This is a genomic window from Microbacterium sp. NPDC006705 (genome assembly GCF_044903545.1).
In the GTDB taxonomy this organism is placed as follows: Bacteria; Actinomycetota; Actinomycetes; order Actinomycetales; family Microbacteriaceae; genus Microbacterium; species Microbacterium plantarum.
Window position 1 is genome coordinate 1 of record NZ_JBJDQQ010000001.1, and the last position, 57,671, is coordinate 57,671.

41 protein-coding genes and 1 rRNA gene (1 of these 42 running past the window's edge) are annotated in these 57,671 nt (G+C 70.5%); 17 read left to right on the forward strand and 25 right to left on the reverse strand.

The window, feature by feature from the left end:
* From rrf to ACI2K6_RS00015, 3 genes are all read left to right on the forward strand, one after another.
* Positions 1-86: ribosomal RNA gene (gene rrf / locus ACI2K6_RS00005) — 5S ribosomal RNA — on the forward strand; the annotation flags it as partial.
* 99 nt (positions 87-185) lie between these two features.
* A complete protein-coding gene (locus ACI2K6_RS00010; protein WP_323985853.1) occupies positions 186-842 on the forward strand; it encodes a GntR family transcriptional regulator in 657 nt (218 codons plus the stop codon).
* 25 nt (positions 843-867) lie between these two features.
* Positions 868-1,890 (forward strand): 1-aminocyclopropane-1-carboxylate deaminase, encoded by a 1,023-nt coding sequence (locus ACI2K6_RS00015; RefSeq protein ID WP_282501065.1) that lies wholly within the window; start codon positions 868-870, stop codon positions 1,888-1,890.
* Between the two features lie 5 nt (positions 1,891-1,895).
* On the opposite strand, the gene ACI2K6_RS00020 is transcribed toward ACI2K6_RS00015, so the two are convergent.
* Entirely contained in the window at positions 1,896-3,023 is a 1,128-nt protein-coding gene (locus ACI2K6_RS00020; RefSeq protein WP_323985851.1) for a methyltransferase, read from the reverse strand.
* Between the two features lie 67 nt (positions 3,024-3,090).
* Here ACI2K6_RS00020 and ACI2K6_RS00025 point away from each other — a divergent pair, with 67 nt between their 5' ends.
* On the forward strand, positions 3,091-3,486 hold the full coding sequence (locus ACI2K6_RS00025) for a hypothetical protein (protein ID WP_274179570.1): 396 nt from the start codon (positions 3,091-3,093) through the stop codon (positions 3,484-3,486).
* On the opposite strand, the gene ACI2K6_RS00030 is transcribed toward ACI2K6_RS00025, so the two are convergent.
* Together ACI2K6_RS00030 and ACI2K6_RS00035 are read right to left on the reverse strand one after the other, a co-directional pair.
* A complete protein-coding gene (locus tag ACI2K6_RS00030; RefSeq protein WP_269266033.1) occupies positions 3,465-4,118 on the reverse strand; it encodes a response regulator in 654 nt (217 codons plus the stop codon). The two genes, ACI2K6_RS00025 and ACI2K6_RS00030, sit on opposite strands and share 22 nt — an antisense overlap.
* On the reverse strand, positions 4,115-5,788 hold the full coding sequence (locus ACI2K6_RS00035; protein ID WP_323985849.1) for a sensor histidine kinase: 1,674 nt from the start codon (positions 5,786-5,788) through the stop codon (positions 4,115-4,117). The genes ACI2K6_RS00030 and ACI2K6_RS00035 overlap by 4 nt, the downstream gene beginning before the upstream one ends.
* A gap of 153 nt (positions 5,789-5,941) precedes the next feature.
* Between ACI2K6_RS00035 and ACI2K6_RS00040 the strand changes: the two genes are divergently transcribed.
* Positions 5,942-7,471 carry a CitMHS family transporter gene (locus ACI2K6_RS00040; RefSeq protein WP_114588223.1) on the forward strand — a complete coding sequence of 510 codons (1,530 nt, stop codon included), beginning with the start codon at positions 5,942-5,944 and terminating at the stop codon, positions 7,469-7,471.
* Between the two features lie 6 nt (positions 7,472-7,477).
* Here ACI2K6_RS00040 and ACI2K6_RS00045 read toward each other — a convergent pair whose 3' ends face one another.
* Entirely contained in the window at positions 7,478-8,491 is a 1,014-nt protein-coding gene (locus tag ACI2K6_RS00045) for a Gfo/Idh/MocA family protein (RefSeq protein WP_112617948.1), read from the reverse strand.
* A 51-nt stretch (positions 8,492-8,542) separates the two neighbouring features.
* Between ACI2K6_RS00045 and ACI2K6_RS00050 the strand changes: the two genes are divergently transcribed.
* Positions 8,543-9,874, forward strand: coding sequence for a M20/M25/M40 family metallo-hydrolase (locus ACI2K6_RS00050; protein WP_282501062.1), 1,332 nt, complete (start codon positions 8,543-8,545; stop codon positions 9,872-9,874).
* Here ACI2K6_RS00050 and ACI2K6_RS00055 read toward each other — a convergent pair.
* Positions 9,867-10,379: a hypothetical protein gene (locus ACI2K6_RS00055; protein ID WP_274179576.1), complete on the reverse strand. Its 513-nt coding sequence runs from the start codon at positions 10,377-10,379 to the stop codon at positions 9,867-9,869. The genes ACI2K6_RS00050 and ACI2K6_RS00055 overlap by 8 nt on opposite strands.
* 187 nt (positions 10,380-10,566) lie before the next feature.
* Here ACI2K6_RS00055 and ACI2K6_RS00060 point away from each other — a divergent pair, with 187 nt between their 5' ends.
* From ACI2K6_RS00060 to mmsB, 5 genes are all read left to right on the forward strand, one after another.
* Positions 10,567-11,574 (forward strand): LacI family DNA-binding transcriptional regulator, encoded by a 1,008-nt coding sequence (locus tag ACI2K6_RS00060; protein WP_114588219.1) that lies wholly within the window; start codon positions 10,567-10,569, stop codon positions 11,572-11,574.
* A gap of 157 nt (positions 11,575-11,731) precedes the next feature.
* Complete coding sequence (locus ACI2K6_RS00065; RefSeq protein WP_404568559.1) at positions 11,732-12,448, forward strand: L-ribulose-5-phosphate 4-epimerase; 717 nt, start codon at positions 11,732-11,734, stop codon at positions 12,446-12,448.
* A gap of 63 nt (positions 12,449-12,511) precedes the next feature.
* Positions 12,512-13,639, forward strand: a complete 1,128-nt coding sequence (chvE, locus tag ACI2K6_RS00070) for a multiple monosaccharide ABC transporter substrate-binding protein (RefSeq protein ID WP_181574275.1) — start codon at positions 12,512-12,514, stop codon at positions 13,637-13,639.
* Between the two features lie 97 nt (positions 13,640-13,736).
* A complete protein-coding gene (gene mmsA / locus ACI2K6_RS00075) occupies positions 13,737-15,266 on the forward strand; it encodes a multiple monosaccharide ABC transporter ATP-binding protein (protein ID WP_112617952.1) in 1,530 nt (509 codons plus the stop codon).
* A gap of 23 nt (positions 15,267-15,289) precedes the next feature.
* Positions 15,290-16,519: a multiple monosaccharide ABC transporter permease gene (mmsB, locus tag ACI2K6_RS00080; protein WP_274179564.1), complete on the forward strand. Its 1,230-nt coding sequence runs from the start codon at positions 15,290-15,292 to the stop codon at positions 16,517-16,519.
* A gap of 94 nt (positions 16,520-16,613) precedes the next feature.
* On the opposite strand, the gene ACI2K6_RS00085 is transcribed toward mmsB, so the two are convergent.
* From ACI2K6_RS00085 to ACI2K6_RS00145, 13 genes are all read right to left on the reverse strand, one after another.
* Entirely contained in the window at positions 16,614-17,555 is a 942-nt protein-coding gene (locus ACI2K6_RS00085; RefSeq protein ID WP_282501059.1) for an NADP-dependent oxidoreductase, read from the reverse strand.
* A 20-nt stretch (positions 17,556-17,575) separates the two neighbouring features.
* A complete protein-coding gene (gene hrpA / locus ACI2K6_RS00090) occupies positions 17,576-21,529 on the reverse strand; it encodes an ATP-dependent RNA helicase HrpA (protein WP_404567682.1) in 3,954 nt (1,317 codons plus the stop codon).
* Positions 21,530-21,560: 31 nt separating this feature from the next.
* Positions 21,561-22,343, reverse strand: coding sequence for a hypothetical protein (locus ACI2K6_RS00095; RefSeq protein ID WP_323985843.1), 783 nt, complete (start codon positions 22,341-22,343; stop codon positions 21,561-21,563).
* Positions 22,340-23,824 (reverse strand): protein kinase, encoded by a 1,485-nt coding sequence (locus tag ACI2K6_RS00100; protein ID WP_404567683.1) that lies wholly within the window; start codon positions 23,822-23,824, stop codon positions 22,340-22,342. Before ACI2K6_RS00100 ends, ACI2K6_RS00095 begins: the two co-directional genes overlap by 4 nt.
* A complete protein-coding gene (locus ACI2K6_RS00105) occupies positions 23,817-24,671 on the reverse strand; it encodes a PP2C family serine/threonine-protein phosphatase (RefSeq protein WP_269266044.1) in 855 nt (284 codons plus the stop codon). The genes ACI2K6_RS00100 and ACI2K6_RS00105 overlap by 8 nt, the downstream gene beginning before the upstream one ends.
* On the reverse strand, positions 24,671-25,969 hold the full coding sequence (locus tag ACI2K6_RS00110; protein ID WP_404567684.1) for an FHA domain-containing protein: 1,299 nt from the start codon (positions 25,967-25,969) through the stop codon (positions 24,671-24,673). Before ACI2K6_RS00110 ends, ACI2K6_RS00105 begins: the two co-directional genes overlap by 1 nt.
* A gap of 51 nt (positions 25,970-26,020) precedes the next feature.
* The gene (locus ACI2K6_RS00115) at positions 26,021-28,525 is read right to left on the reverse strand and encodes a transglutaminase domain-containing protein (RefSeq protein WP_404567685.1); all 2,505 of its coding nucleotides are present in this window, start codon (positions 28,523-28,525) and stop codon (positions 26,021-26,023) included.
* Positions 28,522-29,877 carry a DUF58 domain-containing protein gene (locus ACI2K6_RS00120; protein WP_274179558.1) on the reverse strand — a complete coding sequence of 452 codons (1,356 nt, stop codon included), beginning with the start codon at positions 29,875-29,877 and terminating at the stop codon, positions 28,522-28,524. The genes ACI2K6_RS00115 and ACI2K6_RS00120 overlap by 4 nt, the downstream gene beginning before the upstream one ends.
* Entirely contained in the window at positions 29,874-30,839 is a 966-nt protein-coding gene (locus ACI2K6_RS00125) for an AAA family ATPase (RefSeq protein ID WP_404567686.1), read from the reverse strand. Before ACI2K6_RS00125 ends, ACI2K6_RS00120 begins: the two co-directional genes overlap by 4 nt.
* A 31-nt stretch (positions 30,840-30,870) precedes the next feature.
* Positions 30,871-36,807 (reverse strand): Ig-like domain-containing protein, encoded by a 5,937-nt coding sequence (locus ACI2K6_RS00130; protein ID WP_404567688.1) that lies wholly within the window; start codon positions 36,805-36,807, stop codon positions 30,871-30,873.
* Position 36,808: 1 nt separating this feature from the next.
* A complete protein-coding gene (locus tag ACI2K6_RS00135) occupies positions 36,809-37,960 on the reverse strand; it encodes a serine/threonine-protein kinase (RefSeq protein ID WP_323985831.1) in 1,152 nt (383 codons plus the stop codon).
* 106 nt (positions 37,961-38,066) lie between these two features.
* Complete coding sequence (locus tag ACI2K6_RS00140; RefSeq protein ID WP_323985829.1) at positions 38,067-39,119, reverse strand: FHA domain-containing protein; 1,053 nt, start codon at positions 39,117-39,119, stop codon at positions 38,067-38,069.
* 33 nt (positions 39,120-39,152) lie between these two features.
* Complete coding sequence (locus ACI2K6_RS00145; protein ID WP_323985827.1) at positions 39,153-40,748, reverse strand: phospholipid carrier-dependent glycosyltransferase; 1,596 nt, start codon at positions 40,746-40,748, stop codon at positions 39,153-39,155.
* A gap of 22 nt (positions 40,749-40,770) precedes the next feature.
* On the opposite strand from ACI2K6_RS00145, the gene rsmI reads away from it, so the two are divergent.
* A complete protein-coding gene (rsmI, locus tag ACI2K6_RS00150; RefSeq protein WP_323985826.1) occupies positions 40,771-41,595 on the forward strand; it encodes a 16S rRNA (cytidine(1402)-2'-O)-methyltransferase in 825 nt (274 codons plus the stop codon).
* 87 nt (positions 41,596-41,682) lie between these two features.
* On the opposite strand, the gene ACI2K6_RS00155 is transcribed toward rsmI, so the two are convergent.
* From ACI2K6_RS00155 to ACI2K6_RS00175, 5 genes are all read right to left on the reverse strand, one after another.
* Positions 41,683-44,019, reverse strand: a complete 2,337-nt coding sequence (locus ACI2K6_RS00155) for a glycosyl hydrolase 53 family protein (protein ID WP_404567690.1) — start codon at positions 44,017-44,019, stop codon at positions 41,683-41,685.
* 107 nt (positions 44,020-44,126) lie between these two features.
* Positions 44,127-45,020, reverse strand: coding sequence for a sugar ABC transporter permease (locus ACI2K6_RS00160; RefSeq protein ID WP_269266054.1), 894 nt, complete (start codon positions 45,018-45,020; stop codon positions 44,127-44,129).
* Positions 45,020-46,648, reverse strand: coding sequence for an ABC transporter permease subunit (locus ACI2K6_RS00165; protein ID WP_114589280.1), 1,629 nt, complete (start codon positions 46,646-46,648; stop codon positions 45,020-45,022). The genes ACI2K6_RS00160 and ACI2K6_RS00165 overlap by 1 nt, the downstream gene beginning before the upstream one ends.
* A gap of 61 nt (positions 46,649-46,709) precedes the next feature.
* Positions 46,710-47,945 carry an extracellular solute-binding protein gene (locus ACI2K6_RS00170; RefSeq protein WP_112617969.1) on the reverse strand — a complete coding sequence of 412 codons (1,236 nt, stop codon included), beginning with the start codon at positions 47,943-47,945 and terminating at the stop codon, positions 46,710-46,712.
* Between the two features lie 145 nt (positions 47,946-48,090).
* A complete protein-coding gene (locus ACI2K6_RS00175; RefSeq protein WP_404567691.1) occupies positions 48,091-50,112 on the reverse strand; it encodes a beta-galactosidase in 2,022 nt (673 codons plus the stop codon).
* A gap of 198 nt (positions 50,113-50,310) precedes the next feature.
* Here ACI2K6_RS00175 and ACI2K6_RS00180 point away from each other — a divergent pair, with 198 nt between their 5' ends.
* From ACI2K6_RS00180 to ACI2K6_RS00190, 3 genes are read left to right on the forward strand one after another with little or no spacing between them, the layout of a single operon-like run.
* Positions 50,311-51,327, forward strand: coding sequence for a LacI family DNA-binding transcriptional regulator (locus tag ACI2K6_RS00180; RefSeq protein ID WP_274179549.1), 1,017 nt, complete (start codon positions 50,311-50,313; stop codon positions 51,325-51,327).
* A gap of 59 nt (positions 51,328-51,386) precedes the next feature.
* Entirely contained in the window at positions 51,387-52,955 is a 1,569-nt protein-coding gene (gene metG, locus ACI2K6_RS00185) for a methionine--tRNA ligase (RefSeq protein ID WP_404567693.1), read from the forward strand.
* 2 nt (positions 52,956-52,957) lie between these two features.
* Entirely contained in the window at positions 52,958-53,896 is a 939-nt protein-coding gene (locus ACI2K6_RS00190) for a TatD family hydrolase (protein WP_274179547.1), read from the forward strand.
* Between the two features lie 4 nt (positions 53,897-53,900).
* Here the strand turns inward: ACI2K6_RS00190 and ACI2K6_RS00195 are convergent, their stop codons facing one another.
* Positions 53,901-54,866, reverse strand: a complete 966-nt coding sequence (locus ACI2K6_RS00195) for a LacI family DNA-binding transcriptional regulator (RefSeq protein WP_274179546.1) — start codon at positions 54,864-54,866, stop codon at positions 53,901-53,903.
* An 8-nt stretch (positions 54,867-54,874) separates the two neighbouring features.
* Positions 54,875-56,191, reverse strand: a complete 1,317-nt coding sequence (locus ACI2K6_RS00200) for a glutamyl-tRNA reductase (RefSeq protein WP_269266062.1) — start codon at positions 56,189-56,191, stop codon at positions 54,875-54,877.
* 164 nt (positions 56,192-56,355) lie between these two features.
* On the opposite strand from ACI2K6_RS00200, the gene hemE reads away from it, so the two are divergent.
* Both hemE and ACI2K6_RS00210 read left to right on the forward strand, forming a co-directional pair.
* On the forward strand, positions 56,356-57,378 hold the full coding sequence (gene hemE, locus ACI2K6_RS00205) for a uroporphyrinogen decarboxylase (RefSeq protein WP_282502583.1): 1,023 nt from the start codon (positions 56,356-56,358) through the stop codon (positions 57,376-57,378).
* Positions 57,375-57,671: the start of an NAD(P)/FAD-dependent oxidoreductase gene (locus ACI2K6_RS00210; RefSeq protein WP_274179545.1), read on the forward strand. It continues 1,110 nt past the right edge of the window; 297 of the gene's 1,407 nt are visible here — the first part of the coding sequence; the start codon lies at positions 57,375-57,377; the stop codon falls past the right edge of the window. Before hemE ends, ACI2K6_RS00210 begins: the two co-directional genes overlap by 4 nt.

Below are 57,671 nucleotides of genomic sequence, written 5' to 3' on the forward strand. Positions count from 1 at the left end.
GTTACATTCCGAACCCGGAAGCTAAGCCTCACAGCGCCGATGGTACTGCAGGGGGGACCCTGTGGGAGAGTAGGACACCGCCGGACTTCTTTCGTAAGAGGGCCACCCAATGCTGGGTGGCCCTTTTTCGTGCCCCCGGGGCCGTTCGCTTGACGTACTGAGCCAGGTAGTGTGCAATATATTGCATGCCGCTCGTTCCCGTCTCTCGCCCAGCCTCTCTGCGCGACCACGCGTACACGGCGCTTCGCGACGCGATCGTGAGTGGCAGGCTCGAGCCGGGCGCTCGTCTCCGCGATAGCGAGCTCGAGGAGTGGCTCGGGGTCAGCCGTACGCCGATTCGCGAGGCGATCGCCCGTCTGGAGGCCGCGGGGCTCGTCCGGACGCGGCGGGCGAAGGCCACGGAGGTGGCGCCGCTCGATGAGCGCGAGGCTCTCTCGGCGCAGCGTATTGCGGCATCACTGCATGAGTTGGCGGTGCGCGAGGGAGTGCGCCAGCTCACGGTGTCGGACCTCGATGCGATGCGTGCTGCGAACGACCGGTTCGCGGACGCACTGCGCGCGGATGACATCGACGCAGCGCTCGCGGCCGACGACGACTTCCATCGCGTCGCGGTTTCGGCGAGTGCCAACCCTCTTCTCGGCACTCTGCTCGAGCAGGTGACACCCCTTCTGCGACGCCTGGAGCGTGCTCGGTTCTCGAGCCTCGCCGGCCGCGACTCGGTGGCGGCCCATGCCCGCATCATCGAGCTCTGCGCCACCGGCGAGGGCGAGGCGGCCGCTGCAGCGACGCGTGAGAACTGGCTGACGCTCGAACGCCTGTTGACCCATCCCGATCCCGCCTGAGCTCCACCCGACCCCAGGAGAACCGATGTCCCTCGCCGACTTCCCTCGTCACCCGCTCACCTTCGGACCCAGCCCCGTGCACCCGCTGGATCGCCTCTCAGCCCATCTCGGGGGTGCCCGTGTCTGGGCGAAGCGAGAAGACGTGTCGAGCGGCCTCGCATACGGCGGCAACAAGACTCGCAAGCTCGAATACATCATTCCGGATGCTCTCGCTCAGGGCGCCGACACGCTCGTCTCCATCGGCGGGATCCAGTCGAACCACACTCGCCAGGTGGCGGCGGTCGCGGCGCACCTGGGGCTGAAGGCCGTCGTCGTTCAGGAGAACTGGGTCGACTGGCCGGACGCTGTCAACGACCGGGTCGGCAACATCCTGCTCTCGCGGCTCATGGGAGCGGATGTCCGCCTGTCGCCCGCGGGCTTCGACATCGGATTCCGAGACTCGTGGAAGGAAGCGATCGCCGATGTGGAGGCCTCCGGCGGCAAGCCCTATGCGATCCCGGCGGGCGCGAGTGATCACCGCCTCGGCGGACTCGGGTTCGCCAATTGGGCGCACGAGGTGCGCCAGCAGGAAGAGCAGCTCGGTGTGTTCTTCGACACGATCGTCGTCTGCACCGTGACGGGGTCGACCCACGCCGGGATGGTGGCCGGGTTCGCCGACCTCGCGGAGAACTTCGGTGACCGTCCCCGGCGGGTCCTCGGCATCGACGCCTCGGCCACGATCGACAAGACCCGTGACCAGGTGCGCCGGATCGCGCGTCGCACGGCGGAGCTGATCGGTGTCGGCCGTGAGCTGCGCGAGGATGAGATCCAGGTTCTCGAGGGCTGGGCGGGGGAGCGCTACGGCATACCCGTGGACTCGACGGATGAGGCGATCTACCTCACGGGGCGCCTGGAAGGAGTCATCCTCGACCCGGTCTACGAGGGAAAGTCCATGGCGGCTCTGATCGACCTGGTCTCTTCCCGCGACATCCCCGCTGACTCGAACGTGCTCTATGCGCACCTCGGCGGGCAGCAGGCGATCAACGCCTACAGCGGCCGCTACCACTGAGACGGTCAGCGGCGCGTGGACACCGTGACCGTGAACTTCGGGTCTCGGGCCACCTGCCGGGTGGGGCCGACAACGCGCTCGAGCTCTGCTCGGTACTGCAGCGCGGAGTTCCAGACGCACCACAGTTCGCCGCGCGGCCGCAGCACACGCGCCGCATCGCGGAACAAGCGCGGGGCGATGCGGTCGCTCACCGCGGCACCGGAATGGAACGGCGGGTTCAGCGCGATCAGCGACGCGCTCGCATCCGGGCGCCGGGCGAGCAGGTCATCGCGTACCACCTCGACGCGCTCGGACACACCGTTGGCCCGCATCGTGGCCGCCGTGGACGCCACGGCTGCGGCCGATTGATCCGAGGCATACACGCGGACGTCGGGGTGACGGGTGGCCCACGCGGCCGCGACGACTCCCGTGCCGCAGGCGAAGTCGATCCACGGGTCGTCTGCCGTTCCGCCCGGTGCGGTCTCGGGCAGGTTCGCGAGGAGGAGTCGTGTCCCGATGTCGAGGCGCGGACCCGCGAACGCGCCGCCGTACGCGCGGATCTCGATCCCGTCGCTGCGTCCAGATCGCGCCTCGGGAAGCGTCGTCTGCGGGAGTGGACCGCGGGCGACGAGCACCCGCGACTTCCCACGCGCATGCGTGACGTCGAGGCGCTCGAAGGAGCCGCGGAGAACGTCGTTCATCGCGACCGTCATGTGCTTGATTCGCCCTCCGGCGTAGACGACGACGTCGGGGGAGGCCGCCGCCGCGATGGTGGCGGCGATGTCGGCGAGAGCATCGAGCGAGCGTGGCAGCCGAAGCAGCACGACTCGCGCGCCCGCGACGAGCGCGGCATCGAGCGGGAGAGAGGTGAATGTCGCCTGGGGGACGAGACGCTTCGCGTTCGCGGCGAGAGCGGCCTCGCCGCTGAGGGGGTCCTGGTGGACTCGGATGCCCTCGGCTCCGGCGGCCGCAGCGCCCAGGGTGAGCGCGCCGTAGCTGTCTCCGATGACGGTGACCTCGTCGGGGCCCGTTTCGGCGCGGGCAGATTCCGATTCATCCAGGATCAGGAGATCGGCGGCATCGGCGGCGACGAGACCGGGCGCTTCGACGTCGGGCCAGCGGCGGAGAAGGGAAAGATCGAGCGCGCCGGACACCCGGGTAAGCCTAGTGCGGAGAAAGCAAGGGTTCGCCGGGCGGCCGTGGAGCGCGCAGACTGAACGCATGAGAACCGCGCTCCGCTGGCTGCTCGCCGGCGCCATGATCTTCGCCGGCCTGAGCCACCTGTTCTGGGCGCGCCGTGACTTCCAGGCCCAGGTGCCTGACGCGGTCGTCGAGAAGCTCCCGATCGATCGTGATGGCGTCGTCGTCGCCTCCGGAGCGGTGGAGGCACTGTTCGGGGTGGCGCTGCTCGCCTTGCCGCGCGAGCGCTCGCGCATCGGTGCGCTGCTCGCCGCGTTCTTCATCGCCGTCTTCCCCGGCAACATCGATCAGTGGCGAAAGGGACGCAGCGCCTTCGGGCTCGACACCGATCGGCGTCGATTCGTCCGGCTCTTCTTCCAGCCCGTTCTCGTCACGTGGGCCTGGTGGTCGACGCGTCAACCGCGCGACGCTGCGTAACGGTGCTCCGGGCGGCCCGTCGATCCGTAACGCAACCGCACGTCGACGACCCCGCGCGCGGCCATCGCCGCGAGGTGGCGCTGAGCCGTCGCCCGTGAGATACCGCATTCGGTCGCGATCTCGCCCGCCGATGCCTCCCGCGCCCCGAGGGTCGTGAGGATCATCTGCTCGGTCGCCGAGCGCGTCGTGGTGGCGGGACCGCCGTGGACGATCGACAGGGCGCGATCGATGTCGTCCTGCTCCACGTCGGCGGTGTCGAGGACGTTCCGGTAGCGGGCGTACCGCTCCAGGCGCTCGCGGAGAGCGCGGGAATCGAACGGCTTGATCAGGTAGCCGATGGCCCCCGCACGCAGGGCGCGGCGCACCGTCTCGGCATCGGAGGCCGCCGACAGCACGATGGCATCGGTGTCGATCGAGCGCACGAGCTCGACGCCCTCGCCGTCGGGCAGGTAGTTGTCGATGAGAACGAGGTCGGGGCGGTGCTCGGCGATCGCGGAGCGAGCTGTGCCGATCGACCGGGCCGGCTCGAGCGCGCGGAACCCGGGAACCGCGTCGACGGCGTCGCGGTGGAGATCCGCGACGCGGAAGTCGTCGTCGACGACGAGGACCCGGAGCGGGGCTGTCGTGGTCATGAGTCGTCCTCCTCGGGGCGGGGTGCGGTCGGCTCGGTAGTCGCGGTCGTGTCGGGCGCCGCGGTGCGCAGCACGCCCGGTAGCCGGGCGGCGAAAACCGCTCCGGATGCCGCGGAGCCGCGGCCGCCCGGATCGATCAGCCACACGTCGCCGCCGAGACGGCGCGCCAGCTCGCGCGAGAGCGGCAGGCCGATCCCGCGCCCGCGCACGCGGTCGTCGCCCGGCTCCGCAGACGGCGCGAAGACATCGCGGCCGTCCGCCACACCGGACCCCGAGTCGGCGACGGTCGTCACGAGCGCGTCGCCGTCGCCGAAGAAGGTGACCTCTACCCAGCGGGGTTCGGCTTCGCGCGCCGCGGCGGCGACGGCGTTGTCGATGAGATTCCCGATGACGGCCGCGGCATCCTCGACACGCGAGAGCTCTCCGAGGACGAGGGTGTCTTCGCCGACGGCGATGCCCACTCCGCTCGCGGCTGCTTCGGTCGCTTTCGCCGCGAGGAGCGCCTGGAGGAACAGGTCGTCCACCCGCTCGATGCCGGCGACGGCGATCGGAACGCTGCCGCGCTCGAGGAGTTCGTCGAGGAACGCTCGGGCGTCGCCGACCCGCTCGGCGTCGATCAGGCCTGCGGCGACATGCAGGCGGTTCGAGAACTCGTGCCGCTGCACCCGCAGCGCCCCGGTCACGGTCTGAACCGACGAGAGCTGTTCGCCGAGCTCGGCGACATCCGTGTGATCCCGAACGATCACCACGTCCCCGAGCTCGCGGCCACCGCGCCGCACCGGATGCACGTCAACGGCCAGCACGCGGGGGCCTACGACGACACGGTGCAGCGGAAGCCCTTCCATGATCGCGGAGACGACAGCCGCGGGCAGGGGCAGAGCGGAGAGCGGCTGCCCCACGGAGCGCTCGAGACCGAGCAGCTGTTCGGCAGTCGTGGACGCGACCCGCACGACACCGTTCTCGTCGAGGGCGAGCACGCCGTCTCCGATGCCGTCGAGGACCGCGCTCTGCTGCTGCACCAGCGCGGTCAGCTCCTCGGGCTGCAGACCGAGCGTCGTCTTCTCCCAGCGGCGTCGCAGAACCGAGCCCGCGGCGATGCCGATGCCGAGTGCAAGAAGCGCGGCGATCCCGATCGCGAGAAGCACGGACGGCAGGTCGTCGAGCACGCTGCCCTCTTCGAAACCCACACTCACCTCACCCACCGGCTCGCCGCCGTCGGGCGGGAGGACGGGCACCTTGGCGCGTGCGGAGCGCCCGAGGGTTCCGACCTCCCAGTCGACGACCTCCTCGCCGCCGAGAACGCGGTCGAACGGGGTCGACACGGTCTCGCCGAGACGACGCGGATCGGGGTGGGCGAGCCGGATGCCGTGGTCGTCGGTGATCACGACGAAGAGCGCGTCCGTGCGCTCGGCGATCGCGAGAGCCGTGCTCTGCAACGATCCGCCGACGAGGTCGGCAGCATCCGGGGTACCGGGGTCGTCGGACCACCGGGCGACGGCGGTGCGCACCTCCGGGGTCGCTGCGACCGAGCGCGCGATGTTGAGGGCGCTCTCTTCCGCGGCGTTTCGCACCTGCGTCACCGCGATCACCGCGAACGCCGCCGTGCACACGAGCAGCACGGTCGCGACGACGCCGAGCTGCACGAGGAAGAGCCGCGTCGTGAAGCGCATCCGACCTCCCCTTGCTCGCGCGCAGAATGCGCAGAACACACGCTACGCGCTCAAGTCGCCGGAATGAGCCCAAGCGCGCGGGTCGACGGCGAAGCGACCTAGATTCGACCGATCGCACCGTGGGTCCGTGCGCCCGCCGACGAAGGAGTCGACATGACAAATCCTGTGAACCTCGTGGCCGCCGCCGCGGCCGAAGAGGGGTACGACCTCGCCTTCATCCCGCCCGAGGGCGTTCTCGTCGCGCTCGGGTTCACGATGGTGCTGACCTTCATGGCGCTCATCATGACGCGCCGGCTCACCCCGATGGTCGCGCTCATCATCGTGCCGACGGCATTCGGCCTCTTCGCCGGCGCCGGCCTGGGGCTCGGCGACATGATCATCGACGCCATCACGAGCATGGCGCCGACCGCGGCTCTGCTGATGTTCGCGATCATGTACTTCGGCATCATGATCGACGTGGGGCTCTTCGACCCCCTCATCCGGGTGATCACCCGCGTGCTCAAGGACGATCCCGCCAAGGTCGTGCTCGGGACCGCTGTGCTCGCGGCGGTCGTCTCGCTGGACGGCGACGGCTCGACCACGTTCATCATCACGACCTCGGCGATGCTGCCCATATACCTCCGCCTGGGCATGAGTCCCGTCGTGCTCACTTGCGTCGCGGGCCTGATGAACGGCACGATGAACATCGTCCCGTGGGGCGGGCCGACCGTGCGTGCGGCGTCGGCGCTCGGTCTGCAGCCGACCGACGTGTTCGTGCCGATGCTGCCCTCGCTCGCGGCAGGCATCGTCGTCTCGCTGACCTTCGCCTGGTTCCTGGGACTCTCGGAGCGTCGACGGCTCGCGGGCAGCATCGACACGTCCCGTCTCGGCGGGGGAGACGGCGTGCTCGGTGGGCCCAAGCTCTTCCGCGGTGCCGACCCGCGACCGGGCGCGCTGGCAACGCTGCGCACCGGGAACGTCGTGACCGTGCGCGGCCGGAAGCCCGTTCCGGCGGCGCAGTGGGTCGAGGAGCGCGACACCGCTATGGCCGACACGATGCTCGACCCGAACCGGGCCACGCTGCGTCCGCGCCTGGTGTGGGTCAACCTCGCGCTCACGCTCGTGGTCATGGTCCTGCTCGTCCTCGACCTGTTCCCGCTCGCGTACGTGTTCATGGTGGGCGCGGCGCTCGCCCTCGTCATCAACTTCCCGAAGCTCAAGCAGCAGGCGGACGAGATCGTCGCCCACGCGCCCTCCATCGTCGGCGTGGTCTCGATGGTGCTCGCGGCGGGCGTGCTCGTGGGCGTGTTGAACGGTACGGGGATGGTGGCCGCGATGGCCTCGTGGGTCACCGAGGTGATCCCGTCGCAGCTCGGACCGCACCTCGCAGTGATCACGGGCGTCCTGTCGATCCCGTTCACGTTCTTCATGTCGAACGACGCCTTCTACTTCGGCATCCTTCCGATCCTCGCCGAGAGCGCCGCGACCTATGGCATCGAGCCGGTCGAGATGGCGCGTGCGTCGATCACGGGGCAGCCTGTCCACCTGCAGAGCCCGCTCGTGCCCGCCATCCTGCTCCTCGTGTCGCTGGCGAACGTGAATCTGGGCGACCACCACAAGAAGGTGCTGTGGCGTGCGTCGATCGTGTCGCTCGTCATGCTCGCCGTCGCGGTGCTCGTGGGCGTGGTGCCGTTCGCCGCCTGAGCGGGATCACCCTTCCTGCGGGTAGCGCACGCCGATCTGATCGCGGATATCGTCGAGCACGCCCATGATCGCGACGGTCTCTGCGATCGGCAGAACGTCGCCGTCGGTCCGTCCGGCGGCGACGAGGGCCTCCGCCTCGAGGGCCTGGAACTGCATGCCGCGCCCCTCGATCTCCGAGCGGTACTCCTCGAGGATCGTGCCGTCGTGCGATACGACGCGGAAGTCGGTGGCCGCGTACCAGACGCCCGAGATCTCGACCCGCGCTTCGGTACCGACGATGTGAGCGGTGTTCGGCCCGGCCCCGCGGGAAGACGACACGGTCGTCGAGACCGCACCCGAGGGGTGGGTCATGACCGTCGCGACCTCGGCGTCGGCGCCTGTCTCCATCAGCCGCGCGAGCGCCCTCACCTGCGTCGGGAGCCCGAGGAGGTCGCAGACGAACGACACGGGGTAGATGCCGAGGTCGAGCAGCGCGCCGCCACCCAGCGAGAGATCATTGAGACGGTGCGTGGGATCGTCGGAGATCCGCTGCGTGTGATCGGCGAACACCGTCCGGACCTCGCCCAGGGTTCCGGCGGCGACGATCTCGCGCAGGCGGACCATGTGCGGGAGGTAGCGAGTCCACATCGCCTCCATGACGAGGACGCCCGCGTCGGCTGCCAGATCGCGCAGCGCCACGGCCTCGTCACGGTTGAGGGTGAACGGCTTCTCCACCAGCACGTGCTTGCCGTGCTGGATCGCGAGCGCGGCGGCGTCGCGATGACCCGGATGCGGGGTGGCGATGTAGATGATGTCGACGTCGGGGTCGGCCGCGAGCTGCTCGTACGAGCCGTGAGCGTGGGGGATGCCGTATTCCTCGGCGAAGCGTGTCGCCGAGTCCTGTGTGCGTGAGCCGACGGCCACGACCTCCCGGCCCGCTGTTCGCAGATCGCGGGTGAACGCGTGGGCGATTCCGCCGGTCGCCAGAATGCCCCATCGCAGGCCGGTGTCGGAGCTGCCGGACGTCGTCTGATTCGTCATAACGCGAGCCTAGCCAGCGGCTGACCGACCCGCGCGGCGTAGGCTCGCAGGGTGGACACCGCTGCCGTCGATCGCTTCCGCGAGCTGTTGCGGATCCCCACCGTCTCGCACGCGGAGCCGGCCTCGTCCGATGGGGCTCAGCTCGTGCGCTTCCGCGAAGCGGTGCGTCGGCTCTACCCACGCCTGCACGACGAGCTCGAGTACGAGACGGTGGGGGAGCACGCGATGCTCTACCGGTGGCGGGGCCATGCCTCGGACGCGTCGCTCGTACTCATGGCGCACTACGACGTCGTTCCGGTCGTTCCCGGCGAATGGATGCATCCGCCATTCGACGCCGTCCTGGCCGGCGAGGGCGAGGAGAGGACGATCCATGCGCGCGGTGCGATCGACGATAAGGGCTCACTGGTGGCGATTCTCGAAGCCGTCGAGGCTCTCGTCGAGGAAGGATGGCGGCCGGCGCGCGACGTGTATCTCGCCTTCGGGCACGATGAGGAGGTCGCCGGTCTCGGTGCTCCCGCGATCGTGGAGGTGCTGCGCTCCCGTGGCGTCCGGCCGGCGCTCGTCCTCGACGAGGGCGGGGCAGTCGTCTCGGGTGCCGTGCCCGGCGTCGACGTCGAGACCGCGATGATCGGCGTCGCCGAGCGCGGGGTGATGACGCTCGGGCTCACGGCGCGCGAGGCGGGAGGGCACGCGTCCACTCCGCCCCCGCTGCCGGCCACCGCGCGACTGGCGCGGGCGATCGACCGGTTGCATCGACACCCGGCGCCCGTGCGGCTCGTGCCGCCGGTGCGGGCGATGTTCCGCACCCTGGCACCATTCGCCCGCGAGCCGTTCCGCTCCATCTTCACCAACCTCTCCGTCACCGGAGCGCTGCTCGCGCGGGCGCTGCCTCGCTTCGGCGCCGAGACCAACGCACTGGTGCGCACGACCGCGGTCGTGACGGAGCTCGACGGGGCGGATGGCGAGAACGTGCTCGCCACGGCTGCTCGCGCAGCCGTCAACATCCGCCTGCTCACGGGCGACTCGGTTGCTGCGGCAACCGAGCGCGCGCGGCGAGCGATCGCCGATCCCCGGATCGAGATCGAGGTTCGCCACGGCTCGGACCCATCGCCCGTGTCACCCTGGCGCGGCGAGGGATGGCGCCGGATCGCGAGTGCGGTCGGTTCCGCTCTCGGCGAGGACGTCGTCGCCACGCCGTACCTGCAGCTCGGGGCGAGCGACAGTCGGTGGTTCACCGCGATCTGCGAGAACGTCTACCGATTCGCGCCGTTCCGGCTGACCGCCTCCGAGCGCGAAGCGCTTCACGCGCACGACGAGCGGATCCGTGTGCACGTGTGGCTTCGCGGGATCGAGTTCTACCGCGACCTGCTGCGACTCAGCTGACGGGGGAACGCCGGGGCGGCGAATCGGAGACGCCGGTGAGGAACGCGACGATCTCGTCGGCGCTCGCCGAGATCTCGGGTCCGCGACCGAAGGTCCAGCCGGCGTCGGTCGCGCGCACGGTGTGGCCTGCGATGGCGGCCCGTCGTGCGAACGGGGCGCTCGTCGAGGCCGCGAGCGCGACCGCGCCCGCGATATCGAACGGGAGCGGACGCCGGTCGCTCGGCAAACGGAGGTAGGCACGCGCGACCGCCGTGAGTTCTCGGACGCTGCGCCGTCGCCCCCGCGCGATACGGCCGGCGAGTTCGGCGAGGGAAGCGCCGTCGCCGTCGCCCGACAGGCCTGCTTCGTCGACGAAGGCGCGGCGGCGATCGAATGGAGCACCGTCGAGCGCGGAGGCTGCGAGGGCGACCACCGTCGCGATCTGCCCACGACGGTCGGAGGGGGCCGCCGCGGCGTCATCCGCCGACCGGTGACTCAAAGGCAGGAAGCGCGCCAGGTCGGACATGCGGTCAGCATACGGCGGTGTCGGGGCGGGAGGGCTTCTCGCCGCTGGTGTGACGCGAACCGCGGTCGTCACATGGCCGCGGAGCGCTCCGTGTGACTGTCACATAGAGCGGACCACGTGTTTTCGAAACCCGCGGTGCATAATGGGCACGAGCCGATGTGAACGTGCGCATCGGGCCGGAGGAACCATGAGCGAAGACGCTACGGGCCGTCGCCCGAGCATTCGCGATGTCGCGCGTCTGGCCGGTGTATCGCATCAGACGGTCTCGCGCGTGCTCAACAATCATCCGAGCATCCGCGCGGAGACGAAGGATCGCGTGCTCGCGGTCATGGCGGAACTGGACTACAGCCCCAATCGGGCGGCCCGCGCGCTCGTCACGAGCAGGTCGCACACGATCGGAGTGCTGACGTCGTCGGCGACCCAGTACGGTCCCGCGTCCTCGATCGCGGCGATCGAGGCGGCCGCGCGCGAACGCGGCTACTGGGTCTCCACCGCCAACGTCGACGCCCGGGATCCGAGCTCGATCCAGGCCGGGCTCGCGCACCTGGTGGCCCAGGCGGTCGAGGGACTCGTCGTGATCGCGCCGCAGGTGCGCGTGTTCCGTGCCCTGGCCGCCCAGCCGATCGGCATCCCGTACGTCACGCTGCAGTCCACCGAGGTGGATCCCGGCCACGCCCTGTCGGTCGACCAGATCGCCGGCGCCCGACTGGCCACACGGCACCTCATCGAGCTCGGCCACCGGTCGATCTACCACATCGCCGGCCCCCAGGACTGGATCGAGGCAGAGGCGCGGATGCGCGGATTCCTCGAGGAGATGAGCGATTCCGACATCCCGACGACGGCGCCGGTGCTAGGCGACTGGACGGCCGAATTCGGCTACTACGCCGGGCGCGAGCTGCTCCGGGTCCGTGACTTCACCGCGATCTTCTCGTCGAACGATCAGATGGCGCTCGGGCTCCTGCACGCCATCCGCGATGAGGGGCTGGACTGCCCGCGCGACATCAGCATCATCGGGTTCGACGACATCCCCGAGGCCGCGCACTTCTGGCCGCCGCTGTCGACCGTGCGTCAGGACTTCGCCGAGCTGGGGCGTCGTTGCGTGGATCTGTTGCTCGGCCAGGGCTCGGGCGAGGTGGACCCGGCGGTGCTCGTGCCCGAGCTGGTCGTTCGCTCGTCCACCGGGCCGCGCCGCTGAGTCGTCGTTATCGATCCGAGACACGCCGGGAGTTGACACTCCCGTTCGGACCGTGGCTATAGTGTCGCAATGTGAACGGTCACATCGATCGTCACACGATCGAGGCCCGCCGATGGTGGCCGGGCGAAGGAGCACTCGAGTGGCACGCAACGCAGCGATCAGCAGCGAGTACGTCGACGGCGTGAAGGTCGAAGTCGCGGTGGCGCGGGTTCGGGCCGAGGTGGCGTCGTTGCACGCGGAGCTGGTGCGTTACGGGCTGGTCGTGTGGACCGGTGGCAACGTGTCGGGGCGGGTTCCGGGGGCTGATCTGTTCGTGATCAAGCCGTCGGGGGTGTCGTATGACGAGTTGGCTCCGGAGAACATGATCGTGTGCGATCTGGACGGCAATGTGGTGCCGGGGACGCCGGGCAGTGACCGGTCGCCGTCCAGTGATACGGCGGCGCATGCGTATGTGTATCGGAACATGCCCGAGGTGGGTGGTGTGGTGCACACGCATTCGACGTATGCGGTGGCGTGGGCGGCGCGGGGTGAGGAGATCCCGTGTGTGATCACGGCGATGGCTGATGAGTTCGGGGGGCCGATCCCGGTGGGGCCGTTCGCGATCATCGGTGATGACTCGATCGGCCGGGGGATCGTGGACACGCTTCGGGGGCATCGTTCCCGGGCGGTGTTGATGCAGAACCATGGGCCGTTCACGATCGGGTCGAGTGCGAAGGATGCGGTCAAGGCTGCGGTGATGGTGGAGGACGTGGCTCGCACGGTCCACATCGCCCGGCAGGCGGGGGAGTTGCTCCCGATTCCGCAGGACGCGATCGATGCGCTGTACGACCGGTATCAGAACGTTTACGGACAGACCACCGACGACCGCCGGTAGCCCCGCACCGGGGCGCGGTCACCATTTCCCGCAAGACAGTGAAGTCACTGGAAAGGACACACAGTGAACAAGAAGTTCCTGTACGCAGCAGCGACGCTCGCCGTCGGCGCCCTGGCGCTCTCGGCATGCTCCAGCACCGGCGGCGGCGCCGGCGGCGGTGAGGGCGGCGGAGACGGCGGCCTCATCGGCGTCGCGATGCCCACCAAGAGCTCGGAGCGCTGGATCCAGGACGGCAACGCCGTCAAGAAGGCCCTGGAGGACCAGGGATACCAGGTCGACCTCCAGTACGCCGAGGACGACATCCCGACCCAGGTCTCGCAGATCGAGAACATGATCACCAAGGGTGCCGAGGCGCTCATCGTGGCCTCGATCGACGGCACGACGCTGACCGAGGCGCTGCAGAACGCCGCGGACGCGGAGATCCCCGTCATCGCCTACGACCGACTGATCAAGGGCACCGAGAACGTCGACTACTACGCGACGTTCGACAACGCGCTCGTCGGCCGTCAGCAGGCCTGGACGGTCCTGAACGGCCTCGGGCTGACCGACCTCGAGGGCAAGCCGCTCGACGGCGCGCCGGCCGGTCCCTTCAACATCGAGCTGTTCGCCGGCTCGCTCGACGACAACAACGCGTTCTTCTTCTGGGACGGTGCGATGGAGGTCCTCGAGCCGCTGATCGACGACGGCACCCTCGTGGTCAAGTCGGGTCAGACCGACATCGAGCAGGCCGCAACGCTGCGCTGGGACGGCGAGACCGCCCAGAGCCGCATGGAGGACATCCTGACGGCCAACTACTCCGACGGCACGCAGGTCGACGCCGTCCTCTCGCCCTACGACGGCATCTCGCGAGGCATCATCTCCGCGCTCGAGGGTGCGGGATACTCCACCGGCGCCGAGTGGCCGATCATCTCGGGCCAGGACGCCGAGGTCGACTCGGTCAAGGCGATCCTCGCCGGTGAGCAGTACGCGACCATCTTCAAGGACACCCGCGAGCTCGCCAAGGTCGCGGCCGACATGGCCGCCGCCGCTCTGAAGGGCGAGGAGCCCGAGGTCAACGACACCGAGACGTACGACAACGACGTCAAGGTCGTGCCCTCCTTCCTGCTGGCGCCGGTTCCCGTCGTGAAGGACAACGTGGAGTCGTCGCTCGTCGACACCGGTTACTGGACCGCCGAAGAGCTCGGTCTCTGAGCCGCGGCATCCGCCCATCCTCGGAACGGCGGCGGGAGCGAACCGCTCCCGCCGCCGCACCCGAGAAATCATCCACCCCCACAAGGAAGTCGGAGACGTGAGCGAAACCATCCTCGAGATGCGCGGGATCACCAAGACCTTCCCCGGCGTCAAGGCGCTCTCGAATGTCAATCTCGCCGTCCAGCGCGGCGAGATCCATGCGATCTGCGGTGAGAACGGCGCGGGGAAGTCGACCCTCATGAAGGTGCTGTCCGGGGTCTACCCGCACGGCACCTACGACGGCGAGATCGTCTACGCGGGCGACACCGTCGAGTTCAAGAATCTGCGCGACAGCGAGGCGCGCGGGATCGTCATCATCCACCAGGAGCTGGCGCTCAGCCCGTACCTGTCGATCGCCGAGAACATCTTCCTGAACAACGAGCGGAAGGGCGCCGGCGGCCTCATCGACTGGAACAAGACCAACTTCGCCGCGGCCGAGCTGCTGCGTCGCGTCGGGCTCAAGGAGAACCCGACGACGAAGGTCAACCAGATCGGCGTCGGCAAGCAGCAGCTCGTCGAGATCGCCAAGGCCCTGTCGAAGGAGGTCAAGCTGCTGATCCTCGACGAGCCGACCGCCGCGCTCAACGACGAGGACTCCGACCACCTGCTCGATCTGATCCTGAGCCTGCGCGAGCAGGGCATCACGTCGATCATCATCAGCCACAAGCTGAACGAGATCAAAAAGGTCGCCGACACCGTCACGGTCATCCGCGACGGCAAGACGATCGAGACGATCTCGAAGAACGACGTCACCGAGGACCGCATCATCAAGGACATGGTGGGCCGCGACCTCGAGCACCGCTATCCCGATCACGAGCCGCAGATCGGCGACGAGCTACTGCGGGTCGAGAATTGGACTGCGCACCACCCGCAGGACCCCACCCGCGTCGTCGTCGACGACGTTTCGGTGACGGTCCGGGCGGGCGAGATCGTCGGCATCGCCGGGCTCATGGGCGCCGGACGTACCGAGTTCGCGATGAGCCTGTTCGGCCACAGCTACGGCACCCGCATCTCGGGCAAGGTGTTCATGCGCGGCAAGGAGATCCGCACGCGCACCGTCTCGGAGGCCATCGCCAACGGGCTCGCGTACGCCACCGAGGATCGCAAGACCTACGGGCTGAACCTCATCGAGGACATCAAGCGCAACATCTCGATGGCGTCGCTGAAGAAGCTCGAGAAGGCCGGGCTGGTCGACGACAACGAGGAGTTCTCCGTCGCGAACCAGTACCGCAAGAGCATGAACATCAAGGCGCCGACCGTCCTCGCCAAGACCGGGAAGCTCTCGGGCGGCAACCAGCAGAAGGTCGTGCTGTCGAAGTGGATCTACTCCGACCCCGAGGTGCTCATCCTCGACGAGCCCACGCGTGGCATCGACGTGGGGGCGAAGTACGAGATCTACACGATCATCAACAAGCTCGCCGCAGCGGGGAAGGGGATCATCGTGATCTCGTCCGAGCTGCCCGAACTGCTCGGCATCTCCGACCGCGTGTACGCCCTCTCCGAGGGGCGCATCACCGGTGAGCTGCCCATCGCCGACGCGACTCCCGAGTCGGTCCTCAAACTCATGACCATGGAGAAGCCCCGCTGAGCGGGGCCGCAGGAGATCCTCGAATGTCTCAGAACAACGCCCCTGAAACCGCCGCCGGCGGCGGGCTCAACCCGACCGAGAACCGCTTCACGCGCTGGATCGGACACATCCTCGCCGACCTCGGCAAGAACGGCATCTTCATCGCGCTGATCGCGGTGGTCGCCCTGTTCGCCATCCTCACCAACGGCATCCTGCTGCGCCCGCAGAACCTGTCGAACCTGGTCGTCCAGAACGGCTACATCCTGGTGCTGGCCATCGGCATGGTGATGATCATCATCGCCGGCCACATCGACCTCTCCGTCGGCTCGGTCGCAGCCTTCATCGGCGCCGTGTCCGGTGTGTTGGCGGTCAAGATGGGGATGCCGTGGTGGCTCGCCATCGTCCTGTCCCTCCTGATCGGCGCGCTCGTGGGAGCCTGGCAGGGCTTCTGGGTGGCCTACGTCGGCATACCCGCGTTCATCGTGACATTGGCGGGCATGCTCATCTTCCGCGGTCTCGCGCTCGTGGTGCTGGGCAACGCGAACATCGGCTCGTTCCCCACCGAGTATCGAGCGCTCGGCAACGGCTTCCTGGCGGGCATCTTCGGTGAATCCGATCCCGACCTGTTCACCCTCGTCATCGGTGCGCTCGGCATCGTCGCGCTGATCGTGCAGCAGTGGCGGACTCGCGCCGGACGCCAGAAGTACTCGCAGGACGTCGAGCCGCTCGTCTGGTTCGTCGCGAAGCTCGCCCTCATCGCGGTCGTCATCGGGTGGTTCACGTGGGCCCTCGCCTCGTACAAGGGCATCCCCGTCACCCTGATCGTGCTCGCGGTGCTGGTGCTGGTGTACGGCATCGTCATGAACCGCACCGTGTTCGGCCGTCACATCTACGCGATCGGCGGCAACCGCCACGCGGCCGAGCTCTCGGGCATCAAGACGCGCCGCGCGGACTTCTGGCTGTTCGTCAACATGGGCGTGCTCGCCGCTCTCGCCGGTCTCATCTTCACCGCCCGACTGAACCTCGCCGGGCCCAAGGCCGGTGACGGATTCGAGCTCGAGGCGATCTCCGCGGCCTTCATCGGCGGTGCGGCGGTGCAGGGTGGTGTCGGCACCATCGGCGGCGCGATCATCGGTGGTCTGATCATCGGTGTGCTGAACAACGGCATGTCGATCATGGGCATCGGCATCGAGTGGCAGCAGGCCGTGAAGGGTCTCGTGCTCCTGCTGGCCGTCGCCTTCGACGTCTACAACAAGCGGCGCTCGGGCAACTGACGACCCGCGCCTGAGCGAAGCGGCGCCCGCGCCGGCATCCTTCCGAGGATCGCCGGTGCGGGCGCCGCTTCGCTGTGGTCGGGGGAGCTGCCGGTCAGGGCAGGAGCGTGATCTTGCCCGGAGTGTGCGCGGCGACGAGACGGTGCGCCTCTGCGGCCTCGGCGAGGGGCAGTTCGGGTCCGAGCTCGACGCGGAAGGCGCCGGCGGCGAGCAGCGCCGCGGCCACCGGGATCGCCTCGGCCCGCCAGGCCACCTGCTGCTCGGTGAGCGGCTCGGGGCTTCCCCCGGAGAACGCGCGGATGCCGAGCCCCGCGGCATCCGCTCCGCGCACGATCGTCGCGATGCGGGAGCGGTCGGCGACCAGCTCGAGCGAGACGTCGAGCGCCTCGTCGGTGCCGGCGCAGTCGAGGGCCACGGTCACCCCCTGCGGGGCGGCCGCGCGGACACGGTCGGCGAGGCCGTCGCCGTACCCGACGGGCGTCGCGCCAAGATCGCGGACACGGTCCGAGCGGGCCTCGCTCGCCGTGGCGATGACAGCAGCTCCCCTCAGCCGGGCGAACTGGATCGCCGCCTGACCGACCGAGCCGCTGCCGCCGTGCAGCAGCAGGGTGTCGGCGGGTCCGACGTCGAGCGAGCGCAGCGACTGATACGCCGTCGCCACGGGGATGCCGAGAGCGGCCCCGACCGCGGGGGAGACCCCGGCGGGGAGCGGCGTCAGCTTGTCGGGCGTGACGACGATGTCGGTCGCATAGACACCGCTCGCCCCGAAGACCACGACCTCGTCCCCGACACGGAAGCCGTCGACATCCGCGCCGACCGCCGTGACAACGCCGGCGCCGTCATTACCGACGCGCCGCGGCTTCGAGATCGTGGCCGACGGCCGCAGGCCCGCCCGCAGCTTGTGGTCGATCGGGTTCACACCGGCCGCTGTCACGCGTACACCCACCTGACCGGGGCCCGGAGCGGGCACCTCGATGTCGCTGAGGGAGAGGACCTCGGGTCCGCCGAACTCGGAATACGTCACTGCGTGAGCCATGGGGCCACGCTACCGACTGATCAGCCCGTGCCGGCCAGCGTCTTCGTGATCCGCTGGATAGACACGGGCTCGGCGGTGCCGAGACGCTGTGCGAAGAGGCTGACGCGGTACTCCTCCAGCAGCCAGCGTGCGTGTCGCAGGTTCGGCGGAGCGTCGTCCGCTGGTGGGATCGTCCCGCCTGCTTCCGTGAACAGCGTCGCGGCGCGCTCGTACTCGGTGAGGCGCTGCCGGTCGCGTCCGGGGTTGTCGCTCAGGGACGACACCCGTTCGAGAGCGCCCTGGAGGTACCGCGGCAGGTGCGCGAGCCGGGACGTGCCGGTCCGTGACAGGAAGCCGGGGAACACCAGGCCGGCCAGTTGCTGCTTCACATCGCCGAGAGCGGCGAGCAGGACCATCGAGTTCTCCTTGCGGATCGCCCGCTCGACGTCGCGCTGAAGGGTGAGGATCCGCGCGCTCAGCGAGACGGTCTGGAACAGCTCCTCGACCACGGCCGCCGAGAACGCGGCGCGCACCGCCTGGAACTGCGCCGGCGTGCGGACGGATGCCGCGGTGCGGTCGATGACAGCATCCGCGACAGCGACACGCGCATCCTCGATGAGAGCCTTCGCCGACGCGTACGGGGATGCCGCGAGCGCGAGCTTCTCGGGCGCAGTGAGGTGGTCGAGGACGTACGTGGCCGGAGAGGGGACGGAGAGCAGGACGAGTCGCCTGACGCCCGCGCGGGTCAGGCGATGGGCCCGCTCGGGGGTCGCCTCGATACGCAGGGCGACGGATGCTCCCTCGTCGACGAGGGCGGGATACCCCCGCACGATGCCGCCGGCGACCCTGGTGTCGACGAGCTCGGGAAGATCGCCGAAGGTCCAGTCGGTCAGGCCGGTCTGCTCGACGATCCCGGTCCGCTGGTCGCCTTCCGGTCCGGCACCCGTCGGCGCGGCCGGTGACGCTGCGGCGGGCTGCGCGCCGGGACGCGGGGCGGCCTTCGCGAGGGAGCGGGCGACGGAGGCCCGGCTGCGGTTCGCGAGTCGCTGCTGCAGCTCGGCGAGATCGCGCGACGAGCCGAGCGGGCGCCCGCGCTCGTCGACGGCGCGGAAAGACATCGACAGGTGCGCCGGCACGCGTTCGAGGTCGAAGTCCGATGACGTGACCGGCTGATTCGCGACCCGCTGGATGCGCGCAGCGAGCGCGTCGCGCAGCGTCAGGGCGGGCAGGCCGTTCCGCGACTCGGGTCCATCGCCGGCGAGTTCCTCGGCGAACCGGGAAGCCCAGTCCGCGGCGGGCACGACGTGCCGGCGGATCGCCTTGGGGAGAGCACGCAGGAGGCCCGCGATCAACTCGTCGCGCAGCCCCGGCACCTGCCAGTCGAACCCGTCCGGGCGGAGCGAGGCGAGCAGCGCGAGGGGGACGACCACGCTGACGCCGTCGTCGGGCGCGCCGGGTTCGAAACGGTACGCGAGCGACAGCACCTGATCGCCCTGGCGCCAGCGCGCCGGGAAGGCGCGCTCGTCGCTTCCCGCGGCATCTCCGGCGAGGTCGCTCTCGGTCATGTCGAGCAGACGCGGCGTGCGGGCGCTGGCGTCGCGCCACCACGCTTCGAAGGATCGGACATCGAACACGTCGCGCGGGATGCGGGCGTCGTAGAACGCGAACACCGCTTCGTCGCCCACGAGGATGTCGCGACGCCGTTCGCGTTCCTCGATCTTCTCCAGGCGTCGCCGCAGCTCGAGGTTGCGGCGCTCGAACGCCGTCAGGCGCTTGTCGAGGTGCGCGGAGTTCCAGTCGCCCTCGACGAGCGCGTGCCGGAGGAACAGCTCGCGGGCGAGCTCACGGTCGCGCCCGGCCAGCTGCACTCGCCGGCGCGGCACGATCTCGACCCCGAAGAGGGTGACCTTCTCGGCGGCGACGGCGGCTCCGGCATCCTTCGACCAATGCGGATCGCTCATCGAGCGGTGCGCCAGATCTCCGGCGAGTTCTTCGGCCCAGGCGGGGTCGATCGCCGCCACCGTGCGGGCGTACAGGCGCGAGGTCTCGACGAGCTCAGCGGCCATCACGGCGTCCGGTGACGCCTTGCGCAGACCCGAGCCGGGGAAGATCGCGAACTTCGCGCCGCGGGCGCCGCGGTACTCGGCACGGGGGCGCTGGGGCTTGCCGCCGCCGCTTCGACCGGCCGCGGTCCGCGTGGCCGAGGTGCTCCGGGTGTCGAGAATGCCGATCTGCGAGAGGAGACCGGCCAGGATCGCACGGTGCACATGGTCGGGCTGCGCGGCGCCCGTCGTCGCGATGGGCTCGTCGCGTCCGCGCTTCCCGCGGTCGCGGTCTCCGCGGGCGAGCGCGCTCAGCTGGCGGTGGACGTCGAACCATTCCCGCACGCGGACGTAGTTCAGGTGTTCTGCGCGGCAGGTGCGGCGGAACGCGCTGGAACCGAGCTCGCGCTGCTGGTCCTGCAGGTGGTTCCACAGGTTGAGCAGCGTCAGGAAGTCGCTCGTCGGATCGGTGAACCGGGCATGCAGCCGGTCGGCTTCCTCGCGCCGCTCTTCGGGGCGCTCCCGCACGTCCTGAATCGACATGCCCGCCACGATCGCGAGGACGTCGCGCGTCACGCCGAGCGTGCGTGCCTCGACGAGCATGCGCGCGAAACGCGGATCGATCGGAAGACGCGAGATCTCGCGGCCGGTGTCCGTCAGGCGCCAGGCGCCCTTCTCGTCGCGGCGTACCGCCCGCAGCTCCACGAGCAGATCGAAGGCCGCCTTCACACCGCGGGAGTCGGGCGGGGTCAGGAACGGGAAGTCGGCGATGTCGCCGAACCCGAGCGCGAGCATCTGCAGCACCACCGACGCGAGCGATGTCCGCAGGATCTCCGGCTCGGTGAACTCGGGCCGCGAGATGAAATCGTCCTCGGCGTAGAGGCGGATCGCGATACCCGCCGAGGTTCGGCCGGCACGCCCGGCGCGCTGCTGCGCGGAGGCCTGCGACACGGCCTCGATCGGCAGCCGCTGGATCTTCGACCGGTTGCTGTAGCGCGAGATGCGCGCCGTTCCGGCGTCGACGACGTAGCGGATGCCGGGGACGGTGAGGCTCGTCTCGGCGACATTGGTCGCGAGGATGACCCGGCGCCGGACTCCGGCGACCCGCGAGGGCTCGAAGACGCGGTGCTGTTCCGCGGCGGAGAGCCGCCCGTACAGAGGGAGCACCTCGGTGGGGCGTGCGTCTTTCGCGTACGCGGAGCGCACGGCGTCCATCGCGTCGCGGATCTCCGCCTCGCCGGGGAGGAAGACGAGCACATCGCCGTCGGGCTCGCGGTCGAGTTCGCGCAGCGCCGCGATGAGCCCGTCGACATCGTCTGCGGTCGTCTCATCCTCGCCGTTGTCGTCGTGCGGCCGGTACCGCACCTCGACGGGGTAGGTGCGCCCCGAGACCTCGATGATCGGCGCGGGGGCGCCTTGGGCGTCGGCGAAATGCGCCGCGAAGCTCTCCGGATCGATCGTCGCCGAGGTGACGATGACCTTCAGGTCGGGGCGGCGGGGGAGGATGCGGCGCAGATAGCCGAGAAGGAAGTCGATGTTGAGCGAACGCTCGTGCGCTTCGTCGATGATGATCGTGTCGTACCGGCGCAGCATCCGGTCGCGGTGGATCTCGTTGAGCAGGATGCCGTCGGTGACCAGTGCCACTTGCGTGTCGGCGGAGACCTGGTCGGTGAACCGGACCTTGTAGCCGACGGCGCCGCCGAGGGGCACCTCCATCTCGGCGGCGATGCGCTCGGCCACCGTCCGCGCGGCGATCCGACGCGGCTGAGTGTGGGCGATGCTCGTGCGTCCGAGCTCGAGACAGATCTTCGGCAGCTGAGTGGTCTTGCCCGACCCCGTGGCACCCGCGACGATCACGACCTGGTGGTCTCGGATGGCGCGCGCGATCTCTTCCCGTGCCCCGCTGACGGGCAGCTCAGGCGGGAAGGAGATCACAGGGGCGGGCGAGGACACAGCCCTCCATCGTACGGCGCTGCGGCGCGGTTCAGGCCTGTTCGCTGCGGATCTCGTCGAGCAGTGGCAGATCTGCGGCGGTCACGAGGCGTGAGAGCACCGCGTGCTCGACGAGTCGCGCCCGCCGATTGGTGGCCAGCTTGCCCACGCCGCCGCGGAGGCCGCGCACGCCCTCACGGTCGAGCTTGTCGCAGACGTTGTCGAGCTTGCGGTTGAACGTCGTCAGCGGCCAGCCGAGACGCTCCGCCGCCGCAGCCGACGTCGGCACCTGGCTCGAGCCGACCATGCCTCCCCGGAGGATCGGCTCGCACAAGGCCAGCAGCAGCAGACGCTGGCTGGAGGTCAGCGCGACGGCGCCCACGGTCGTCGTGCCGACGTGGTCGTCCGTCGTGCGAGGAAAGCTGTCACGGACGGTGAATCGAGACCCGTCGGTGTGGACCGTCAGCTCGTAGGTGTACGCGCCGGCCGTGAACATGACCACGAGAGCGGGGAACACGAGGGGAACCCGCGCTCCCGGGCCGAGTACGGCCTGATAGGCGCCGTCGGGAGTGGCGAGACTGACGGAGATCGACTGTCCGATGTTCGACAGCCACCACAGGCCGTGCTCGGCATCGATGGCGAGCAGCCGACGGTGCAGGTACGGGTTCGTGTCGATGACGAGGTCGGCGTCGCGGCCGATCGCGTAGGTGGTCCCCGCGACCGGACGGAACCACTCGCCGCAGAACTCGATCGCGACGCTCTCGGCAGTCTCGCCGGCAGCGGCGCCCACCTCCTCGCGGTCGTGCTCGTCGGTGTCGTGCTCGATGGCTGTCATGCTCCTCCTCCGATGATCAACACGATGGCCGTCGCGGCGGCGCCGAGGAGGATGACCCCGGCCCCGACGACCGCGATGACCGTGCCGTTCCCGCGGCGCTTCGCGGCGGTCGCCGCGGGCTGGCGGACGGGCGCCTCCACGCGGACGCGCGCGACCTCCGGGACCTCGCGCGGCGCGCGGGCCCGGTAGCGCTCGCCGTCGGCATCCGGCCCGACTGCGAGACGATCGGTGTCGACGCGGCCGCGCACCACCTCATCACGCAGCGCTCGCCGCACGAGGGTCGTCGGCTCGCTGTCGGGACCAGCCAGGGGGAGGTCCTGCGGCGGCCGGGATCCCTGCGCGCCGGGGAGGGACCGCGACACCAGACGCGTGTGATCGTTGTCGGGGTCGCTGCTCCGGGCCGAAAGGACGGTGCGGTCGTCAGCCTCGGCGGCGCGACGGACGGCCAGAGCGGTGCGGTCGTCGTCGGGGCCGGTGCGCCGCGCGGCCAGCACGGTGCGCTCGTCGGAATCGTCGTCGACCGGGGCGCGGCGGCGTTCGGCGAGCACGGTGCGGTCGGCGAGCACGGTGTGGTCGGCGAGCACGGTGTGGTCGGCGTCGTCGTCGTCGCCTTCGGGTCGGCGCCGACTCGCCAGCACGGTCCGCTCGTCCTCGTCGGGCGGAGCGTCCGCCGTAGCCGCAGCATCCTCTTCGACCGGCTCACGGACGTCGAGGTGCGTGACCGGGAGGTGACAGTCCGACTCGATGCGCTGCAGCTCGAGGCCGAACTCGGCGGCAGACGGACCTCGCCCCGCCTCCGTCGACTCGAGGGTCGCGAGGACGAGCGTCTCCAGTTCGGCAGGAACCGAGTCGACCCCCTCGAGCGGCGATGCCGTGTCGGCCACGGGGCGTCCCGTCAAGAGCTCGGTGGCCGCCGCGGCGAGGCCGTGCACATCGGTGGCTCGCGCACGAGGCGACAGGTCATGCCCGTCGCGAAGAAGCAGATCGTCACTGTCGAAGCCGATGATGGCGGGCCAGCCGTAATCGGTCGTCAGAACGTTCTCGATACGGATGCGGCCGTGGGCGATTCCGCTCCTGTGGGCGGTCTCGACAGCGCCGCAGAGGCGGACGAGCAGCCGGAGGGTCTCGGGCACGCTCATCGGACGCCGCGAGGCGGTCTCGGCGAGGGCAGCGCGCGAGCAGTACTCCATCACGAGGTACGGTCTGCCGTCGTCGGTCGTGTCAGCGGAGTGCACCGTCGCCGCGCTCGGATGCGTCGTCAGGGCGATCAAGCGCGCGGCGGCTGCGGCGAACGCCGTGCGCTCGCGCTCTCCGAGCGGATGGCGGAAGACCTTGACCGCTACCGGCTTCCTGCCGGTGGCATCCCGGTACAGGTGAACGTCCGCGCGGTCGCTCGACGACAGCACTCGGTCGGGGTTTCGGCCGTCGATGGCCGCAGGGACCGAGACCGGCGGGCGGGACCGACGACGCAGCTCAGCCATGGTCCGCTCGGCGGCGTCGAGAGCGCGCCGTGGCGACCTCGACCGTCGCGGTGACGGACTCGCTGTTCATGAAGCCGCCGGTCGTGTCCTCGAGCCGAGGACTGATGCCGCCGGCGACGACGTCCAGGACGATCGTGCTGATGTTGTCGCGGCCGCCGTGAGCCAAGGCCTGCGTGACGAGGGACTCCGCGGTCTGCGCGGGGGAGCCGCCCATCATGAGCCCCGCGCGAAGAGCCTCGTCGGAGAGCTCTCCGGTGAGCCCGTCGGAGCAGACGACGATGCGCTCACCGGTGACGATCGGGATGAGCCAGAAATCGGCGCGGCTGCGCTCGCCGCCGATCGCTCGGGTGATGACGTTCCGGCCTTCGTACGTCGACATCTGATCACGGGTCAGCTGCCCGGCATCCACGAGCTCCTGCGCGACCGAATGGTCGATCGTCAACTGCTCGAGGCGCTCGGCGAGCAGACGGTAGACGCGCGAGTCGCCGACGTTGACGATGAGCCAGCGCCGCACCCCGCCCTGCTGCACGGCGACGACGCCGGACAGGGTCGAGCCCGCACCGCGGGAGGTTCCGGCGGCGACGACGGACACCGCGGAATGGGCCCGTTCGACAGCGTCGGCGACCTCCTCGGGGCGCAGATCGTCGCGGCCCACGAGCGGCCGGAACACCTCGATGACCGCGGCAGATGCGCGATCGCCGGCATCATGTCCGCCCATGCCGTCGGCCACGACGAACACGGGGTACTCGGCCAGCAGAGCGTCCTCGTTCACCGACCGGCGGCGCCCCGTGTCGGTGCGGCTGCCGCTGGTCACATGGACGTCGATCGGAGGAGTGGCGGTGGTCATCAGGCTTCGGTGAGCTGGAGCTCGGCGTCGCCCAAGTGGAAGATGCCCGATACCGGCGTAGGCCCGGAAGCCTCGACATCGTCGGGACCGACGAAGACGCCGTTGGTGGACGCCAGGTCGGTGATCGTCCAGACCGTACCGGTGTGCTGCAACAGCGCGTGCGTCTTCGACACCGTGCGGGTGACATCGTCGATCGCGATGATCTGCGCGTCGGGCGCTGCGTCGGGGGCGACCGGGTTCCGGCCGAGGACGACGGCCGCAGCGGAGAGCGCGACGGACGACCCGTTCGGCAGACGCAGCGTGGCCTGCGGTCCGCGGCGGGCCGCGAGCACGGTGCGCTCATCGACATCCGCCTCATCGTCGACGGGCGCGGCCACCGGGGCGGCCACCGGGGCGGCCTGCGCGACCGGTGCCGCAACCGGCTGCGGTGCCGGCGAAGGCGAAGCCGTCGGAGCGGACCACGACTGGGGGGCCGGATCCGCAACGCCGGGCCCGGCGGGCGGAGGCGGCGGAGCCCAGGGGCTCGCGCTGATCGGCTCGGCTGCGGGGGCGGCGGGCGTCGGCACGCCGGGCGCGGCGTTCGACGGCGCGGCGCTCGCGGGAGCGAAGAGCGGCGGTGCCGGTGGCGCGGCCGGCGCGGGCGACGCGAGAGCGGCCGTGACCGGGGCGGAGGGGACACCGGCATCCGTCGGGGGATTGCGGAAGGGCGCCGGCTCGGCGGGCGCCTCGCGGCCGAGCCACCGGGCGGAACCCCACCCGACGACGCTCGCCCATACCGGGAAGAGCAGGGCGCCCAGCACGACGAACCCCGTGCCCAGGCCGAACCCGCGGCACAGGGAGCGCAGCATCCGGATCTGGATCACGAGCGCGAAGGCGAGGAAGCCGAGCCAGATGAGAGCAGGCACGACCGCCGCGGCAGCGAGTGCGCCGGCGGCGCTTCCGGCGTCGCCGCCGAAGCCGGCGTTCAGGGCGATCCCAGCGAAAAGCCCGGCGACGACCCCCGAGATGATCGTGACCAGCACGGCACCACCTGCCAGCACCGCCGCCCACCAGCCGCGCATGCCGGCGAGGACGTAGAGCTCCCAGAAGTTGAGCACCGGGACCCACGCCCGCCAGGGATCGACACCGGTCTTGCGGAACACCGCCGTCAGCGCGAGCGCGGTCCACACATAGATGCCGATGCCGAGCACCACCTGGACGATTCCGAGCGCCGCGAACGCGCCCGAGGGCCCGCCGTTCCCACCGCCGAGCGCCATGACCGTCGTCGCAGCGTCGATCGTGAAGCCGTGTGCCTTCACCTGTTCTCCTGCCCTCGAGCGCGGTGCATCCCGCGCGTGCCGCGTGCCACCTTATCGATCCCGTCGGCTGCGCGGCAGTCGTTGCGTACGGCCGATGCGACGTTCCCGTCGCATCAGCGAACGCAGCGACACCCGCGCGCGGAGCCGAGCCCAGAAGCTCAGCCCCTCGTCGAGCCGCGAGCGCTCCGACTCGACGATCCGCCAGAAGCGTTCGGCGTCGTCCTCATCGGGCGGCGCGACATCGAACACCGAACGGTCCGCGAGCGTCGCCAGCTCGGCTGCTCCGGCCGAACCGCCGTACGCCGCGACGAGCTCGTGCCTCGTCCGTGAGCCGGGGCCGGGGAGGCCGTGGTCGACCGCGGAGTCGACGAACTCCTGCCAGCCGCCGGTGAACCGCGCGAAGGGGTCGGTGCTCGCGCGGCGTCCCCTGCGCCGCGCGAGCTTGACCAGCACGATGAGCGCGAACGGTCCGAAGAGCAGCAGCAGGACGAGCAGCGAGACCCCGCCGATGCGAAGCGCCGTCCACAGGGCGGTGAGGTCCTGCGAGGTCGCGGAATCGTCGTTCGGACTCCGCCCGCCGTCGCTCGGATTGGCGTCGGCGGGCTGCACCGTCTCGGCCTGCTCCTGCCGCACGTCGGTCGGGATCTTCGGGTCCTGCCGCTGCTGCGTATCGGGAGAGGGGAACACCGCGTGCTGGGGAGTGACGTCGACGGCAACCCACTCGGGGCCGACGCCGCGTACCTCCAGCCAGGCTGAGATGTCGCCCGCCGCACAGACCCCCTCGTCACAGGTCGCGAGCGTGTCGTCGGTCGAATCCAGCCGCGCGCCCATGACGATCCGGGCGTCGAAGCCGAGCCGATCGGCGATCATCATCGCCGCCACGGCGAACTGCTCGTCGTCGCCGACCGCGGCGACCAGCGCCGCGTCGTCGTCACCGCCCACCTCGTCCTCGCGCGCGAGGAGATCCGCGAAGAGCTGGTCGATGCGATCGGTGGAGTGCCCGGCCCGGCTCGGCTGGAACGCGTAGTCGCCCAGCTCGGCAGTCCACGCCGGCGGTGCCGCCGGATCGATCGTGAGCGCATGGCTGAGGAAGCCCCGCGCGCGCAGCAGCTCCACGAGCTGTTCGAGCCCGGCGCCTCCAGACCCGCTCGCATGCTCGTCCACCCACCGCACGAGAGTCTCGGGCACGACATCCTCGCCGAGGGTGGGAGCCGACCGTGCCGGCTCGAGCGAGCCGAGAGTCGGCGGATCCTCGCGATACGCGGTGCCCTGTCGGTACTCCGCCCCGGGCGCGAGCCCCGGCGCGGCCAGCTGGACGCCCGCGGCCGTCTCGGTGTTGTAGTAGAAGCCGTCGGCGAGGGTTGCGGCATCCGTGCCGTCGAAGTCGACCGAGGTGACAGCGCCGAGCGTCGGCATCCAGACCTCGTTCCACCCCTCGATGACGATGCGCCCGGCACCGGCCGCGGAACCGGGGTCGGCAGGCAGCGCCGACGGAACCCGGGTGAAGGAGGAGCGCGCGTCACCCGGCGCCGCGGCGGGGTCGACGACCCGGGCCGACCGGCCGTCGTAGTACGGCAGCGTGGCCAGGCGCACGCGGTCGACACCCGCCGGCGCGGCCACACGGAACATCGTCTGGTCGAACCGGTCGTCGCCGAACCAGGTGCGGTACTGCCCGAGGGGGCTCAGCTCGGCGGCGATCTCGAGTCGCGGGTCGACCTCGGCTCGCAGAACGTCGCGCGAGGTGCCGGCGAGCGCCCACGGCGCGACGACGGTCGCCGCGACCAGCCCGACGGCGACCATTCCCGCCGCGGTCGCGGCGCGGCCGGCGAGCCCTCGGATGGGGCGGTTTCCGCTCCGTACCCCCGTCGCGGCCGTCGCGGCCGCTATCGCGTGTCGGCGATCCGCCGTGGTGCGCCACACGATCGCGACGAGAGCCATCACGAGCGCGGCCATTCCGACCAGCGCCTCCCGGCTCAGCGACACCGGCCCGACGCTCAGGCCCGGCATCGGTGCGGTGGCGCCGAAGGCGATTCCGAAGACGGTCGGGAGGAGTGTCGTGACGACGGCCAGCGGCCACCATCGTCCGCCCCGCCACGCGATCGAGAGGGCGAGCACCGTCGCAGCGAGGAAGACCAGAAAGGCCGGTGCGAGTGTCGCCTGGTAGCTGCCGAGCGGCAGCTCGAGCGTCAGCAGGTCCTTCCATCCGGTGACCGGGGCCGTCACGACTCCCCGCAGTCCCTGAAGGGCCTGAGACACCGAGCCGAGCGAGCCGGGGGCCGCGAGCGGGAGGCCGAGGACGACGTACGTCGCGATCGTCGCGAGCGCGAGCCACCAGCCGTTCAGGCGCCAGCGCAGGCCGGCTGCTGCGAGGGCCGTCCCCGCGAGCATCGCGGCGACGACGACGATGACGAACGCGGCGCTGCGATAGATCGGCCAGGCCGCGAGAGCGCCCACGGAGATCACGAGCAGGAGGACCGCGGCCTGCGCGATGAGGAATCGCCACGCGGTTCGGGGGGTGCGTCGAGCCCGCAGGTCGCGCCGTGCCGGGGCGCTCACGACTGCGCCGCCCGCGACAGCAGCTGACGGAGGTCGTCGAGGAGCCCGATGGAGAGCACCGACATCGACCCGAGGGCCTTGAAGCCGGGCTCGGCCTCGAGTGAGCAGGTCACCGCGATGACCCCGACGTCGGCGGGGAAGGCCAGCGCGGCGGACTGCAGCTGCGCGGCGGTCAGGGTCGAGCCGCAGACGAGGAACGCGATCGACACGTCGGGGTGGCTCTCCGCAGCGAGCGACGCGGCATCGCGCAGGGGGCTGACATGCTCGATGCGGTCGAGCCCGGCGAGGTCGTCGAGCAGCGTGCGGGTCGTGATGGTGGTGAGCTCGCGGATGGTGCGGATGCGCCGACGTGCGAACTCGGGCACCTCGCCGCCGACGACGACGTCTACGTCGCGGCCGTCGCGGATGCCGCGGATGCCGAGTGAGGCGGCGGCGCTGACGGCGAGCTCGAACTCCTCGTCGGAGGCGTACTCGTCGTCACCGACCGCGAGGGCGATGACCATACGACTGCGCCGGGTCTCCTCGTACTGGCGCACCATGAGGGTGCCGGTCTTCGCCGTCGACTTCCAGTGGATCTGGCGCTGCGAGTCACCGGCGACATACGGCCGGATGGCATGGAAGGAGAAGTCCGCGTCGACGACGGTGCGCGACGCGCTGCCCTCGAGATCGCGGATGTAGCCGGTCGTGGTGCTGCGCAGCGTGGTGGTGACGGGGTGGATGTAGAGCGTGTGCACGTCGTCCCACGTCCCCTCCCGCTTGAGGATGCCGAGGGGGTCGCCCCGCACGGTGCGAGCGGGGCCGACCGTGATGATGCCGCGCCGGTGCGTCGGCACCACGACCTGTTCGGTGTGGGTGTGTCCGTGGCGCAGCAGGGGAACGTGCACATCGACGATGCCGTCGCCCACCGGGACGTCGATGCGACCGGGCAGGGCGGGCGCTGTGCCGACGTTGGTCACGACGAGCGTCCCCTCGACCTGCGTTCCGGCGACGACCCGGTCGTGCTCGAGCTGCAGGTCGACCTGGTAGGCGCGTGCGCTGAAGAGGAAGGGCACCGACAATGCGAGGAGCACGAGGGCCGCCACACCGGCGGCGGCGAGCTCCATGAGACCGAGCGGCAGTCCGACACCGAGCCCGACGACAGCGGTGATGACCATGAGCCACCCGGCCACCGTGACCGTCTCGGAGATCCATCGCGCCGTGGCCGTGGCTGCGCGTCGCAGACGCCGCCACGATTGCACGCCGCGCACCGCGAGCACGGTGGTGCGGCCGGTCGTGCCGAACCGCGTGCGCGCGAAACCCGTGCCCTCCGAGAAGGAGGTGCGGGTGAGGCGGGACTCGGTGTCGAAGCTCACACGGTCTCTCTCTGTCTGGGCGGCACCGTGTCGAGGAGCACCTGCCCGATGACGGCGCCGGCCGTCACACCGTCGAACTCGGCCTCGGGGTCGAGGATCAGCCGGTGCGCGAGCACCGGCTCGGCGAGGGCCTTCACGTCGTCGGGCGTGACGTAGCTGCGACCGTGGGCGATCGCCCAGGTCTTCGCCGCCTTCGTCAGCGCGATCGCGCCGCGGACGCTCACCCCGAGGCGCACTTCGGTGGCGAGGCGGGTGGCCTCGATCAGACGGGCGATGTAGTCGAGGACGAGCGCGTCGAGGTAGACCCCGCGCGCGATGTCGGCCATGCTCACGACGCCCTGGGGGGTGATGACGGGCGAGACCTCGCGGCGGGTCTCGGCAGCGCCCTCGAGGATGCGCACCGTTGCCGCGTGGTCGGGATACCCGAGTGTCGTCTTCATCAGGAAGCGGTCGAGCTGCGCCTCCGGCAGCCGGTAGGTGCCCGCCTGCTCGACGGGGTTCTGCGTCGCGACGACGAGGAAGGGCACACCCACCCGGCGGCTGACGCCGTCGACGGTGACCTGGCCCTCTTCCATGACCTCCAGCAGCGCGGACTGCGTCTTGGGCGAGGCGCGGTTGATCTCGTCGGCGAGCACGACGTTGGCGAAGATCGGACCCTGGTGGAACTCGAACTCGCCGCGGCTCTGGTCGTAGACCGTGATGCCGGTGACATCGCCGGGCAGCAGGTCGGGGGTGAACTGGATGCGGCTGCTCGTGCCCTGCACGGTCTGCCCCATGGCGCGGGCGAGCGAGGTCTTGCCGGTGCCGGGGTAGTCCTCCAGCAGCAAGTGTCCCTCGGAGACCATCGCGGTGAACGCGAGCTCGATGACATGCCGCTTGCCGAGGACGACCTTCTCGACGTTGTCGACGAGCGTCGCGAACGTCTCCTGGAACCAGGAGGTCTGCTCCGGTGTGATGCTCATGGGGTCCTCTCGCTTCGCCGTGCGGCGGGGGTCAGGGGGTGCCGTCGCCGGCACCGCCGGCGGGGTCGGTGGGAGTCGGTTCCGGTGCGGCGATCTGTTCGCAGGTGCGTTCGAGGGTGAGCTTCTGCAAGCTGGACAAAGGCCCCGCCCACGTGATCGTGTAACGGTTGCTTCGTACCGCGCCCGTGCCGCCGACGGCCTCGGAGGCCACCGAATACGTGCCCGACGGGAGACCGGGCGGATTCCAAGCCGGAACCGACGTCTGATCCGAACGGCACGACGGTAGCGAGTTCGCGGACACCTGAACCGGGAAGGAAGCCGTGGACGACGCAGGACCGATGGGTGAAGCATCCGAGCAATTGGTCGGGTAGCCGAGGAACGTGTCGCACCACTGTCCCGACCAGCCAGTCACCGGTCCGTTGTAACTCGGCGCGAAGTCGCGGGCCGGGTTGCCACCCTGCAGCAGGCGGAACTGCGCGTCGTCAAACGGGGGGTTGGTCGGCTGATTGAGCCGGGCGTCATAGGTGTACGTCGTCCCATCGCCGTTCGGCCGCGTGTTCACGGAGAACGTGATCCCGTCCGGCGCCTCGACGTTGCCGACGGGACGCGCAGAGATCTCGGCGCCGGTGACGCCGAAGCCCTTCTTGCCGTTGAACGTGTGCTCAGCGCATGCCCACACCGTCTTGCGTTTGAACGCCTGCGCTTCGAACTGCTGACTCGTCGCCGAACCGGTGGGCACGCATGCGTCGGCCGAGACGTCGCTGAAGCCGATGAGGGTCTGCGTCCCATCGCCGTTCGAGGTCACCGATGCGGTCACGCGCATCGAGTTCGACGTGTTGGTCTCCGACAGGGTCAGGCCCGGGGCCCCGACTCCGTGCGCCGTCACGGCACGCGACTGTCCTTCGCTCGAGCCCGCCGCGATGGGAGGCAGGTCGAAGGTCGTCAGCGGCGTCGCAGTGAGCGTGGTCGCGGAGTTGGAGCCGACGTCGTAGTTCGTGAAGGTCGCGGTACCGCCGACCACCGGACGCGTGTCCGATCCCTGGCGGCCGCCGGTCAGTCGGACGCTGCCGGTCGTGGCGTCGAGTCCCGTCACGGTGATGGTCGCGCGTCCGCCGTCGCGGCCGTTGGGCACCGGCTCGAACGACGATCCCGCGGGCTGTGCCGGCGGGCGGTAGGCCCAGGCCTGCGCGCGGACGGTCGATCGCGATTCGCCGACCGAACTGTACGCGCGGGCCTCGTAGGTGATCTTCTCGCCGACGGGCGCGGAGATCGGCGAGCACGACCCGGAGGCCGGGCAGGTGGCGACCTCGCGCCCGTCTGCCGTGATGCGGTAGCCCTGGACCGCGGGGTAGGAGCCGCCATCGGAGGTCACACGCAGGCTCACCGAGTCGCCGGTGTACGCGGTCCACTCCATGCGGGCGGGATTCGCCGGAAGGCCCTGCAGGTCGAGGATGACCTGTCCGTTGCGCGCACCGCTGGACTGCCGCCCCTGCGCGTCCTCGACGGTGAAACTCCCCGTGCACTCGGCCGCGCCCGGCGCATCCGAGCTCCACGTCGCGCGCACCGCGGTGTCGCTCGCCCGGGAGAAGGACACCCCGGTGCAGTTGCCGGGGCCGCTGGCTCCGACGAGCCGCAGGGGCGTGCCGGGCAGCGGGTTGACCTCGCCGGCGCCGCCGATCACTTCGATCGTGCACGAAGTCGCGCCGCCGGACTGCGAGCAGGTCTGCACCGCCGACCCGCCCTTGGGGAGCGTCGACGGTGCCGGACCGACGGTCAGGAGGAGGTTCGCCGGTGCGGCGTCGGAGTGACTCGGGAGCGAGATCGCGACGGGTTCCTGGCGGCCGGGGCGCGCGGCATCCGCTGCCGTCACCGTCGCCGTGTTTCCGTCGACTGTGACGGTGAACTGGTCTCCGCCGTACGAACCGGCGTAGCGGACCGACTCCCAGTCGGCGCGGCCGGCCCACTGGACCATCTGCGCGAGGTCGTAGGTCTGCGTCGATCCGGGACTCACGGTCAGCGACGCGCTCCGCAGAGTCGGCTGCGGGATCTCGGCCTCGACGGTCACGCGGAGCGTCAGGAACGTCGGGACGTCTTGCGTGCTCAGCCGCGCGGGCACGATGCAGCTGTCGGTCCACGGTGCGCCGGCGCCCGCGGCGTAACGGATCGTGGTGCCCGATACGACGCTGCAGACGGCTTCGCCGCGCGCGCCGCCCGTGCGGATGCCGTCGTCGATGACCAGGGTCGCGCCGCGGGGCACGCGCACCGCGTCGGCGAGGTCGACCTCGACGCTTTCCTTCTCGCGCACCTGCAGGGGCGGGAAGCCTTCACGCAGCGCGAGCCGGACGTCGGCCTCACCGGGCACGCGGAGGAATCCGTAGGACGTGACCTCGGTGCCGTCGAAGGCGGTTCCGGTCACCTCGAAGGGGATGAGGCGTGATCGCTCGGGCAGCTCACCCGAGATCTTCCAGCCGTCGACGTCGAGATCCGCCGGTTCGCCCCAGAGCGAGAGACGCAAGCCCGAGACGTCGCCGGTGTTCCACGACACCTGGCCGTCGAGGACATCGACGCCCTGCGGGAAGTCCTCACGGTTCTCGAGCGTCAGCACGGTGTCGCGCACGACGGGATAGTCGGGCACCGGCTCGCGCACCGTCTTGACGACGATCAGTCCGATGGCGGTGTCGCCGCGCTCGTTCCTCACGCTGTAGGTGTACGAGAAGGTGCCGAGCACGTCGCCGGCCCGCAGCGTCACGGCGCCGTTCTCGACGGTTCCGATAAGGCTCTGCAGGGTCTCGTACTCGCTCGAGCCTTCCTGAGCGTTGGGGGCGACGCCGATCAGCTCGAGGTCGCTCCCCGCGGGATCGATGTCGTTGTCGGTGGGCCGCACGACCGCCGTGCTCTCGGCGCCGACCTGCACCTGCAGGTAGTCGCTGTAGGTGACCGGGCTCGGGTCGGTCTGCGTGTCGATGACACCGACGCGGACATCCGCGGTGCCGGTCGCGCCACTGGGGTCCCGGACGGCGTACGGGAACCTGACCTGACCGCTGAAGCCGTCCGGGCTCGTGTAGATGATGGCCGAGCCGTCTGCGGAGATCGTCGCCGACCCCTGCTCGGGCTGCGCGACGATCCGATCGAGCACGACGGGGTCGCCGTCGGGGTCGACCGCGTAGCCGTCGAGGGGGATGCTGACCGATTGCCCGCTGAGGACACGGCCGACGAGCGTGCGCGGGAGCGGAGCCTGATTCGACTCGTCGCCCACGACCGTGACCGTCACGCGGGCCGTATCGGTGACCTCGGGGAAGCCCAGCCGGAAGACCGTGTAGGTCAGCGCGTACGTCCCGGCCTGCTCGGGCGCGAGATAGCGCAGCAGACGGCTGGTGGCGAAGGCGAGTCCGCCGCCGGTCTCGTTCACGATCGACGACGGGTCGATCGCGATGAGCGCGCCCGACGGGGCGGTGTCGTTCGCGAGCACGGGGATGTCGATCTGCGTGCCCGCTCGCACCGTCACAGCATCGTCGACCGCGATGGGAGGCTCGGCGCTGGCCGAGGGCAGCAGGACCACGGTGAGCTCGCCCTGGGCTGTCGCGGCTGCACTGCCGGTCCCGTCCGAGACGGTGTACCGCACGACGCCGAGGCGCCCCGGCTCTCCCGAGTCGGTCGTCCCGCTGACCCGCAGCAGGCTCTGCCCGACCAGGTCGACGCCCAACGATGCGAAGGGATCGCTCTCGGGGCGGATGTCGCTGAGCAGCAGCACCGAACCGGCGGGGTTCGACACCGCCGCGGCGACGTCGATGGTCGCGTCCTCGTTCGGCCGCACGAACGCCGTGAGAGGCGGGGTCGTGATGCCCGCGGATTCGGGCGCGAGCATCGTGACGCGCACCATCGCGGTGGCCTCTGTCAGCGAATCCCGCACGTTGTACTGCACGAGATATGAACCGGGGGCCGAGGCGGTCACGACCATGCTGAGGGCGGCGGGGTTCGCCGCCGCCGTCGTCTGCGCCTCGTTGAGCGGCACGACGCCGGTGAGGGAGACCGGCCCGGCGGCGCCGGCGACGTACGGCGCCACGGACACATCCAGGGGCTCACCGACGACTCCCGTAACGGCGAACGACTCAGCCGTGAGCTCGGGCGTCGGGGTCACGGTGATCGTGAGCGGCTGCGTCACCGTCGCTCCGCGCGCGTCGGAGACCGTGACCGTGATGGTCACGGCCAATCCCTCCGTCGTGTTGGGATCGGGATGCTGGTAAGTGAGCGTCCCCTCGGGCGACGTCGTCACGGTTCCCACGCCGGTGTCGTTGGTCGCGCCGGCGAGGAAGACCGGATCGCCCTCCGGATCGACCCAGCCCTCGAGCAGCTCCGCTGAGACGGTTCCGCCGGGAGCCACCGTGAGCGATGGCCACGTCGCGAGGCATCCCTCGACGCCGCACCACACCGGCGGGCTGTTCTGATCGTCGGGGACGACCGTGAGGGTGACGGTGGCGACCTCGGAGAGCAGGCCGTCGGCGGCAGTGCCGTCGGTCACGCGGTAGCGGAGCGTCGCCGTGCCGGAGGCCTCGGGGGAGACCGCGACCGTCAGCTGCTGCTGCGCGCCCGTGATGGACGCCGTGCCGAATGCCGGATCGAGGTTCTCGAGCGAGGCCGGGTCGATGCTCAGCACGTCCTCGTTCGGGTCGTGGTCGTTGAGCAGGACGGGCAGGAGCGTCACCGAGCCGGCGCGGACGCCGAACGCGTCGTCGACGGCCACCGGCGGCTTGGGGTCGACCACGCGCTCCGAGGTGGCATCATCCTGCTGCTCGACCTCGACTTGGCGATCGAGGTCCCACTGCTGCGACGATGCGATGAGGGCCCCGTCCGGGACGTTCCACACCCAGCCGGAGCGGCGATCGTTGAGTGCGAGCCTGGTGCCGTTTCCGACGAATGCCGGGTCGACGTTGTCGCCGATGTCAGCGCCCCGGTAATCCAGGTCGGTCACGGCGCCGGGATCGGCGCTCGACCAGAGCGAGCCGGCGGATTCACCGTCGCCGAGCCACGCGGCGTACACCGTCGTGTCGAGCACGGCCGGCTTGGCCGGGGTGCCGGCGCCGGGGCGGTCGAGCACCCGCGATGCGGTGCCGCCGGAGATATCGACGGCCACGACGCCCTCGGCGTCGGCGACGTAAGCCCGGTCTCCCTCGGGAGCGGCATCCTGCAGCCGCGCGCCGGTGGCGAGGTCGGTCGTGATGGGCTCGTCGCGGCCGCGCAGCCAGACGTCGCCGGTCGCTTCGTCGAGGAGCACCCAGCGGGTTCCGACGACACTGAGCTGCGCCGTCTCGAGCTCCGCCGGTCCGGTGTCTTCGCCGAAGATGCTGCCCGTGCGCGAGTCGGCGCGGACCACACGACCCTCGTCGGCCGAATAGGCGTACACCACGCCTGCCGCGTCGACGGCGACGGCGGTAGCGACGAAGCGGGGCCGCTCCTCGCCCTCGGGCACCTCGGCGTCGGCGTACGGATCGATCGGGATGCCTTCGCCGCCGCCGGACAGGCTCGACCCGAACACGGCGCCGGCGTCCGTCCGGTACGCGATCGCGTCGCCGGTCACGGCGATGTCGGCGGTTCCCGGAGGCGTCGGGGTGAAAGCGTCCTCCGCGTCGTCCGTGAGGTCGGCGGGACGCCCCATGTCGACATCGGAGAACTGGGAGGCGCCGTCGCTGTAGACGAACAGACGGTCCGTCGTCTGCGCGACCGCACTGCCGTTGTCGACCTGCTTCACGGTGTCGATCTCGCCGAGCTCGAGGTTGACACGGGCGTATCCGCTGCCGGCGCCGTTCTGCAGCGCCCACACGGTCGGGTCGTCGGGCGGCGTCTGCTGCGCGTCGTATCCGGGCCACACGACCGCCAGGGCCGCCGTGACCGCGAGGACCGCCGTCACGGCGCCCGCGGCGATCCAGGTGGTCCGGCGCACGCGGGGTCGCGTGCTCTCGCGCCGCGCCATCTCAGAACCCTCCGCCGACGATGAGGAGCGTCGTCGCCGCTCCGGCTCCGGCCACCAGCAGAGCGCCGCCGGCGATCAGCGCGACCCGCGCGGCGGTGCCGAGACGGCGGGTCGGCTCGGCCCCGGCGAGGATCGTCCCCTCATCGGGGCGACGGTCGACGGCCTTCGCTGCCCGCGCCGGGCGACGCGACTCGTATGCCACCGACGGACGGACGGGTCCGCGCGCACGGTCATCGGCGAAGTCGACGCTGGCGCCAGCCGCGGCCCACTCGTCGACGGCGACCTCCATCGGAGTGTGCGGGAGTCCGAGTTCGTGCTGGACGAGCTGCAGGTCGTGGGCGAGGTCGGCTGCCGTGGCGTGCCGCGCACCCGGATCGCGACTCATCGCGCGTGCGAGGACCTGTTCCAGGCGCTCGGGCACGTCGCCGCGGCCGATCGGTGTGTACGACGCTTTCCGGATGCGCGACTTCAGCTGCTCGCGGCTGTTCTGGCCGCTGCCGGCACGCTCGAACGGGCTGCGGCCGGCGAGGAGTGAGTACAGCGTCGCCCCGAGTCCCCAGACCTCGGCCGTCACCGAGCCCGAGATGCGCTCGTCGATGATCTCGGGAGCACTCCAGGGCACCGACATCGCGAACACCTCGTCGCCGTCGGAACGGCCCGAGATGGCGGCGGCGATGCCGAAATCCGACAGCACCGGAGTTCCGAAGGTCGTGATGAGGATGTTGGACGGCTTGATGTCGCGGTGGAGCAGTCCGGAACGGTGCGCGGTCTCGAGCGCCGAGCCGATCTTCACGCCGAGCTGCAGCACCTCCGCGACCGGGATCACCTCGCGGCGGTAGCGATTGGTGAGGGAGGTGGGGCAGTACTCCATCACGATGTAGGGCCGACCATCGGAGGAGATCGAGGCCTCGTAGATGGTCAGGATCGAGGGATGCGAGCTCAGACGCGCCATCACGTCGGCTTCGGCATTGAACATGCGGAGCAGGTTCTCGTCGACGATGTCCTCGAGGAGCACCTTCACGGCGACAGGACGGCGCGGGAGGTTCTGCTCGAAGAGGAAGACATCGGCGAACCCACCGGTTCCGAGGGGGCGGACGTAGGTGAATCCCGCAAGACCGGGCGGCGCGGAGGGCAGTCTCGACGCCACAGTCATGCACCCCCTGTCAACGGGGGCGCGATGTCATCGTCCCCCGGAATCCGAATCCGGTGAGATTTTTCTAACACACCGAGGTCGGGCCGGGAAATCGCTTGTCGTCGCCTCACGAGAGCGACTCGAAAGTCGCGCGGATCCCGTCGCCGAGATCGAGCACGGCCCCGGGGGAGACGCGCGAGGCAGCGCCGCTCCGCAGCAGGCCGGCTTCGCCCGAAGCGTCGCGCACGATGGTGCCGTTGGTCGAGCCGAGGTCGCGCACGACGAGCGCGCCATCGTCGAGCCGGACCTCCACGTGAGTTCCCGACACCTCCTTGCGGGGCGAGGGCACGGCAACGATCCGGGCGCCGGGATGCTGCGCCGCACGGGGCGCCCTCCCCAGCACAATGGGGCGGTCGAGCGGGTAGTCGCCGCCGGGCTCGAGACGCAGGACGTACCGGTGGGATGCGGGTGCGTCGGCTACGGGGGCGGGGGCGCGACGGGACCCGAGGACCGTGCTGTCGTCGACCTCCGCCTCCCGAGGCGATTCCGGTTCCGATACCAGTTCGGGTTCGGACTCGGGTTCGGGCTGCGGGCGCCGTCGCGGCCCGAAGGGCGGGGTCAGCGCGCGTCGGTCGACGGCGACGGTCTCGAGCGGGTCGGCGTCTTCGAGCGCGGCAACGGGGTCCGCGGAGGATGCGGCGGAAGCCGTCATCGCCGCGACGGCGGCGCGTGCGGTCGCGCCCCATTCGAGGGCGTCGGTGCGGACGACGCCCCGACCGATCGGGAGCAGTGAGCGACCGGGCTCGGTGCCGAGCCCGAGCGAGATGCCGGCCACGTGCTGAGCCGATCCCTCGACCCACGTCCCGACGCCGGTTCCGGCATAGCTGCTGCGCTGCGGACCGTGCAGGTCGATCGTGGCCGCGCCGCGGACGGCGACCGAGACCGCGCTCGATCCGGCGTCGACGACCTCGACGAGGGCGAAATCGGGCAGGGCTCCGATGCCGACGGCCGCGATCGCCGAGAGGACGTCCTCGAACGCGGCATCCCTTCCCGTCATCGCCTCCCACACCGCAGCGGCGAGCGCCTCGCCGGCACCCGGACCGAGCAGCAGGGCGAAGTGATCGGTGACCATCGCGAACCCCGCGCCGCGGGTGTCGTCGGGCGTCGGGTAGCGGAACACGCGCCTAGCCTACGGTGCCGCGCGCGGCGGGCGTCAGACCCAGCCGGGCAGCCAGTTGTGCAGCCGGTAGAACTCGTAGGGCACCGAGATCGCCGACCATAGCGGGAACCAGAATGCGGCGAGGACCAGGACGAGGCCGAGGAACACGATGACGACGCGTTCGACGCCGCGGGTGGTTCCTCGATCGCGACGCGCGGACCGGACCGCCGATCGGATGACGAACACCAGAGCGAGCAGGAGGAACGGCTGGATCAGGACCGTGTAGAACTGGAAGATCGTGCGCTCGGGGAAGAGCAGCCACGGCGAGTACGTCGCGACGACACCGGTCAGGACGATGCCGTACGCGCCGTCACGGGTGCGGAACAACAGGTAGACGAGGTACAGCACGCTCGCGACGCCCGCCCACCAGACGATGGGGTTCGGCATGCTGTACAGGATCTCCCAGCAGCCGTTGGGGTCGGTGCACGAACCGGTTCCGCCGGGCGTGCTGCCCGCGTACATCGAGGTCGGGCGCAGAAGGAGCGGCCATTGCGCCGCGGGGCTCGCGTAGGCGTGGGGAGTCGACATCCCGGCCGTCGACCCGTACATCGACTCGTGATATCGCCACAGGCTCTGCAGCGACAGGGGTACCCATGACCAGAATCCGGTCGCGGGGTTCGCGTCCGCAGCGTGCCGGTCGTACCCGCCGTCGGTCACGAACCAGCCGGTCCACGACGCGAGGTACACCACGAGCGCCACCGGCACGAGCAGCACGAACGACACCGCCCCTTGCCGGACCGTCGCGTCGGCGGGCCAGAACAGGATGCCGGCGCTGCGGCGGGCGAGGGCATCGCTGACGACGAGATAGATGCCGATCGCCGCCAGCACCCAGACGCCCGACCACTTCACCGCTGTCGCCGCGCCGGCCGCCGCACCCGCGGCGATCACCCACGGGCGGTTCCACAGCACCGGTCCCCAGGCGGGGGCGCCGACGTCGTCCCATCGCGCCGCGATGCGCTCGGCGAGAACGACCCGGCTGCGTTCGCGGTCCAGCACGACGAACCAGAACGCCAGCAGGGTGAACAACGTCAGGAAGATGTCGAGCAGCGCCACCCGGCTCATCACGATCCCGAGGCCGTCGATCGCGAGCAGGCCGGATGCCAGCGACGCGAAGACGATCGAACCGGTGAGGCTGCGTGCGAGGAGGTAGAGCACGAGCACGCACGCCGTGCCGGCGAGGGCCGTGCCCAGGCGCCAGGCGAAGGTCGAGTCGGCGCCGAACAGGGCCATCGGCAGCCCGATGAGGTACTTGCCGAGCGGCGGGTGCACGACGAAGCTGCCCGTCGTCGTGAAGATGTCGGTCTCGCCCGCGAGGAAGCGTTCGTCGGCGCCGTCCGGCCAGGTTGCGGCGTACCCGAGCACCCATTGGCTCCAGGCGTCCTTGACGTAATAGGTCTCGTCGAAGACCACGGCGTGGGGATGAGCCAGGTTCCACATCCGCAGGACGGCGGCGATCAGCGTGATCACCAGCGGTGCGATCCAGGCCATCCGCCGGGCGAAGGCCGGGTCGCCGCTGAAGCGGGCGTGCCACCGGGCGAGAAGGGTCGGCCGACGCCTCTCGGGGAGCAGCGGCTCAGCGGTCGTCGTCACGTCGCCAGCCTATGCTGGGGCGGTGATCATCCTCGCCGCGACGCCCATCGGCAACCTCGGCGACGCCACGACGCGGCTCGTGACCGCGCTCGAACAGGCGACGACCATCGCCGCCGAGGACACACGCACCACCCAGCGCCTGCTCCAGGCCCTCGGGGTGACCAACCGTCCCCGTCTGATCGCCCTTCACGACCACAACGAGAAGCAGCGAGCCGTCGAGCTTGTCGAGCGCGCCCGTACCGAAGACGTCCTCGTCCTCAGCGACGCCGGGATGCCCACGGTCAGCGACCCCGGGTTCGGGCTCGTCGCCGCTGCGGCGGCAGCAGGGGTCACCGTGACCGTCCTGCCCGGCCCGAGCGCCGTGCTCGCCGCGCTCGCCGTCTCCGGGCTTCCGACGGACCGGTTCGCCTTCGAGGGCTTCCCGCCCCGCAAGCCGGGGGACCGGCGCCGGCTCTTCGACCAGCTGGCCGGCGAGCAGCGCACGCTCGTCTTCTTCGAGGCGCCGTCGCGCATCGCCGAGGTGCTGCGGGCGATGGCCGAGGCGTTCGGAGGCGACCGCCGAGCGGCCGTCTGCCGCGAGCTGACGAAGCTGCACGAGGAGGTGGCGCGCGGCACGCTCGATGAGCTCGCCGAGTGGGCTGCCGACGGCGTCCGCGGCGAGATCGTCATCGTGGTGGAGGGCGCCGGGGCGCGCGAGATCGACCCCGCCGACGCGCTCGCGCAGGTGCAGCGGCTCGTCGCCGACGGCATCCGGCTCAAGGAGGCCGCCGCCGAGGTCGCGGCCGCGACCGGCCTGTCGTCCCGCGACCTGTATCAGGCCGCTCTCGCCGCCCGCGCTGGGTCCTGACGCGGGCCCGTTCGCGCGAGAACGCACCGACCCCGCGAGAACGCACCGTATCGGGCACGTTCTCGCGACGACGGTGCGTCTTCGGCGTCAGCTGCGCCGCATGCGGGCGCCCCGCCGGACGGCGAGGGGCAGACCGACGAACACGAGAAGCGCGGCGGCCGTGAGCGCGGCGAGGGGGAGTGCGCCGCCGGATGCTGCCAGGGCATCGGGTCCGGCGGTGAGCGCGGACGCCGTGCCGGGCAGCGCAGGTGCGGATGCCTCGGGGGCGGGCACCAGCCCGACGAGCGCATCGAGCGCAGCCCGGAGCGTCGTCGTCGAGGCGTCGACCTCCGCCTGCGGCGTCGCCGGGGCCGCCAGGACCGAGCGCGCAGACGCCAGTGCCGCGTCGACCGCGGCGAGGGATGCCGCGGTGTACATCGACCGGTCCAGCGAGGCGGCCTCGACCGTCGCCGCGGTCAGCGCCGCGAAGTCCGCCGCGGGTGCTGCGCGGACGAGCGCGACGTCGTCGATCGTCCCCCAGGCGCCGGCGGGCAGGTCGCCTGCGATCCGGACGGTGAGCGTATCGCCCGCTGACGCGAACACGGCGTCGGTGACCGGGGTCGACCACACGCGCCAGCCGTCGAGGGCGAAGCCGGTCTCCGCAGGCAGCGCGCGGGCAGCAGCCGCTTCGTTGGACAGGCTGAGCTGCAGGCGTCCGTCGGCCCCGGCGGCCCCACCCTGGGCGGCCGCGGAGGCGGTGTACCAGCCCGCCTCCGGCACGACGACCTCCTGCGCGAGGGAGAAGCCGTACGCGGCGTCGGCCCAGAAGTGCGCCGAGTACGTGCCGGTACGAGGATCGTCCTCCGCCCGCACGGTCAGGCCGCCTCCTTCCGAGCGCCACATCGAGACGTCCGCGTCTTCGAAGCCGCCGTTGCGGAGCAGGTTCCGCGCGATGACGGTGACCGTCGCCGACGTGGAATGGCCTGCCGAGGTGGTGCCCGAGAAGGTGTGCACGCCCACGCCGTCGACGGCATCCGGTCCCGGGGTCCAGTCGACGCTCTGCTCCTCGGTCGTCCCATCGGTGTACGACACGGTGACGGTGTCGGGCAGCGCGATCGGGTCGCCGTCCGTGACGGTGAGCGCGACACGCTCGACATCGCTGACGGTCCGCGGAGCGATCGCGCCGGTGCGCACGTACGAGAACACGTTCAGCGACGCGAGGGGGTAGCCGTCGTGGTCGAACAGGGCCTGGTTGTCCCACGCGGAACCGCCGAACCACTGTCCCGCGTCATGGGGCTCGTAGCCGCCGGCGTAGCTCGACGCCCAGCCGGATCCGTCGCGCTCCCAGAGCACGCGGTTGGACTCGAGCTGCTCGGGCGGACCGACCGGCAGCCACGCGGGCTCCCAGTAGAAGACGCCGAGCCCGGCCTCGCCCACGTTCGCCACGGCTTGCACGACGTCGCGTACGGCGGCGGCCTGGCCCTGCACGCTCACGGGGTAGCGCGTCGCGTCTTCCGGGGTCTTCACGACGTTCGGGTGTCCGTCGCCGTCGTCGAGCGTGTACGCCCACGACGTCTCGGCCACGAGCACCTTCTTGTCGTACGTCTCGGCGATCTGCGACAGCACCGCCGTGAGGTTCTCGGGCGTGCCGTGCCAGAACGGGTAGTACGACGACGCGAACACGTCGTAGTCGACATCCCGCGCCTTGAGCTCCCGGGCGACGCCCGCGTAGAACCCGGGGCGCTCGGGGTTGGTGAAGTGCAGCACGACGCGGGCGTCGGGCATGACGTCGCGGATCGCGGCCGACCCGGCGCTGAAGATCCGCGCCATGTCATCCCACCCGGTCACCCCGGCGATGCCGCCATTGGTCTCGTTTCCGACCTGCACCATTCGCACGTCGACCCCGGCGTCGCGGAATCGTATGAGCGCGTCGCGCGTGAACGCCCCGGTCGCCGCGACCTTCTCGTCGACGGTCATGCCCGCCCAGGCCTTCGGAGCCTGCTGCTTGGCGGGGTCTGCCCAGAAGTCCGAGTAATGGAAGTCGACCAGGACGCCCAGGCCCGCCGCCGTCGCGCGACGGCCGATCTCGATCGCCCGGGTGACGTCGACGTCGCCACCGCCGTACCCGTTGCCGTCGGCGTCGAAGGGGTCGTTCCAGACGCGGATCCGGATGTCGCTGACCCCAGCATCCCGAAGGATCCTGAACAGGTCGCCCGGGTTGCCGTCGGCGTCACGGAACACCACGTCCGACTCCTCGAGCGACAGCACCGACGACACGTCGACGCCGCCGATGAAGTCGGCCGGCAGGTTCTCGACCCGCGGCACGGTGATCGTGCTCGGGACTGGCGCCGGGTCGTCGGCTGCCGACGCCGGCAGCGCGAGCGCCCCCAGCGACAGGACCGCCGCAGTGACGGCCGCGGTCAGCCGCGGGATGATTCGTGGCATGTGCCTCTCCTTCGAGGTCGGCGCGCGCGGGCGCGCGAGAGCGTACGGTCCCGGCGAGTGCGTACCGGGGAGGGTGTTGTTTGGGCGAGAGGGTGCGTTCTCGGGCGTCAGCCCTTGACGGAGCCGGCGGTCAGCCCGCCGATGATGTAGCGCTGCAGGCCGAGGAACAGTGCGAGCACGGGGATCGCGGCGAGCACCGCGCCGGCCGCGAAGAGGCCCCAGTTGCTCGCGAGCTGGTTCGACACCCACTGGTACATGCCCACGGCGAGGGTCCAGTTGTCCTGCGACACCAGCACGATCTTCGAGATGATGTAGTCGCCGAACGATGCGATGAACGCCAGTAGGGCCACGACCGCGAGGATCGGGGTGACGAGCGGCATGATGATCCGCCAGAACACCTGGGCGTGCGTTGCGCCGTCGATCTTGGCCGACTCGTCCAGCTCCATCGGGATCGTGTTGAAGAACCCGTACATGAGGAAGGTGTTCACACCCAGGGCGCCGCCGAGGTAGACGCAGATGAGCGCGATCTTCGAGTTCAGGCCGAGGGCGGGGAACACCTCGCCGAGGGCGAGGAGCATCAGGAAGATCGCCACGAAGGCGAGCGCCTGCGGGAACATCTGGATGATGAGCAGGGCCGTGAGGCCCGGACGGCGACCGCGGAAGCGGAACCGGGAGAAGGCGTACGCTGCCGCGGCCCCCATCAGGACGGCGCCGACCGCCGACGCCCCGCTCACGATCAGCGTGTTGCCGTACCAGGTCCAGTACGACGTGCCGCTGAGGGAGGCGAAGTTCGCGAGGTCGAAGACGCCGAACAGCTGGTTGCTCGCGGCGAGGCTGCCGCGCGGGTTGAGCGCGGCCGAGATGACGTAGAGCAGCGGGAACATCGCGTAGAAGAGGATGACGAGCGCGACGAGGTACTTCCAGCCGACTTCGAGCAGCCACCGGCGGCGGCGAGCGCCGACGCGGCTGGGCGGGGTGGCGACGGTGGTGGTTGCGGACATCACTGGTACTCCTCCAGCTTGCGGGTCTGGCGGAACGCCAGGGCGGAGATCGCGCCGACCACGATGAACACGAGGATCGACAGGGCGCTGGCCAGGCCGTAGTCGGCAGCGCCGCCCGAGACTCCCGAGATGTCCCAGATCGCGGAGATCAGGATGTCGGTGGATCCGAGCGCATAGGGCGCGCCGGGGATCGCCGGCCCGCCGCTGTTGAACATGTAGATGACGGTGAAGTTGTTGAAGCTGAAGGCGAACGACGAGATCAGCAGCGGGGCGGTCGCGACGAGCACGAGGGGGAGGACGATCGCACGGAACTGCCGGAACCGGCCCGCGCCGTCGATCGACGCGGCCTCGAGCGTGTCGGACGGCAGTGCCTGCAGCGCGCCCGTGCACACGAGGAAGTAGTACGGATAGGTCAGCCACACGTTGACGAAGAGCACCGCGATGCGAGCCAGCCACGGGTCGCCGAGCCAGTCGATGTTCGCGCCGCCGAAGAAGAACTCATTGATGACACCGAACTCGGCGTTGAACATGCCGCGGAACAGCAGGGCCGACATGAACGCCGGGAAGGCGTACGGGAGGATGAACAGCGTCCGAAGGATCTTGCGGCCCTTCACCCGCGGGTCGTTGAAGATGAGCGCCACCACGAGCCCCATCGCGAACGGAATGAGCACCGACAGCGCCGCCCAGACGAACGTCCAGAGCGTGACGAGCGCGAGCGGCTCGAGCAGGCCCGGGTCTGTGACGAGGCGCAGGAAGTTGTCGAACCCGACGTTCACGACCCAGCCGGTGGGCAGGGCCGCTCCGTCCGCGGAGACGAATCGGCCGTCGTCTGTTGCCGTGTAGACGGCACCGGATGCCGTATCGGTGATGGTCTGCGCGTCGGCATCCCACGTCAGCGTCGAGAGGTACACGGCGCCGGTCGAGCCGTCGCGCGTGCGGATCGAGCCGTCGTTGGGGTCGTCCGAGACCGGTACGCGCAGCTCGACGATCTGCTCCTGCAGCGCGGGGTCGCCGAGGAAGGTGCCGCGGGGAACGACGTTCCAGCCGGGAACGTCGGTGGGGGCGCCCGAGCCCGACGCGTCACCGACGACCTCGAGCGGCCGGTCGGTGGCCCCGGCCTTGATCTCGCCGTCGTCGACGATCGCGAAGCCGTACTCGCCGCCCTGTTCGACGACCGAGAGCGGGTACGAGGGCGAGGTATCGATGCGTCGCTCGCCCTGGGCCAGGGCAGCGGCCACCGCCTGGTCCTGCGAACCGACGTGGCCGGCGCCGTAGTTCGTGAAGGCGATGTACGCCGTGTAGCCGAAGATGAAGACCTGGAACACCAGCAGGAAGGCGAGTCCCGGGAGCAGGTACTTCAGCGGCAGTGCGCGCTTGGTGAAGTACACGATGTCGGCGGCGACGAGCAGGACGGCCGCCGCGGTCGCGATGAGCCACGACTCGGCTTGGACGGCGGCGAACACCCCCATCAGGCCGAAGGCATTGACGATCGCCATCAGCACGAGCTTCACGACGAAGCCCCAGCCGATGCCCGACCAGCGTCGGCCATGCGGTTCTGACTGCTGCGAGCGGTCGGGGGAGCGAGGCGGCGGTGCGCTCTCGCTCACGGTTCCCTGGGGGACCGACATGTGCATCTCCTTCACGAGAGAGGTCCGGGGGCGGAGCGGTGTGCTCCGCCCCCGGAGGGGGTCAGCCGATCGCGGCCTGGACGTCGGTCACCATGGTGTTCCAGGTGCTGACGGGGTCGCCGCCCTTGATGATCTGCACCTGTGCGGCGTTCCACAGGTCCCAGACCGAACCCATCTCGGGGATCGAGGGCTGCGGCACGCCGTTCGCGGCGGAGGCGAGGAAGCCGGCGACGACGGGGTCGGACGAGACCTCGGCGGCGAGGGTCTTCCACGCGGGCAGGCGCGGGTCGGCCTCGTAGAGGGCGCGCTGCGCGTCATCCGTTGCGAGGTAGGTGGTCAGGAACTCCTGGGCCAGCAGCTTGTTCGCGCTCTCCGAGCTGATGTAGAAGCCCTGGACGCCCACGAACGGCGCGGCGGTCTCGCCGCCGGCCGACGGGATCGGGTTGACCTTGACGTTCACACCGTTGGCGGTGAGGGCCTCGATCGCCCACGGGCCCTGAACCGTGTACGCGGCGGTACCGGCGGCGAAGAGCTCGTTGTTGGTGTCGTAGTCGATCGTGGTCGAGATCTCGCCGGAGCCGGCCTCGCCGTGCGCGCCGAGCCAGGTGGCGAAAGCCTCGCCGCCCGCGCCGCCCATGCCGACCTCGGTCGTGTAGGAGCCGGTGGCGTCCTGCACGAACACCGGGGCGCCGAACGACGTCTGGAACCCGTACATCGTGTACGCGTCGCCCTTCTGACCCGCCGTGTTGATGACGAACGGACGCTCGGCGCCCGCGGTCTGGGCGCGGGCGATCATGTCGTCGAACGACGACGGCGCCTCTTCGCCGACGAGGTCGGTGTTCTGCACGAGCGCGATCGTCTCGAGCGCGTAGGGGAAGCCGTAGAGCTGCCCGTCGTAGGTGAAAGCGTCGACGGCGACCTTCTCGATCTGGTCGGCCTTGTCGCCGAGGTCGATCGTGTCGACGACGCCGGCCGAGACGAAGGAGCCGAGGAAATCGTGGGCGCCCACCGTGATGTCCGGACCCTCGCCGGTCGGCACCTGGTTGATGAAGTCGTTGCGGATGTCCTCGAAGTTCTTCTGGACCAGCTCGATCTTGGTGCCGGTCTCGTCTTCGAAGGCCTTCGCCGCCGCCTCGATGGCCGGCGCGCGGTTGGCGTCGGTCCAGACGACGAGCGAGCCGCCGCCCGAGCCGCCTTCGGCGTTGCCGCTGTCGCTGGGGGTGCTGCCGCCGGAGCAACCGGCGAGCAGGACGGTGGTCGCCGCGATGGCGACGATTCCGGTCCCGATCTTGCGCATGGATCTTCCTTCCGAAGTGGTCGATCGGAAGGGCCTCGTGCGAGGTCGCTCCGTCACGACCGATGTGGATGCCGCTGCCGGGTGGCGGCGGCGCTTTCTCAGTGCATGCCGTGAGACGTCGGCTGTCTCCCGGCGTCGGGGTGGGTCAGTGACCACCCCCGGGTGCTGTGCGCGGTGCGCGGATGACGGCGACGTCGCCCGCACTCACCTCCAGCGTGCCCCGGACGGCGCGCCCTGAGAACAGGTCGACACCTTCCAGGGCGAGCTCAGCGTCCGTCGCCGCATGGTTGATCGCGATGACGTAGTCATCGGCGTCGCCCGCGCGGCGGACGATCTCGAGGCCGGCCGGCGCGTCGACCGGGGCGATGCCCGCGTCGGCGTAGACCTCCGCCATGATGGCGGCGAGGCCGGCGGCATCCGGTCGAGTACTGACGTACCAGCCGGTGCCCGCTCCGTGCCGCTTGCGCGTCACCGCGGGCATCCCGGCGCCCGGTCCGTCGACGTAGGTCGCGCGGGTCTCCGCGTCCGACACCACCAGGTGCTCGTGCCAGACATCGGCGGTATGGGACGCGCCGCCGAACTCGATCGTCGTGGTCGCGCCCGCGCGCAGCGGCAGGTGCTCCTCGACGCGGATTCCGAGGGACGGCTCGAGGGGAGCGGCGAAGCCGCCCGGGTGCACGGCGTCGTTCTCGTCGACGACGGCCGAGAAGAACGAGACGACCAGCGTGCCGCCGGCTTCGACGTACCGGTTGAGGTTGTCGGCATCAGCCTGACGCAGGAGGTACTGCGCGGGGGCGATGACGAGCTTGTAGCCGGAGAGATCGTGGCCCGGCAGGGCGAAGTCGACCGTGATGTTGTCGCGCCACAGGCGCTCGTAGAACGCCCGGATCCGCTCGTCGTGCGAGACGTCCTCCGAGGGACGCCACTCGAGGTCCTGCGCCCAGAACGACTCGAAGTCCCACAGGATCGCGACGTCGGCGTGGACGCGCGAGCCGCGCACCTCGGTGAGGCGATTCAGCTTCGCGCCGAGATCGACGACCTCGCGGAAGACGCGTGACTCGGTGCCGGCGTGCGGCAGCATCGCCGAGTGGAATTTCTCGGCGCCCGAGCGCCCGGCGCGCCACTGGAAGAAGAGGATGCCGTCGGCCCCGCGGCCCAGGTGCGACAGCGAGTTGCGCGCCATCTCGCCCGGTCGCTTGGCGACGTTGCGCGGCTGCCAGTTGACCGCCGAGGTCGAGTGCTCCATCAGGATCCAGGGCTTGCCGCCCCCGACCGAGCGTGAGAGGTCGGCGGCGATGGCCAGGCCGATCTCGCCCTCGACGTCTGCAGCCCACAGGTAGTGGTCGTCCGAGACGATGTCGACCTCACGCGCCCAGGCCCACAGATCGCAGCCGTGGTGCTGATTCGCCATGAAGTTCGTCGTCACCGGAAGGGACGAGAACCGCCGGATGGCGTCGCGCTCCGCGATGAAGCACGCGCGCAGCTGGGCGTCGGTGAACCGCGCGAAGTCGAGCCGCTGCGCGGGGTTGACGACCGAGGGAGCGGCAGCGGGGACGCCGACGTGCTCCCAGACGCCGTAATGCTGCCCCCAGAAGGCGGTGCCCCACGCCGCGTTGAGGGCGTCGAGCGAGCCGTACTTCTCCTGCAGCCAGCCGCGCCAGGAGCGCTGGGCGTGCTCGGAGTAGTCCTCACCGACGGGGACGCCGTACTCATTGTGGACGTGCCACATGACGACGGCCGGGTGGTCGGCGTAGCGCTCGGCCAGCGTCGAGGCGATGCGCACGGCCGCCTCGCGGTAGGCGGGGGCCGAGTGCGACGCCATGCCGCGCGACCCGAAGCCCATCACCACGCCGTCGCGGTTGACGGCGCGGGCATCGGGGTGCTCGGCGAAGAACCAGGCCGGCGGGGATGCCGTCGGGGTGCCGAGGTCGACGGCGATGCCGTTCTCGTGGAGAAGGCCGATGATCTCGTCGAGCCAGTCGAAGTCGAAGACGCCCTCGCTGGTCTCGATGAGCGCCCACGAGAAGATGCCGACGCTGACGAGGTTCACTCCGGCTTCGCGCATGAGGCGGACGTCCTCGCGCCAGACCTCGCGGGGCCACTGCTCCGGGTTGTAGTCGCCGCCGTAGGCGATCCCGTCGATGGCCGGCCAAACGCTCGCAGGCATGAAACGCGTCCTCGTGTCTCTCAGATGCGCCGGTCGTACTGTGACCGGTCACAGGGGTGTGTGACCACTGTAAGCGCGCGACCGATCCGCGACCCGCCCCGTTATCGAACTGTGACCGGTCCCAGAAGGATTGCCAGCCTCGGCGCGTCCTCCAGGGCGCGAGACGGGTGAACGTCCCGTCCGGAGTAGGCTCGCGACGTGAACGGCTCCACCGGCGCGTCGCGCAAACCGACCATCCGCGACGTCGCGGCAGCGGCCGGCGTCTCGCACGGCACCGTGTCGCGGGTCATCAACGGCGGGCACTGGGTGTCGCCCGAGGCGCGGGACGCCGTCGACCGCGCGATCCGCGAGACCGGCTACACCGCGAACCACGCGGCCCGGAGTCTCGCGACGGGGCGGTCGAACTCGCTGGCCTTCCTGCTGACCGAGCCCCAGCACCTGCTCTTCGCCGACCCGACCTTCGCCCTGCTGCTGCGCGGAGCGACCGAGGCACTGGCCCAGCGTTCGATGACCCTCGTGCTGATGATCGCCGACACCGCGGCCGAGCGGGCGAACGTCGAGCGGTACGTGCGCGCGGGGCACGTCGACGGCGTGCTGCTCATCTCGTCGCACGAGTCGAACCCGCTGCTCGCCTCGCTGATCTCAGCGGGCGTGCCCACCGTGTGCACCGGTGTCCCGCTCGGCGATCGCGCGCACGTGCCCACTGTCTCGGTCGACGAGCAGGAGTCGGCACGCATCATGACGCGTCACCTCCTCTCGCGTGGTCACCGCCGCATCGCTGTGATCACCGGGCCCGACGACACCCCGGGCGGTCGGTACCGCCTGCAGGGGTTCCGTGAGGAGATGGGCGATCTGTTCGATCCCGAGCTCGTCGAGCAGGACGTCTATTCGAGCGACGCCGGCGCGGCGGCCATGACCCGTCTGCTGGAGCGCGCCCCCGACATCGACGCCGTCTTCGCGGCATCCGATGTCATGGCGGTGGGCGCGATCGCCGCCATCCGCCGCAGCGGACGGCGCGTTCCGGACGACATCGCCGTCGCCGGCTTCGATGATTCGGGCCTCGCGGCGACGCACGATCCGCCCCTGACGACGATGCGTCAGCCGTGGAACGAGATCAGCTCGGCGATGGTCGACATGGTGCTGCAGGTGATCGCGGGGGGTGACCCGGAGCCGCTCGTGCTGCCGACATCCCTCATCGTGCGCGAGACCGCGTGACGCGTCGCTGTGTCGACACACGGCCGCGGCGGTCCGCGCACTCGAACTAGAATCTCGGGGTGAGCAACGGCCGCAGCTTCTACATCACCACACCGATCTACTACCCGAGCGACCTGCCCCACATCGGGCACGGCTACACGACGGTGGCGGTGGATGCGCTCGCGCGCTGGCACCGCCAGGCGGGCGACGACACGTGGATGCTGACGGGCACCGACGAGCACGGTCAGAAGATGCTCCGCGCCGCGGCGGCGAACAACGTCACCGCTCAGGAGTGGGTCGACAAGCTCGTCGAGGAGTCCTGGTTCCCGCTGCTGCGCACCCTCGACGTCGCGAACGACGACTTCATCCGCACGACGCAGGAGCGTCACGAGGAGCGCGTGAAGGTATTCGTGCAAACGCTGTTCGACCGCGGATACATCTACGCGGGCGAGTACGCGGCGCTGTACTGCGTCGGCTGCGAGGAGTTCAAGCCCGAGGCCGAGATCGTCAACGGCACCGGTGCCTTCGAAGGCCTCAAGGTCTGCGCCATCCACTCCAAGCCCCTCGAGCTGCTGCAGGAGAAGAACTACTTCTTCAAGCTCAGCGAGTTCCAGGACCGCCTGCTCGAGCTGTACAAGACCGTCCCCGATTTCGTCCGCCCCGAATCGGCGCGCAACGAGGTCGTGTCGTTCGTGAAGTCGGGCCTCAAGGACCTGTCGATCTCGCGGTCTGCGTTCGACTGGGGCATCACGGTGCCCTGGGACCCCTCGCACGTCATCTACGTGTGGGTCGACGCTCTGCTGAACTACGCCACTGCGATCGGCTACGGCACCGACCCCGACGAGTTCGCGCGGCGCTGGCCCGCGTATCACGTCGTGGGCAAGGACATCCTGCGGTTCCACGCCGTGATCTGGCCCGCGATGCTGATGGCCGCCGGGCTCGACGTGCCGCGCGGCGTCTTCGCGCACGGCTGGCTGCTCGTCGGCGGCGAAAAGATGTCGAAGTCCAAGCTCACCGGCATCGCGCCGACCGAGATCACCGACGTGTTCGGCTCGGACGCCTACCGGTTCTACTTCCTCTCGGCCATCGCGTTCGGCCAGGACGGCTCGTTCTCATGGGAAGACCTGTCGGCCCGGTACCAGGCCGAGCTCGCCAACGGGTTCGGCAACCTCGCGTCGCGGACGATCGCGATGATCGAGCGCTATTTCGAGGCGATCGTGCCGGCGCCCGCCGAGTACACCGAGAGCGATCTCGCGATCCAGCGCATCGTCGCCGACGCCGCCGTCGCCGCGGACACTGCGATGGAACGGTTCCGGCCCGACGAGGCGATCGCTGCGATCTGGACGATCGTCGACGCGCTCAACGGCTACATCACCGAGAACGAGCCGTGGGCTCTCGCGAAGGACGACGCCCAGCGGGCGCGTCTGGGCACCGTCCTGTACACCGCCGCCGAGGGGCTGCGCGCCCTCGCGGTGCTCCTGTCTCCGGTGATGCCCGAGTCGACGCGCAAGCTGTGGGTGGCGCTCGGCATCGACGCCCGGCTCGAGGACCAGCCGCTGCGCGACGCCGGCACCTGGGGTGTGCTCCCCGCCGGTACGACGGTCAACGGCCTCGCGCCGCTGTTCCCCCGGGTCGAGCAGCCCGCCTGAGCATGGCCGACTCGCCAGAGAACACCGATCCAGCCGGCCCGGCATCGTCACTTCGTGGCGAGTCGACGGATGACGTGTCGCAGTACGTGCGCCAGCGCTCCCAGGCGGCGCGGGATGTGCGCTGGCCGGAGGCGCCGGAACCGCTTGCGGTGCCGGTCTACGACAACCACACCCACCTCGAGATCGAGGACGGTGACGAGCCGCGCACCCTGGAGGAGCAGCTCGAGCTCGCGGCATCCGTCGGTGTGATCGGCGTCGTCCAGGCCGGCGGCGATATCGACTCGTCGCGCTGGTCGGCGTGGGCGGCGGCATCGCATCCGCGCGTCCTCGCCGCCGTCGCCATCCACCCGAATGAGGCGCCGCTTTACGCTGCGGCGGGCCGGCTCGGCGAGGCCATCGCCGTCATCGACGAGCTGGCCGCGCAGCCGCGCGTGCGGGCGATCGGCGAGACGGGGCTCGACTTCTTCCGCACCGATGAGGACGGGCTGCCCGCCCAGTTCGAGAGCTTCGAGGCGCACATCGAGCTCGCGAAGAAGCACGGCGTCGCGATGCAGATCCACGACCGCGACGCGCATGACGCGGTCCTCCAGACGCTCGAGCGGGTCGGTGCGCCCGAGCGCACGGTCTTCCACTGCTTCTCGGGCGACGCCGACATGGCGCGGATCGCCGCCGACCGCGGTTACTGGCTGAGCTTCGCCGGCAACGTGACCTTCAAGAACGCGCAGAACCTGCGCGACGCCCTCGCGGTCACGCCCCGCGAGCGCATTCTCGTCGAGACCGACGCCCCGTTCCTCACGCCGGCTCCGCACCGGGGGCGGCCCAACGCGCCGTACCTGATCCCGGTGACGCTGCGCTTCATGGCCGCCGAGCTCGGGGTCGACGTCGAGGAGCTGTCCGCTCAGGTCGCCGCGAACACGCTCGAGGTCTACGGCGAGTTCTGACGCGTCAGCGCGTCGACGAGCCGCGGACGATCTCCCACGGAAGGTCGACGACGTCGGGCGACGCGGCATCGCGGATGCTGCTGAGCGCCTGGAACATCGCGGCGGGGGCGAGCTCCGGGTGCACGCAGACGTGCGTGACGCCCAGGCGGGTGTTCACGGCGCAGTCACTGGTGCACAGCGCGACGAACTGCATGTCGCGTGGGATGACGAAGTCCATCTCTTCGAGCTGCAGGTAGATGGCCGGCCCCTCTTCGGCGAAGGAGAAGATCGCATCCGCGCCGGCATCGCGGAGCTCGCCGACCCGGCGGGGGAGGGTGCCGTGCTCCGCGTCGAGGTACGCGACGAGGGGTTCACGGCCGCGCACGGTGCTCCACGCGTGGTACGCGGTCTCGCCGATTTCGTCGCGGGGCGAGCCCGCATCGTCGACGAGGAACCCGATTCGCCGGGCCCCACCGGCTTCGAGCAGGGCGAGCGCCGCGCGCACCGCCTCGTCGTAGCCGGTGCGGACGGTGATGGACAGCTCGGTGTCGACGTAGAGGTCATTGGTCGCGACGGGGATGCCGCGGGCGATGGCCTCGCGCAGCAGCAGGTCGTCGGCGGCCACCTCGGCGAAGTAGACGACGTCGATCTGCGCACCACGGAGCAGATCGGGTCGTGCCGCGGGCAGCATCGTGACCGTGAAGCCCTGATCGGCGGCAGCGCTGACGAGCGCGCCGATGTGCCGGCTGCGGTGGAGGGCGCCGCGCTTGGACAGGTCCAGCTCGGCATCCTGGGGAACGACGAAGCCGACCGACATCGTGCGGCCGCTCCGCAGCGCCGCGGCGTACTTGTTCGGCTGATAGCCGAGCTCGGCGGCGATCGCCTTGATGCGCTCCCGGGTCTCGGGGCGCAGGCTTCCGCGATCGTTAAGCGCCTGACTGATGGCGGCCGTCGAGACACCCGCGCGCAGCGCGATGTCTTTCAGGGTCACCGGCCGGCTCATGACCGACCGGCTCCCGCTTCGGCGTCGCCCGGGGCGCGCTCGGTCGGGACGGTGCCGCCCGGCGAGGTCGCTCCGGTCGCGGCGGGGAAGACGGTGGCCACCGCATCGGCCCAGGCTGCACCCGAACCGGAGGAGGCGAGCGTGTGCCCCTGCGCGATCAGGCGATGCAGCAGGACGCCGGAGAAGTGGCGCAGCGCAGCCTCGACCTGAGGCGACTCGCCCCGCAGGTGAGCCCGCTCGAGCTCGTCGTCGAGGATGCCGGTGATGTAGCCGCGCATCGCCACGACCGACGGGGCGACCTCGTGCACGCGACGCGCGGCGGCGTGCCGTGCTGCGGCTCCCGCGACGATCTCGCGCGCCTCGTCGAGCGTCGCGAATTCGTCGATCGGCGCGTGGATGCGGATCGTCTCGAGGTCGAGCAGCTCGATGTCGGGAACATCGCGCAGCGCCGGGTCGACGTTGCGGGGCAGACCGAGGTCGATGATCAGCTGCGTGCGGTCGGCGCCGCTGCGCCGTGCCGCGTGCTCGGCAGCGGTCAGAGCGTAGGTGTCGGTCGTGGTCGTGCAGGTGATGATGACATCGGCGGCTGCCGCCTCTTCGGCGTAGTGCTCGGCGTCGACGGCGACGAGGTGCTCGCGCTGGGCGAAGCGGCTGCGGCCCGAGCGCGAGTGCACGCGGACGTCGACGGCACCCTTGTCGCGCAGAGCGGCGAGGGATGCCGCGGCGTAGCGGCCGGTGCCCACGAGCAGAACCCGTGCAGTGGACCAGTCCGCCACCCGCGAGGATGCGAGCTCGAGGGCGAGTCGCACGAGCGAGCGGCCCGACTCGCCGATGCGTGTGCTGTTCTTCACGGCGCGCGAGGTCTCGGTGGCCCGCTGGAAGAGGTGCTCGAGGGGCGCCGTGGTCAGTCCGCCGCGCCGCGCGTCGTCGAGGGCGCGGCGCACCTGGCCGGCGATCTCGTCCTCGCCGACGGCGACGGAGTCGAGTCCGGATGCGACGGAGAAGAGGTGGTGGGCGACCTTGTTGCCGTGAGCGAAGTCGACGGTCTCGCGAACGGTCCGGTACGGAAGATCGCTCAGCTTCGCGATCTCTTCCATCGCGGCATCCATCGCCGGGATCGTCGAGGGGAAGTCGGCGTCGTCGCGCAGGTCGAAGTACGCCTCGAAGCGGTTGCAGGTCGCGAGCACGACGGCACCCTGGATGGCGTCATGGGCCTCTGTCAACCGGGTGCCGACTTCGTCTCCGATGACGGAGAGTCGCTCGAGTGAAGCGAGCGGCGTGGAGCGCTGATGCGCGGTGAGAGCGACGAGCACGTGCGGAAGAACCCCCTGGAATCGTGACTAGTATATCGATTAACTCATTCGAGGAGATCATCATTCCGGCATCCGCCCACCCTCTCGTCACGCACGCCACCGGCTCGAGCCGGCTCGTGCGCACCCTGCTCGGCGAACGCGTCGAGAAGACCCCCGTCTGGTTCATGCGCCAGGCCGGCCGGTCACTGCCCGAATACCGTGCGCTGCGCTCGCAGGGCACGATGCTCGACGCCTGCCTGACGCCCGAGCTCGCCAGCGAGATCACGCTCCAGCCGGTGCGCCGGCACGGCGTCGACGCGGCGATCTTCTTCAGCGACATCATCGTGCCGTTGGCGATCCTCGGCATCGAGGTGGAGATCGCGGCGGGTCGCGGACCCGTCTTCGCCCAGCCGCTGCGGACGGCGGCCGACATCGCCCGCGCGGTCGAGATCGATCCCGCTCTCGTGCGCGAACGCGGCGAGGCCATCGCCCGCGCCGTCGAGCTGACGACCGGGATGCTGGCCGAGGAGTCCGAGTCGCGCGGCGAGCCGCTGCCGCTCATCGGCTTCGCCGGAGCCCCCTTCACCCTCGCCGCCTACCTCGTCGAGGGCGGACCGTCCAAGGACCACCTGGCCGCCCGCCGTCTGATCCACGAGGACCCGGCTGCCTGGCGAGCGCTGACGGAGTGGCTCGCCCGCGTGACGGGGGAGTTCCTCGCGCTGCAGGTCGAGTCCGGCGCCAGCGCCGCGCAGCTGTTCGACTCGTGGGCGGGCGGTCTCCCTCCCGAGGACTACCGCGCGGCGGCTCTGCCGGCATCCGCGGCGTCGTTCGACGCCGTGCGAGCTCTCCCGGTCCCCGTCGGCTCGGGCATCGACCACATCCCGCTCGTGCACTTCGGTGTCGGGACGGGCGAGATCCTGCGTGACATGGCCTCGATCGGCATCGACGCCCTCGGAGTCGACTACCGCGTGCCCCTCGACGAGGCCGCTCGTCGGGTCGGCGGCGACCTGACGCTGCAGGGCAACCTCGATCCCGCGTTGCTCTTCGCTCCGACCGAGGTCCGCGACGCGGCGATCGCGCGCATCCTCGAGGCCGGGCGTGCGGCCCGCGCACACGTGTTCAACCTCGGGCACGGGGTGCCCATGGAAGCCGATCCCGACGCCATCAGCTCGGTGGTGCGGACAGTTCACGCCTGGCGGTCGGCATGACCGTCGAGACCGACGTCGTCGTCGTCGGGGCCGGTATCGCCGGGCTGGTCGTCGCGCTCGAAGCCGTGACAGCGGGGAAGCGCGTCACCGTCCTCGAGTCCGATGACCAGATCGGCGGGATGCTGCGCCGTGGGCGCATCGCCGGAATCGACGTCGACCTCGGGGCGGAGTCCTTCGCCAAGCGGACCGATGCGGTGCCGCGACTCATCGCCGACTTCGCCCTGCCGCTCGAGGTCGTCGCACCGCGGTCGGGTCCCGCGCACCTGGTCTCGCAGCACGGCGTCGGCCTGCCC

Excerpts from the sequence above, each read along its gene's own strand:
- ACI2K6_RS00010 (WP_323985853.1), top strand. The coding sequence starts at position 186 with ATGCCGCTCGTTCCCGTCTCTCGCCCAGCCTCTCTGCGCGACCACGCG.
- ACI2K6_RS00015 (WP_282501065.1), top strand. The coding sequence starts at position 868 with ATGTCCCTCGCCGACTTCCCTCGTCACCCGCTCACCTTCGGACCCAGC.
- ACI2K6_RS00025 (WP_274179570.1), top strand. The coding sequence starts at position 3,091 with ATGAGAACCGCGCTCCGCTGGCTGCTCGCCGGCGCCATGATCTTCGCC.
- ACI2K6_RS00030 (WP_269266033.1), bottom strand. The coding sequence starts at position 4,118 with ATGACCACGACAGCCCCGCTCCGGGTCCTCGTCGTCGACGACGACTTC.
- ACI2K6_RS00035 (WP_323985849.1), bottom strand. The coding sequence starts at position 5,788 with ATGCGCTTCACGACGCGGCTCTTCCTCGTGCAGCTCGGCGTCGTCGCG.
- ACI2K6_RS00040 (WP_114588223.1), top strand. The coding sequence starts at position 5,942 with ATGACAAATCCTGTGAACCTCGTGGCCGCCGCCGCGGCCGAAGAGGGG.
- ACI2K6_RS00045 (WP_112617948.1), bottom strand. The coding sequence starts at position 8,491 with ATGACGAATCAGACGACGTCCGGCAGCTCCGACACCGGCCTGCGATGG.
- ACI2K6_RS00055 (WP_274179576.1), bottom strand. The coding sequence starts at position 10,379 with ATGTCCGACCTGGCGCGCTTCCTGCCTTTGAGTCACCGGTCGGCGGAT.
- ACI2K6_RS00060 (WP_114588219.1), top strand. The coding sequence starts at position 10,567 with ATGAGCGAAGACGCTACGGGCCGTCGCCCGAGCATTCGCGATGTCGCG.
- mmsB (WP_274179564.1), top strand. The coding sequence starts at position 15,290 with ATGTCTCAGAACAACGCCCCTGAAACCGCCGCCGGCGGCGGGCTCAAC.
- ACI2K6_RS00085 (WP_282501059.1), bottom strand. The coding sequence starts at position 17,555 with ATGGCTCACGCAGTGACGTATTCCGAGTTCGGCGGACCCGAGGTCCTC.
- ACI2K6_RS00095 (WP_323985843.1), bottom strand. The coding sequence starts at position 22,343 with ATGACAGCCATCGAGCACGACACCGACGAGCACGACCGCGAGGAGGTG.
- ACI2K6_RS00100 (WP_404567683.1), bottom strand. The coding sequence starts at position 23,824 with ATGGCTGAGCTGCGTCGTCGGTCCCGCCCGCCGGTCTCGGTCCCTGCG.
- ACI2K6_RS00105 (WP_269266044.1), bottom strand. The coding sequence starts at position 24,671 with ATGACCACCGCCACTCCTCCGATCGACGTCCATGTGACCAGCGGCAGC.
- ACI2K6_RS00125 (WP_404567686.1), bottom strand. The coding sequence starts at position 30,839 with ATGAGCATCACACCGGAGCAGACCTCCTGGTTCCAGGAGACGTTCGCG.
- ACI2K6_RS00130 (WP_404567688.1), bottom strand. The coding sequence starts at position 36,807 with ATGGCGCGGCGCGAGAGCACGCGACCCCGCGTGCGCCGGACCACCTGG.
- ACI2K6_RS00135 (WP_323985831.1), bottom strand. The coding sequence starts at position 37,960 with ATGACTGTGGCGTCGAGACTGCCCTCCGCGCCGCCCGGTCTTGCGGGA.
- ACI2K6_RS00155 (WP_404567690.1), bottom strand. The coding sequence starts at position 44,019 with ATGCCACGAATCATCCCGCGGCTGACCGCGGCCGTCACTGCGGCGGTC.
- ACI2K6_RS00160 (WP_269266054.1), bottom strand. The coding sequence starts at position 45,020 with ATGTCCGCAACCACCACCGTCGCCACCCCGCCCAGCCGCGTCGGCGCT.
- ACI2K6_RS00165 (WP_114589280.1), bottom strand. The coding sequence starts at position 46,648 with ATGTCGGTCCCCCAGGGAACCGTGAGCGAGAGCGCACCGCCGCCTCGC.
- ACI2K6_RS00170 (WP_112617969.1), bottom strand. The coding sequence starts at position 47,945 with ATGCGCAAGATCGGGACCGGAATCGTCGCCATCGCGGCGACCACCGTC.
- ACI2K6_RS00175 (WP_404567691.1), bottom strand. The coding sequence starts at position 50,112 with ATGCCTGCGAGCGTTTGGCCGGCCATCGACGGGATCGCCTACGGCGGC.
- ACI2K6_RS00190 (WP_274179547.1), top strand. The coding sequence starts at position 52,958 with ATGGCCGACTCGCCAGAGAACACCGATCCAGCCGGCCCGGCATCGTCA.
- hemE (WP_282502583.1), top strand. The coding sequence starts at position 56,356 with ATGCGCCAGGCCGGCCGGTCACTGCCCGAATACCGTGCGCTGCGCTCG.